Annotated in this window: 59 protein-coding genes (1 of these 59 cut by a window edge); 33 read left to right on the plus strand and 26 right to left on the minus strand. The window is 70.2% G+C overall.

Annotation, left to right across the window (positions count from 1 at the left end):
* From ABZU76_RS21125 to ABZU76_RS21140, 4 genes are all read right to left on the minus strand, one after another.
* Positions 1 to 166: the 5' portion of an IclR family transcriptional regulator gene (locus ABZU76_RS21125; protein WP_354872015.1), read on the minus strand. The gene continues 662 nt to the left of window position 1, outside the view; the window shows 166 of its 828 coding nt (coding positions 1-166); its start codon is at positions 164 to 166; the stop codon falls past the left edge of the window.
* A gap of 111 nt (positions 167 to 277) precedes the next feature.
* Complete coding sequence (locus ABZU76_RS21130) at positions 278 to 1,222, minus strand: LLM class flavin-dependent oxidoreductase (RefSeq protein WP_354872017.1); 945 nt, start codon at positions 1,220 to 1,222, stop codon at positions 278 to 280.
* A 156-nt stretch (positions 1,223 to 1,378) separates the two neighbouring features.
* On the minus strand, positions 1,379 to 1,600 hold the full coding sequence (locus tag ABZU76_RS21135) for a hypothetical protein (protein ID WP_354872019.1): 222 nt from the start codon (positions 1,598 to 1,600) through the stop codon (positions 1,379 to 1,381).
* Between the two features lie 37 nt (positions 1,601 to 1,637).
* Entirely contained in the window at positions 1,638 to 2,357 is a 720-nt protein-coding gene (locus tag ABZU76_RS21140; RefSeq protein WP_354872021.1) for a sigma-70 family RNA polymerase sigma factor, read from the minus strand.
* Between the two features lie 131 nt (positions 2,358 to 2,488).
* Here ABZU76_RS21140 and ABZU76_RS21145 point away from each other — a divergent pair, with 131 nt between their 5' ends.
* The gene (locus ABZU76_RS21145; RefSeq protein WP_354872023.1) at positions 2,489 to 3,184 is read left to right on the plus strand and encodes a TetR/AcrR family transcriptional regulator; all 696 of its coding nucleotides are present in this window, start codon (positions 2,489 to 2,491) and stop codon (positions 3,182 to 3,184) included.
* 158 nt (positions 3,185 to 3,342) lie between these two features.
* On the opposite strand, the gene ABZU76_RS21150 is transcribed toward ABZU76_RS21145, so the two are convergent.
* Complete coding sequence (locus ABZU76_RS21150) at positions 3,343 to 4,716, minus strand: hypothetical protein (protein WP_354872025.1); 1,374 nt, start codon at positions 4,714 to 4,716, stop codon at positions 3,343 to 3,345.
* Positions 4,717 to 5,142: 426 nt separating this feature from the next.
* Positions 5,143 to 5,712, minus strand: coding sequence for a hypothetical protein (locus ABZU76_RS21155; RefSeq protein WP_354872027.1), 570 nt, complete (start codon positions 5,710 to 5,712; stop codon positions 5,143 to 5,145).
* A gap of 75 nt (positions 5,713 to 5,787) precedes the next feature.
* Here ABZU76_RS21155 and ABZU76_RS21160 point away from each other — a divergent pair, with 75 nt between their 5' ends.
* A complete protein-coding gene (locus tag ABZU76_RS21160) occupies positions 5,788 to 6,399 on the plus strand; it encodes a TetR/AcrR family transcriptional regulator (protein WP_354872030.1) in 612 nt (203 codons plus the stop codon).
* Positions 6,400 to 6,444: 45 nt separating this feature from the next.
* Here ABZU76_RS21160 and wrbA read toward each other — a convergent pair whose 3' ends face one another.
* A complete protein-coding gene (wrbA, locus tag ABZU76_RS21165; RefSeq protein ID WP_354872033.1) occupies positions 6,445 to 7,059 on the minus strand; it encodes an NAD(P)H:quinone oxidoreductase in 615 nt (204 codons plus the stop codon).
* Positions 7,060 to 7,168: 109 nt separating this feature from the next.
* A complete protein-coding gene (locus ABZU76_RS21170; protein ID WP_354872036.1) occupies positions 7,169 to 8,092 on the minus strand; it encodes a helix-turn-helix domain-containing protein in 924 nt (307 codons plus the stop codon).
* 155 nt (positions 8,093 to 8,247) lie between these two features.
* Here ABZU76_RS21170 and ABZU76_RS21175 point away from each other — a divergent pair, with 155 nt between their 5' ends.
* The gene (locus tag ABZU76_RS21175; RefSeq protein ID WP_220243407.1) at positions 8,248 to 8,685 is read left to right on the plus strand and encodes a Rid family hydrolase; all 438 of its coding nucleotides are present in this window, start codon (positions 8,248 to 8,250) and stop codon (positions 8,683 to 8,685) included.
* 44 nt (positions 8,686 to 8,729) lie between these two features.
* Here ABZU76_RS21175 and ABZU76_RS21180 read toward each other — a convergent pair whose 3' ends face one another.
* Both ABZU76_RS21180 and ABZU76_RS21185 read right to left on the minus strand, forming a co-directional pair.
* On the minus strand, positions 8,730 to 10,040 hold the full coding sequence (locus ABZU76_RS21180; RefSeq protein ID WP_354872039.1) for an MFS transporter: 1,311 nt from the start codon (positions 10,038 to 10,040) through the stop codon (positions 8,730 to 8,732).
* 237 nt (positions 10,041 to 10,277) lie between these two features.
* Positions 10,278 to 11,075, minus strand: coding sequence for an IclR family transcriptional regulator C-terminal domain-containing protein (locus ABZU76_RS21185; RefSeq protein WP_354872041.1), 798 nt, complete (start codon positions 11,073 to 11,075; stop codon positions 10,278 to 10,280).
* A 193-nt stretch (positions 11,076 to 11,268) separates the two neighbouring features.
* On the opposite strand from ABZU76_RS21185, the gene ABZU76_RS21190 reads away from it, so the two are divergent.
* From ABZU76_RS21190 to ABZU76_RS21205, 4 genes are read left to right on the plus strand one after another with little or no spacing between them, the layout of a single operon-like run.
* The gene (locus ABZU76_RS21190; RefSeq protein WP_354872043.1) at positions 11,269 to 12,690 is read left to right on the plus strand and encodes an aromatic ring-hydroxylating dioxygenase subunit alpha; all 1,422 of its coding nucleotides are present in this window, start codon (positions 11,269 to 11,271) and stop codon (positions 12,688 to 12,690) included.
* Positions 12,691 to 12,698: 8 nt separating this feature from the next.
* A complete protein-coding gene (locus ABZU76_RS21195; RefSeq protein ID WP_354872045.1) occupies positions 12,699 to 14,135 on the plus strand; it encodes a glutamine synthetase family protein in 1,437 nt (478 codons plus the stop codon).
* Positions 14,113 to 15,066: a PDR/VanB family oxidoreductase gene (locus ABZU76_RS21200; protein WP_354872047.1), complete on the plus strand. Its 954-nt coding sequence runs from the start codon at positions 14,113 to 14,115 to the stop codon at positions 15,064 to 15,066. The genes ABZU76_RS21195 and ABZU76_RS21200 overlap by 23 nt, the downstream gene beginning before the upstream one ends.
* Positions 15,067 to 15,090: 24 nt before the next feature.
* Positions 15,091 to 15,636, plus strand: a complete 546-nt coding sequence (locus ABZU76_RS21205) for a cupin domain-containing protein (protein ID WP_354872049.1) — start codon at positions 15,091 to 15,093, stop codon at positions 15,634 to 15,636.
* Positions 15,637 to 15,655: 19 nt separating this feature from the next.
* Here the strand turns inward: ABZU76_RS21205 and ABZU76_RS21210 are convergent, their stop codons facing one another.
* From ABZU76_RS21210 to ABZU76_RS21225, 4 genes are all read right to left on the minus strand, one after another.
* Entirely contained in the window at positions 15,656 to 15,892 is a 237-nt protein-coding gene (locus ABZU76_RS21210) for a DUF2630 family protein (protein WP_354872051.1), read from the minus strand.
* 90 nt (positions 15,893 to 15,982) lie between these two features.
* Complete coding sequence (gene tkt / locus ABZU76_RS21215) at positions 15,983 to 18,052, minus strand: transketolase (protein WP_354872054.1); 2,070 nt, start codon at positions 18,050 to 18,052, stop codon at positions 15,983 to 15,985.
* 171 nt (positions 18,053 to 18,223) lie between these two features.
* Complete coding sequence (locus ABZU76_RS21220) at positions 18,224 to 18,910, minus strand: nitroreductase family protein (protein ID WP_354872057.1); 687 nt, start codon at positions 18,908 to 18,910, stop codon at positions 18,224 to 18,226.
* Between the two features lie 54 nt (positions 18,911 to 18,964).
* Complete coding sequence (locus ABZU76_RS21225; protein WP_354872060.1) at positions 18,965 to 19,642, minus strand: TetR/AcrR family transcriptional regulator; 678 nt, start codon at positions 19,640 to 19,642, stop codon at positions 18,965 to 18,967.
* 159 nt (positions 19,643 to 19,801) lie between these two features.
* Here ABZU76_RS21225 and ABZU76_RS21230 point away from each other — a divergent pair, with 159 nt between their 5' ends.
* From ABZU76_RS21230 to ABZU76_RS21260, 7 genes are all read left to right on the plus strand, one after another.
* Positions 19,802 to 20,311, plus strand: a complete 510-nt coding sequence (locus ABZU76_RS21230; RefSeq protein ID WP_354872063.1) for a DUF4863 family protein — start codon at positions 19,802 to 19,804, stop codon at positions 20,309 to 20,311.
* A 19-nt stretch (positions 20,312 to 20,330) separates the two neighbouring features.
* Positions 20,331 to 21,050 (plus strand): nitroreductase, encoded by a 720-nt coding sequence (locus ABZU76_RS21235; RefSeq protein ID WP_354872066.1) that lies wholly within the window; start codon positions 20,331 to 20,333, stop codon positions 21,048 to 21,050.
* Positions 21,047 to 21,832, plus strand: coding sequence for an alpha/beta hydrolase (locus tag ABZU76_RS21240; RefSeq protein WP_354872068.1), 786 nt, complete (start codon positions 21,047 to 21,049; stop codon positions 21,830 to 21,832). The genes ABZU76_RS21235 and ABZU76_RS21240 overlap by 4 nt, the downstream gene beginning before the upstream one ends.
* Before the next feature lie 108 nt (positions 21,833 to 21,940).
* Positions 21,941 to 22,522, plus strand: coding sequence for a DsbA family protein (locus tag ABZU76_RS21245; protein WP_354872070.1), 582 nt, complete (start codon positions 21,941 to 21,943; stop codon positions 22,520 to 22,522).
* A 121-nt stretch (positions 22,523 to 22,643) separates the two neighbouring features.
* Positions 22,644 to 23,243 (plus strand): hypothetical protein, encoded by a 600-nt coding sequence (locus tag ABZU76_RS21250; RefSeq protein WP_354872073.1) that lies wholly within the window; start codon positions 22,644 to 22,646, stop codon positions 23,241 to 23,243.
* Between the two features lie 23 nt (positions 23,244 to 23,266).
* Positions 23,267 to 24,079: a class I SAM-dependent methyltransferase gene (locus tag ABZU76_RS21255; protein ID WP_354872075.1), complete on the plus strand. Its 813-nt coding sequence runs from the start codon at positions 23,267 to 23,269 to the stop codon at positions 24,077 to 24,079.
* Between the two features lie 338 nt (positions 24,080 to 24,417).
* Positions 24,418 to 25,539 carry an IniB N-terminal domain-containing protein gene (locus tag ABZU76_RS21260; protein WP_354872077.1) on the plus strand — a complete coding sequence of 374 codons (1,122 nt, stop codon included), beginning with the start codon at positions 24,418 to 24,420 and terminating at the stop codon, positions 25,537 to 25,539.
* A gap of 127 nt (positions 25,540 to 25,666) precedes the next feature.
* Here the strand turns inward: ABZU76_RS21260 and ABZU76_RS21265 are convergent, their stop codons facing one another.
* A complete protein-coding gene (locus ABZU76_RS21265; RefSeq protein ID WP_354872079.1) occupies positions 25,667 to 26,272 on the minus strand; it encodes a CGNR zinc finger domain-containing protein in 606 nt (201 codons plus the stop codon).
* 87 nt (positions 26,273 to 26,359) lie between these two features.
* Here ABZU76_RS21265 and ABZU76_RS21270 point away from each other — a divergent pair, with 87 nt between their 5' ends.
* Entirely contained in the window at positions 26,360 to 27,517 is a 1,158-nt protein-coding gene (locus ABZU76_RS21270) for an MFS transporter (protein WP_354872081.1), read from the plus strand.
* A 5-nt stretch (positions 27,518 to 27,522) separates the two neighbouring features.
* Positions 27,523 to 28,128 carry a CGNR zinc finger domain-containing protein gene (locus ABZU76_RS21275; RefSeq protein WP_354872084.1) on the plus strand — a complete coding sequence of 202 codons (606 nt, stop codon included), beginning with the start codon at positions 27,523 to 27,525 and terminating at the stop codon, positions 28,126 to 28,128.
* On the opposite strand, the gene ABZU76_RS21280 is transcribed toward ABZU76_RS21275, so the two are convergent.
* On the minus strand, positions 28,125 to 29,042 hold the full coding sequence (locus ABZU76_RS21280) for a pyridoxamine 5'-phosphate oxidase family protein (protein WP_354872086.1): 918 nt from the start codon (positions 29,040 to 29,042) through the stop codon (positions 28,125 to 28,127). The genes ABZU76_RS21275 and ABZU76_RS21280 overlap by 4 nt on opposite strands.
* A 10-nt stretch (positions 29,043 to 29,052) precedes the next feature.
* Positions 29,053 to 29,655, minus strand: a complete 603-nt coding sequence (locus tag ABZU76_RS21285) for an ABATE domain-containing protein (RefSeq protein ID WP_354872089.1) — start codon at positions 29,653 to 29,655, stop codon at positions 29,053 to 29,055.
* Positions 29,656 to 29,771: 116 nt separating this feature from the next.
* On the opposite strand from ABZU76_RS21285, the gene ABZU76_RS21290 reads away from it, so the two are divergent.
* The 4 genes from ABZU76_RS21290 to ABZU76_RS21305 all read left to right on the plus strand — a co-directional run bounded on the left by ABZU76_RS21290 (position 29,772) and on the right by ABZU76_RS21305 (position 33,863).
* The gene (locus ABZU76_RS21290) at positions 29,772 to 30,638 is read left to right on the plus strand and encodes a DUF427 domain-containing protein (protein WP_354872091.1); all 867 of its coding nucleotides are present in this window, start codon (positions 29,772 to 29,774) and stop codon (positions 30,636 to 30,638) included.
* Positions 30,639 to 30,728: 90 nt separating this feature from the next.
* Positions 30,729 to 32,435, plus strand: a complete 1,707-nt coding sequence (locus ABZU76_RS21295) for an MOSC and FAD-binding oxidoreductase domain-containing protein (protein ID WP_354872094.1) — start codon at positions 30,729 to 30,731, stop codon at positions 32,433 to 32,435.
* Between the two features lie 25 nt (positions 32,436 to 32,460).
* Positions 32,461 to 32,889, plus strand: a complete 429-nt coding sequence (locus ABZU76_RS21300; RefSeq protein WP_354872097.1) for a VOC family protein — start codon at positions 32,461 to 32,463, stop codon at positions 32,887 to 32,889.
* Between the two features lie 212 nt (positions 32,890 to 33,101).
* Entirely contained in the window at positions 33,102 to 33,863 is a 762-nt protein-coding gene (locus tag ABZU76_RS21305; protein ID WP_354872172.1) for a formylglycine-generating enzyme family protein, read from the plus strand.
* A gap of 1 nt (position 33,864) precedes the next feature.
* Here the strand turns inward: ABZU76_RS21305 and ABZU76_RS21310 are convergent, their stop codons facing one another.
* Genes ABZU76_RS21310 through ABZU76_RS21320 form a run of 3 tightly spaced genes read right to left on the minus strand, consistent with a single transcriptional unit; the run spans position 33,865 to position 36,408 of the window.
* Positions 33,865 to 34,389: a TIGR00730 family Rossman fold protein gene (locus ABZU76_RS21310; RefSeq protein WP_354872100.1), complete on the minus strand. Its 525-nt coding sequence runs from the start codon at positions 34,387 to 34,389 to the stop codon at positions 33,865 to 33,867.
* A 16-nt stretch (positions 34,390 to 34,405) separates the two neighbouring features.
* Complete coding sequence (locus ABZU76_RS21315; protein WP_354872103.1) at positions 34,406 to 35,488, minus strand: enolase C-terminal domain-like protein; 1,083 nt, start codon at positions 35,486 to 35,488, stop codon at positions 34,406 to 34,408.
* Positions 35,488 to 36,408, minus strand: a complete 921-nt coding sequence (locus ABZU76_RS21320; protein WP_354872106.1) for a 2-dehydropantoate 2-reductase — start codon at positions 36,406 to 36,408, stop codon at positions 35,488 to 35,490. The genes ABZU76_RS21315 and ABZU76_RS21320 overlap by 1 nt, the downstream gene beginning before the upstream one ends.
* A gap of 104 nt (positions 36,409 to 36,512) precedes the next feature.
* Here ABZU76_RS21320 and ABZU76_RS21325 point away from each other — a divergent pair, with 104 nt between their 5' ends.
* The 4 genes from ABZU76_RS21325 to ABZU76_RS21340 all read left to right on the plus strand — a co-directional run bounded on the left by ABZU76_RS21325 (position 36,513) and on the right by ABZU76_RS21340 (position 41,177).
* On the plus strand, positions 36,513 to 37,112 hold the full coding sequence (locus ABZU76_RS21325) for a TetR/AcrR family transcriptional regulator (RefSeq protein WP_354872109.1): 600 nt from the start codon (positions 36,513 to 36,515) through the stop codon (positions 37,110 to 37,112).
* A 110-nt stretch (positions 37,113 to 37,222) separates the two neighbouring features.
* Entirely contained in the window at positions 37,223 to 38,542 is a 1,320-nt protein-coding gene (locus tag ABZU76_RS21330) for an NAD(P)/FAD-dependent oxidoreductase (protein ID WP_220243380.1), read from the plus strand.
* A gap of 94 nt (positions 38,543 to 38,636) precedes the next feature.
* Positions 38,637 to 39,392 (plus strand): SDR family oxidoreductase, encoded by a 756-nt coding sequence (locus ABZU76_RS21335; RefSeq protein ID WP_354872111.1) that lies wholly within the window; start codon positions 38,637 to 38,639, stop codon positions 39,390 to 39,392.
* 60 nt (positions 39,393 to 39,452) lie between these two features.
* The gene (locus ABZU76_RS21340) at positions 39,453 to 41,177 is read left to right on the plus strand and encodes an FAD-dependent oxidoreductase (protein ID WP_354872114.1); all 1,725 of its coding nucleotides are present in this window, start codon (positions 39,453 to 39,455) and stop codon (positions 41,175 to 41,177) included.
* Positions 41,178 to 41,221: 44 nt separating this feature from the next.
* On the opposite strand, the gene ABZU76_RS21345 is transcribed toward ABZU76_RS21340, so the two are convergent.
* Both ABZU76_RS21345 and ABZU76_RS21350 read right to left on the minus strand, forming a co-directional pair.
* Entirely contained in the window at positions 41,222 to 41,551 is a 330-nt protein-coding gene (locus ABZU76_RS21345) for a LuxR family transcriptional regulator (RefSeq protein ID WP_354872116.1), read from the minus strand.
* A 50-nt stretch (positions 41,552 to 41,601) separates the two neighbouring features.
* Positions 41,602 to 42,036, minus strand: coding sequence for a cupin domain-containing protein (locus ABZU76_RS21350; protein ID WP_354872118.1), 435 nt, complete (start codon positions 42,034 to 42,036; stop codon positions 41,602 to 41,604).
* A gap of 235 nt (positions 42,037 to 42,271) precedes the next feature.
* Between ABZU76_RS21350 and ABZU76_RS21355 the strand changes: the two genes are divergently transcribed.
* The 7 genes from ABZU76_RS21355 to ABZU76_RS21385 all read left to right on the plus strand — a co-directional run bounded on the left by ABZU76_RS21355 (position 42,272) and on the right by ABZU76_RS21385 (position 48,363).
* Positions 42,272 to 43,051, plus strand: coding sequence for an IclR family transcriptional regulator (locus tag ABZU76_RS21355; protein WP_354872121.1), 780 nt, complete (start codon positions 42,272 to 42,274; stop codon positions 43,049 to 43,051).
* A gap of 113 nt (positions 43,052 to 43,164) precedes the next feature.
* On the plus strand, positions 43,165 to 44,190 hold the full coding sequence (locus tag ABZU76_RS21360; protein WP_354872123.1) for a LacI family DNA-binding transcriptional regulator: 1,026 nt from the start codon (positions 43,165 to 43,167) through the stop codon (positions 44,188 to 44,190).
* A 127-nt stretch (positions 44,191 to 44,317) separates the two neighbouring features.
* Complete coding sequence (locus tag ABZU76_RS21365; RefSeq protein WP_354872126.1) at positions 44,318 to 45,091, plus strand: SDR family oxidoreductase; 774 nt, start codon at positions 44,318 to 44,320, stop codon at positions 45,089 to 45,091.
* Positions 45,092 to 45,122: 31 nt separating this feature from the next.
* Entirely contained in the window at positions 45,123 to 45,764 is a 642-nt protein-coding gene (locus ABZU76_RS21370) for a DNA-3-methyladenine glycosylase 2 family protein (RefSeq protein ID WP_354872129.1), read from the plus strand.
* 42 nt (positions 45,765 to 45,806) lie between these two features.
* Positions 45,807 to 46,154, plus strand: coding sequence for a UBP-type zinc finger domain-containing protein (locus ABZU76_RS21375; protein WP_354872132.1), 348 nt, complete (start codon positions 45,807 to 45,809; stop codon positions 46,152 to 46,154).
* A 65-nt stretch (positions 46,155 to 46,219) separates the two neighbouring features.
* Positions 46,220 to 47,863: a RecQ family ATP-dependent DNA helicase gene (locus ABZU76_RS21380; RefSeq protein WP_354872134.1), complete on the plus strand. Its 1,644-nt coding sequence runs from the start codon at positions 46,220 to 46,222 to the stop codon at positions 47,861 to 47,863.
* A gap of 77 nt (positions 47,864 to 47,940) precedes the next feature.
* Positions 47,941 to 48,363: a DUF5709 domain-containing protein gene (locus ABZU76_RS21385; RefSeq protein ID WP_220243369.1), complete on the plus strand. Its 423-nt coding sequence runs from the start codon at positions 47,941 to 47,943 to the stop codon at positions 48,361 to 48,363.
* Between the two features lie 599 nt (positions 48,364 to 48,962).
* On the opposite strand, the gene ABZU76_RS21390 is transcribed toward ABZU76_RS21385, so the two are convergent.
* Positions 48,963 to 49,250 carry a hypothetical protein gene (locus ABZU76_RS21390; RefSeq protein WP_354872136.1) on the minus strand — a complete coding sequence of 96 codons (288 nt, stop codon included), beginning with the start codon at positions 49,248 to 49,250 and terminating at the stop codon, positions 48,963 to 48,965.
* Between the two features lie 114 nt (positions 49,251 to 49,364).
* Positions 49,365 to 50,252: a LysR family transcriptional regulator gene (locus tag ABZU76_RS21395; protein WP_354872137.1), complete on the minus strand. Its 888-nt coding sequence runs from the start codon at positions 50,250 to 50,252 to the stop codon at positions 49,365 to 49,367.
* A 125-nt stretch (positions 50,253 to 50,377) separates the two neighbouring features.
* On the opposite strand from ABZU76_RS21395, the gene ABZU76_RS21400 reads away from it, so the two are divergent.
* Both ABZU76_RS21400 and ABZU76_RS21405 read left to right on the plus strand, forming a co-directional pair.
* Complete coding sequence (locus ABZU76_RS21400; RefSeq protein WP_354872139.1) at positions 50,378 to 51,274, plus strand: SDR family oxidoreductase; 897 nt, start codon at positions 50,378 to 50,380, stop codon at positions 51,272 to 51,274.
* A complete protein-coding gene (locus ABZU76_RS21405) occupies positions 51,274 to 52,128 on the plus strand; it encodes an LLM class flavin-dependent oxidoreductase (RefSeq protein WP_354872142.1) in 855 nt (284 codons plus the stop codon). The genes ABZU76_RS21400 and ABZU76_RS21405 overlap by 1 nt, the downstream gene beginning before the upstream one ends.
* On the opposite strand, the gene ABZU76_RS21410 is transcribed toward ABZU76_RS21405, so the two are convergent.
* Both ABZU76_RS21410 and ABZU76_RS21415 read right to left on the minus strand, forming a co-directional pair.
* A complete protein-coding gene (locus ABZU76_RS21410; protein WP_354872144.1) occupies positions 52,129 to 52,689 on the minus strand; it encodes a hypothetical protein in 561 nt (186 codons plus the stop codon).
* Between the two features lie 369 nt (positions 52,690 to 53,058).
* Complete coding sequence (locus ABZU76_RS21415; protein WP_354872146.1) at positions 53,059 to 54,570, minus strand: trypsin-like serine protease; 1,512 nt, start codon at positions 54,568 to 54,570, stop codon at positions 53,059 to 53,061.
* Positions 54,571 to 54,577 lie beyond the last annotated feature (7 nt).

The following is a 54,577-nucleotide window of genomic DNA, read 5'->3' on the forward strand; positions in this document are numbered from 1 at the left end:
CCACGGCCTTGGCCAGCCCGAGCTCCCGGCTGATCGCGCTCACCCCCAGGTACCGGGGCCCGCCCGTGAAGAGCAGCAGCACGTCGGCGACGCGCGCGGCCGCTTCCGTGCCGGCGTTGTCGGGCGAAGCTGCGGGCTTGCGCCCGGCGGTATTCTGGGTGCTCAAACCGGTGGTCCTCGGAATTCTGGTTGTGTTCCGCTGGTGGAACGTGGGTGAACTGCGCGCTGGCGCCCACTTTACCGTTTCCGGGGCGTTGTCGGGACCACCCTGTTCCGGTCAGCGATACGGCAGCACCCGCGCCAGCGCCTCGACGGCCGTCGTGGGGTCCGGCCCCGCGGGGATGAACACGACGTGGCCCGCGCCGGCGGCCTCGAGTTCGGCCAGCCGGGCCCGGACGTCGGCCGGCGTGCCGACCACCGCCAGTTGGTCCACCCACTCGTCGGGCAGCGCCGCCGCGAACTCCTCCCGCGACCCGGCCGCCTTGCGCAGCGCCGCGAACTCGTCGGCGAACGGCAACGGCGCGAGGTGCGGCGCCCAGTCCGGCTCGCCGATCGCCGAGAGCGCCTGCCGGGCCAGCGCCCGCGCGCGGTCGGGGGAGTCGTCGACAGCAGCGACGTTGTAGGCGATGAGCTCATGCTCCGCCCCGACGATCTCGCGCACGGCCCGCAGGTACTCCGGCGTGACGGGCTCCGCGAGGATCGTCCCGTCCGCCACCTCGGCCGCGAGGGCAAGCGACTTTGGCCCGCGCACCCCGGCGTACAACGGCGGCACGACCTTCGGCGGGCTCTGCAGCCGGACGTCGCGCAGCTGTATTCCGGCGCCGTCGAAGCTGACGCGCTCGCCGTCGAGGATCGCCCGGACGGTGGTGAAATACTCGCGCAGCAGCGTCAACGGACTCCCCGGCCACTCCCCGGCCTGCCGTAGCCACGCCGGCATCCCGTGTCCGATCCCGGCCAGCAGCCGCCCCGGGAACATCCCGGCGAGCGTCGCCAGCTCCATCCCCGCGAACGCGACGTTCCGCGCCGCGGCCGGCAAAACCCCGATGCCGACCCGGATCCGCTCGGTCTTCGCCAGCGCCACCGCCGCCTGCGCGATTCCGCCGCGGAAGAAGCAGTCCTCGACCACCCACAGCTCGTCGAACCCCAGCCGCTCGGCCCGCTGCGCGTACCCGACGAACTGGGTGACGTCGAGATCCGGCGGCGCGATGAGACCGATCTTCACGGCGGGTTCCTCCCCGGTACGTTCTCCTTGCCTGGCAACGAGAACGTACCGCTCGCCGGTTCCCGCGTCAGGAGGGTTCGTCCGCCGGCGCCTCCTCCGGCCAGTCGAGACCGGCTTCCGTGATCAGCGTGTCGAAGATCGGCGTGTCGGGCTGAGTCATGTCGGGGCCACCACGTCGATGATCGCGTCGGCGCGGACCCATTCGTCGGCGTCGTGGGTGCCGTCGGCTTGGACGGGGACCCAGGTGACCTCGGTGTCGGTGTCGAGCACGGGCGGGCCGGTCACGATGCCGCGCCGGCACAGGCGTTGCGGGCCGGACTTGCGCTTGCCCGGCAGGTAGGTGACGCGGTGGCCGCGCACCAGTGGTTCCTCGTCCATGGTTCCCCTCCTCATGATGTTCCCCTGCGTTTCCCTCTCAGGCCGGAAGTTCGTCGTTGACCTCCGCGAGCCCCGCGGTCACGACCCGGCACGGCGCGCAGCTCGCGACGTGCCCGTCGATCACCGTCGAACGCCGCCGCGACAGCCCGCCGCGCACCCATGCGCCCAGGTTGCGGCGCGCCTCCGCGCAATACGGGTCGTCCGCGTGCGGCACCTGGACCTGCAGGTACGCCTGGCGCAGGCCCTCGCGCGCCCGACCGGCGAGCACGGCGGCACCGTTCGGCGAGACGCCCAGCAGCAGCGCGGCCTCCGCGGTCGAGCCCCCCTCCGCGGCGGTGCGCCACAGGACCGTTCGCCACCGGCCCGGCAACGTGCAGTACGCCGACCAGACGAGTTCGACGTCGGACCGTCGCAGCGCTTCTTCCTCGGCCACCGCCCGCGCGCCGGCAGGCTCGGGGACGGTCTCGCACAGGTCGACGCGGTTGTGGTGCCGGCTCCAGCTCGCGGCGAGGTTCCGCATCGTGACGATCAGGTACGGCCGAGCGGCCTCACGCGGTCCGCCGCCCGCACGCACAGTGGTGATCACGCGCATGAACGCCTCGGCGACCAGGTCCTCGCACTCCGCCGGTTGGTGGCACCATCGCGCGGCCGTGCGGCGCATCGGCTCGACGTGGCGGCGGTAGAGCGCCCCGCTCGCGTGGAGGTCACCGGCGCGGACAGCCGCGAGCAGCACCGGGTCCGGCGGCTCGTCGTCCACGCAACTCCCCACGCGGTTCTCCAGATCGTATGGACACTCTCCGTAAGAATACTGACGGTGTTCAATAGGCACCTAAAGTAACAGGTACAGAAGTGTACCCGATATCGCGGGGAGCGCTACACTTCCCGCCGATGACGTCCTCGGGCACCCCCCACAAGGCTGACGGCCGGGCGGCGCGCTGGGCGGGCCAGCGAGAACGCCGCCGTCGTGAGTTCGTCGAGGCCGGGTTGCGCGCCATCGCGCGGCACGGGCCGGACGTGTCCACAGAGCAGATCGCCGAGGAAGCGGGCGTCGCGCGCACGCGGTTGTACAAGCACTTCGCCGACGCCACCGACCTGCAGTGCGCCATCGCCGACCGCGCGGGCGAGCTGATCACCGCCGAGTTCGCGCACCTGTGGGACCCGCCCGGCACCCCCATGCAGATGATCCGCGGCGCGATCGGCGCCCACACGCGCTGGCTCGCCGACCACGCCCACCTCTACCGCTATCTGACGCAGGTGTCGGGCCGCCCCGGCACGCGCGACGTGGTCGCCGACGTGAAAACCGCCATCGCGCGCCAGCTGACCGTGCTGTTCGAGCGCTACCTCGTCGCGTACGCCATGGACACGCGCGTCGCCGACACGATCGCCTTCGCCCTCGTCGGCCTCGTCGAGTCCAGCACCGCGCGCTGGCTGGAAAACCCCCGCGGCCTCGACCAGGCCGACCTGGCCACCCTCCTGGCCCGCTGGACCTGGCACATCCTCGACGACGCCCTCCGCACGGGCGGCATCATGCTCGACCCGGATGTGCCGTTGCCGGAAAGTGTTGCGGCGCCGGAAGGTTCTTGAGTCTCTTGTGGACCGTGGTCAGTCGAGTCGCTGGAGGATCCGGGTGAACCGCATCAGCGTCTCGACCTCGGCGAGGGTGGCGCTCCAGTGAGATTCGTCGGGGCGGTTCTGTCTGCCGGATTCGCCTGCCTCAAGTGAGTTTCGCGTGTTCCGCGTGTTCAGCGGGCGATGAGGGACGCGAAGGCGGCGCGCACGTCGGCGTCCGAAGCGTCGACCGGCATGTCGGACGGCGGGCCCAGGTCGCTGTAGCCGTAGGAGGTGTAGGAGACCGACGGGGGACAGCTCGTGCCGCCGATCTCCACTTTGGTGTCGGCGACGAGCTTGCCGGTGCGGAGTTCGTAGGCCTTGAGGGGGATGGCGATCTTGTGGAACGTCACGTCGTCGGGGAGCTCGGGAAACGTGTGGTTCTCGTACTGGCAGGTGCGGACGGCGGTGCCGTTGGTGTCGTCGCCGGCGCAGACGATCAGCACGGCCTTCGTCGGGTCGGTCACGCGCCAGTCGGCGGGGAGGCGGTTGGTGAAGTCGTCGTTGCCGGAGAAGATCGCGTGGTTCGTGCCCTTGCCGTAGGGCGGGGCGGCGCTGTACGGGGCGGGCTTGGTGCAGTACTCGGGCGCGGTGGTGTTCGACAGGAGGCTGCGGACGTTCGCCAGCTCGCCCGCAACCTTGGCCTTCCGGACGCCGTCGGTGGCCCTCGCGGCGATGGCGCTGCGCGGGTATTGGTCGAGCACCTGCTGGTACCGCGTGCCGGCGCTCTGCCAGTCGCCGGCGGCCAGCCGGGTATCGCCGCACGCGACGAGGGCGCCGGGCCGGATGCGGTTGACGACGACGGCGGCCTCGGGACGGGCCCGGAGCCAGTCGGTGTCCACGGTGAGGTCGCACGGGTTCTGCGCCGGAAGCTTGGCCAGGAACGCGTCGAGCACGGCGTCGGCCATCCGCTCGTGGCCGGGCAGGTCGGTGCGCACCCCGGCCAGAGCGTCGAAGCCCGTCTTCAGCCGGCCAGTGTTGCCGGGCAGTCCGCCGGCGAGAGCCTCGGCCGCGGTGCGGAGCCGGCCGCACGCCTCCGCCGTCGCGTCCCCGGCGGCGGCCAGCGGCGCGTCGGCAAGGCGGTGGCCGAACCACACGCGGTCGAGCGCCTTCTCGGCCTTGGCGCAGTCGCCGCTGTCGCGCGCGTCGGCCACGTCGTGGGCAATCGAGACGGCGTCGAACCTCAGCAGCGCGGCCACCACGAGCACCGGCACCGCGACGGCCGGCGCCACCACCCAGTCCCGCCACCGGCTCCGCGCCGGCGGGCCCGCGAGGAACCACCCGTGCACGATCCCGGCCGCCCACCACACCAGCACCACGATCTCGAACCACACCGTCGGAAACGCCGTCACCAGCAGCACCGCCAGCACGACCGTGCCCACCACGTTCAGGACCGCCAGACCCCGCCGCCCCAGCAGCAGGTACCCGACCCCCAGGAACGACGCGTTCCCGACCGCCACCGCGGCCGGACTGGTCCGCCGCACCGGCACCCACGGCGGCTCGTCCATCGCACCCCTTCCCACACCCCTCGACGACCGCCGCCGATTGTGGCCACGCACCCCGGGAGGGGTCCCGATGTTCCACTCAGGAGTCCGCGGCCGGGCGAGCGTTGTCGGGCGCGATTGTCGGGGCGGGGTGGGCTTGCCGGTCGGGCGTGGGAACTTCCGGCTCGGAGGCGCCGCGCTTGGTCGCCGAGGTCGAGTTGCGACGTAGTCCGCGGCTGGATGCCATAGATCCACCCTCGCGAGAGACAGGCGAGTGGCGCGGCGCGATTTTTTCAGCCGAAGTCGGGCGGCGCGAACCTTCCGTGCTGCCCGGGCGTCACAGGCCCCACCCTCGGATTCGTGCCTTGGGCCAGACCTCGGCCCAAGGCACACCTCGGATCCGTTCGCCGGTAAACCCGCGAGTCCGAAGTGGTCACCAGCCCCTCAACCTCAACCCAGCCGCTTCCTCCACTCCAGATCCACCCGGATCCGCTCCTCCGGCGACGCGTCCCACGTCACCGACAGCTCCTGCGCTCGCAGCGCCGCGGTGACCACCTGCCCCACCTCCGCCGTGTCGGCCGGGGAGTCCGCCAGCCGCCCGTACGACAGCAGAAGTTCGCCGCCCTCGACCGCGCGGGCCGTGTCCTGCTCGTGGAAGAAGACGAACCCCCGGTCGCCCGGGGCGGCTTCCGCGCCGATTTCCGTCAGGCCGCAGTTCTGGCAGCACGCGAAGTCCGCCCGAGCCACCACACCCGAGGACGCCAGAGCCGAGAACGCCGCCAGCACCCGATCCGGGTCGGTCACCGGAGGCCACGTGCGTTGTTCCGCCACCCGCGCCTGCCAGAGCCGGTCGACCACGGCGCGCGCCTGCGGCAGTGACACCGAGGGCTCCAGGTACTCCGTGATCGCGACCGCGACGTCGTCGGGCGTGCTGAAGCCGCCGTGCACCAGCGGCCGCGCGAACTCCACGGCCTCGGCCGCGGTGTCGGCGGGCAGGTCCTTCTGCTTGCGTCCCCACATGCCCGCCATGGTGCCACCCACCCCCGACAGAAACGGCGGTTATCCTGGAACAACCGTGCTGCGAGGAGCGAAACGATGGTTGTGGAGAAGGCGACCCGGACCTACCGGATGAGGCGGCGGGCCGACGCCATGGAGGACACGCGCCGCCGGATCACGGAGGCGATCGTCGAGCTGCACGGGTCGATCGGCCCGGCGCGCACGACCATCGCGGGCATCGCCGAGACCGCCGGCGTGCAGCGCCACACCGTCTACCGCTACTTTCCGACCGAGGAAGACCAGCTCGCCGCGTGCGCCGCGCATTTCTGGGGCTTGCACCCGCGCCCGGATCTCGAAGGCTGGCAGGCGGTCGGCGAGCCGGCCGAGCGCATCACGAACGCGCTGAAGCAGCTCTACGCCTTTTACTCCGAAGTGGAGCCGATGCTCGTCAACTCGCTGCGCGACGCCGTCGAAATGCCCGCCGTCGAGCGCGCGCTCGAGTCGATGGCGGCGTTTCTCGAAGACGCCACGAGCCTGCTCTCCGCGGGCTGGTCGCCGGCCCGCGGGCGCAAGCGGTTCGTGGTCGCGGCGGTGCGCCACGCGCTCGCCTTCGACACCTGGCGCTCACTCGTACGCGAAGCCGGCCTGAGCACCAACGACGCCGCGAAGCTCATGGCCACCATGGTCGCCGCCGCGAAGACCACGCCCTGACAACGGAAAACGGCACGGGGGAGACCCGTGCCGTCGCGGCAGGACTCAAGCAGCCCGGCCGTTCACCAGATCCCGGGTGACGTTCGCGATCCGCGACCCGGCATACCGAGCCGACGCCTTCGTCTCATCGCTGATCGGGATGGTGCCCTGACCGTCGGCGTGCGAAGGCCCGTACGGCGTGCCCGTCGCGAACTGGACGGGGTCCGTGTAGCCCGGCGTCACCAGGATGCCGCCGAAGTGGTGCACGGTGTTGTACAGCGCGAGCAGCGTCGATTCGCGGCCGCCGTGCGCCGTCGCGGTCGAGACGAAGCCGGAGTACACCTTGTCCGCCAGCAGGCCCTGCGCCCACTGCCCGCCCAGCGTGTCGAGGAACTGCTTGAGTTGCGAAGCCACGTTGCCGAACCGCGTCGGCGTGCCGAACACGACCGCGTCGGCCCACAGCACGTCGTCGGCGGTCGCGACGGGCTCGTCGCGCACGGCGTCGGAGTGCGCCTGCCACGCGGGGTTCGCCGCGATCGCTTCGTGCGGCGCGAGCTCGGCCACGCGCCGCACGCGCACCTCGGCACCCGCACCCTCCGCGCCGGCCGCGTACTCCTGCGCCAGCGAGTGGACGCTGCCCGTCGAGCTGTAGTAGATGATGGCGACCTTGGGCGCAGTCACGATCGGCTTCCCTCATTTCAGAGTACAGTCTTGTGCTTTGAAAGTGAGGGTAGGCAGGGCGGCGCGAAGCTGTCAATCATTCGAGTGCACACAGATGGTTGATGAAAAACTAGAGCGCGCTGTGCGTACGCCGGTAGCCGGTCGGCGTCGTGCCCACCTCGCGGCGGAAGATCGTCCGGAAGTTGGCCGCCGTGCCGAAACCGGTGGCCGCCGCGATGCGCTCGACGGGCCAGTCGGAGGTCTCCAGCAGCCGGCGCGCGCTGAGGATGCGGTGGTTTACGACCCAGCGCATCGGCGACATACCCGTCTCGAGTTCGAAGTGCCGGATGAACGTGCGGCGCGGCAGGTTGCTGCGCTCGGCCATGCGCCCGACGGTGATCCGGTCGCCGATGTGCTCCATGACCCAGCTGCGCGTGGCCGAAAGATCCGTGCGCGCGGCGGTGAGCACGTCGACGTACTGCGGCTGCGCGCCGCCGCGAGCGGGAGAGGCCACGACCTCCTTGCCGGCCTCATGGGCGGCCGCCGCGCCGAAGTCGGTGCGGATGAGGTGCAGACACGCGTCGATGCCGGCGCCCGCACCCGCGGACGTGAGGATTTTTCCGTCTTCCACGAACAGCTGGTTCTCCAGCACACGCACCGCCGGGTACTGCTCGCGCAACGCGGCGAGGTAGCGCCAGTGCGTGGTCGCCTCGCGGCCGTCGAGCACGCCGCTCTCCGCGAGCGCGAACGCGCCGGTGCAGATCGCCACCACGCGGGCACCGCGGTCGGCGGCGAGGCGGATCGCGTCGAGGTACTCCTCGGGCAGCGGTACCTCGGGTTCATCGTACCCGGGCACGATCACGATGTCGGCCTCCGGCGCGTCGGCCAGTGAATGCGTCGGCGTGATGCCCAGCGGCGAACCCGTGGTCTCCTTGCCACACACGAGCACGTGGTAACCCTCTTGCCGGCCGAGTATGTGTGCGGGGATGCTGAAGTCGAGCCCCATGACCCGGGGCACGGCCAGCAGCGCCACGACCAGCTGCGTGCGGGGCAACGGATGTCTCCTCGGATCGCACCGGAACCAACGGCCGCCAGGCTACTCGCACTGGCACGATCCTTGCCCATTCTGGCATCGAAACGGCTGGTGAGAGCGGTCCGCCGGCTCGTAGTGTTCTGTCTTGATCACGCGGCAGGAAGGCTGAAAACCCCATGAGCAAGCCGATCGAGAGGACCACCGCGAACTTCGGGGTCCCGTGGGAAGGCATCTACGGCTACGTCCAGGCCGTGAAACACGGCGACACCATCTACGTCTCCGGTCAGCTGTCCCACGACGGCGACCAGCTCGTGGCGCCCGCGCCCGTGGACGAGAACGGCGCCGTCACCGACTTTTCCGCCATGGAAGAGCAGATGCGCCGCTCGTATGTGAACGCCGCCGAGCTGCTGAAGCGCTTCGGCGCGACGCTGGCCGACGTCGTCGAAGAGGTGCTCTACGTCCTCGACATCGACGCGGCCTTCGCCGTGGCGGGTCCCGTGCGCAAGGCGGCCTACGGACGGGAGGACCCGCAGGTCGCCAGCACGCTGGTCGGCACGACGCGGCTCGCCTTCCCCGAGCAGCTCGTGGAGATCAAGCTCATCGCGCGGGTCTGACCCGTCCGCGGAGCGCCCTCGCCGGCCGAGACCGGCGAGGGCGCTCAGGCGTCGTGCGCGGAGTCGCGGCCGGAGTCCACGAAGAACGCCGCGACCACCCCGCCGATCGCGCACAGGATCCCGATCACCACGAACGCGGTGTTGTAGCCGTCGATCTGGTTGCCGGCGCCGTCGATCAGCGCGCCCGTCGCCCATGGCGCGATGATCCCCGACGTGCTCTGCAAAGCGATGAACAGGCTCAGCACACTGGTGCGCTGCGAAGGCGCGGCTGCCGTGCCGATCGCCGCGTAGACGATCGGCTGCGCCACGAGCGTGAGGCAGTAACCGGCGACGAGGATGACGTAGGCGAGGTAGCGCGCGCTTCCCGCCAACGGCAGCACGGCCAGCAGCACCCCGCCGGCGGCGAGCGAGAGCGTCGGCACGAGGCCGTGCGCGATGCGCGCGGACACACCCCGCGCGAGCAGCCGGTCGGTCAGCCAGCCGGAACCGAGCATGAACGCCATGCCGATGATGCTCGGCAGTCCGAAAAGGACACCCGAGGTCAGTGTGGAAAACCCCAGTCCGGCTTCGAGGTAGGACGGGAACCAGCTGAACACCACGGAGATCAGCGCGTACATCGGATACGTGGCCAGCAGGAGCACGATGAACGTGCGGCTCCGCGCCACCTTGAGGAACGTGCGCCGCCGCGCGGCTCGGTCCACTTTGTCCGGTGCCTCCGGCGTGACCGCGAACGGCCCGGTGCGTCCCGCGAACAGCCACACCGCGCACCAGACGAGACCGGCGAGACCCAGCGCGAAGAACGCCGACCGCCACCCGGAGCGCACGATGAGCAGTGTCAGCAACGGTGCCGCGACGATCTTCGCGAGCGACGCGCCGGACGTGAGGATCGCGGTCGGCAGTCCGCGGCGGTGCTTCGGGAACCAGCTGTACGCGGTGGAGTTGGCCACTGCCGTCGCCGGACCTTCGGCGGCACCCAGGCCGATGCGGGTCGCGAGCAGCACGCCGCCGCCCGCGAAGAAGAACACCGGCAGCTGCGTGGCCGCCCACAGCAGCGACATCACGAACAGCAGCCACTTCAACGGCACATGCCGCGTGGCGAGGAACCCGATGCCGACGGCGCTGAGGCTGTAGAGGAAGTAGAACGAGCTGCTGATCAACCCGAACTGCGACGCCGACAGGTGCAGTTCTTTCATGAGCGGCTGGGCGGCGAGCGCGAGCGAGATGCGGTCGGCGAAGTTGAGGACCATGAAGACGGCGAGCAGGAGCAGCACCGTCCACGCCATCGCCGGCCGGTAGCGCGGCTCGGGCCCGGCGACGGTGAGGAGCGGGATCTCCGGGGTTCTCGAGGTGGTCACGGGGTTCCCTTCGCTGGTGCGACGGCGTTGTCGCCCGTCGCGGTGGTGGGATTCTCCGAAGGAAGCGGGGGTGTCCGAAGTGGCCGGTCGAGCGGCGCACACGGCGTCCTGGCGATCGGTGTGAGGGACAGTATGTCGGAGTTGCGTTACAGTCAACACTTGCAACGTAATTGTTCCGCACGTCCGGTACTCGGCTTGCCGGCGCGGAAGTCCCACCGCGCCAACGAAGGCGGGGCTTCAGACGAGCTGCGGCCGCAGCTCTTCCGCGGTTTCCCTCAGCACGGGCAGCACGCGTTCCCGCATGTCCGCCTCGGAGATCCGCTCCACGCTGGTCCCGATGTTCAGCGCGGCGATCGGCGTGCCGTCCCAGCGGCGCAGTGGCACGGCGGCGGAGTGGAACCCGGCCTCGACCTCGTGTGCGACGTAGGCACACCCGGCCTCCGCCACCTCGGTGACCTTCTTCTCCAGCGCGGCGACGCCGGCGTCGTCGAGGCTCGCGAGGCCGACCAGGTGGCGGTGCCGGCGCTCGTCGTCGAGGCCGCTGAGCAGCACGAGACCCAGCGCGGACTGCGCGGCGGGCACCTGGAACCCGATGCCCTCGCCGATCGGCAGGGTGTGGCGCGGCAGCGCTCGCGCGATCATCACGGCCGCCGGTCCGTCGAGGACCGCGGCGGTGCAGGAGGCTTGGAAGAGCTCGGCCAGGCGGTCGCATTGCGGCTGCAGCACCTGGCTCACCGGGTTGGTCGTGAGGTAGGCCGACGCGAGCGTGAGCACCTTGGGGGCCAGGCGGTAGGCCTTGTCGTCGGCGACGACGTAACCCAGGTGCGCCAAGGTGAGCAGGGCGCGGCGCACGGTCGCGCGGGGGAGTTCGAGCTTGCGGGCCAGCTGTGCCTGCGTGAGCCGCTCGGCGGTGTGGTCGAATGCGGTGAGCACGAGCAGGCCGCGTTCGAGGGCTTCGGAGTAGTCCGAGCGGCTGGTGCCGTCCACCTCGCGGGCCGCCCGGCGGGCTTCGTCCCGCGCGTTGAGCTTCGACACTCCACCAGCTCCGTTCGATTAACGCACACCTTGTCGCGAAATGTAGCACGAACGCCGTCGAAGACCTTGCGGTGACCAGTCACGGCTGCCTACAGTGCTCACATCAGAACCAAGTGTTCGTTAATTGAACAAACTTGAACAGACTGCCGGCCCCCACCACGCTGGACGACGAAGTCGCGAGGAGAACGCTGCCATGCGCGCGGACGACAACCGGAAGATCACCGAGACCGGGCCCGGCACTCCGGGCGGCGATTGGATGCGGCTCTACTGGCAGCCCGTGGCGCTGACCGAGGAGCTCGACACCGAACGTCCGGTGGTTCCGGTGCGGGTGCTCGGTGAAGACCTCGTGCTGTTCCGCAACGCCGACGGCTCGCTGGGGCTCATCGACCGCCGCTGCGCCCACCGCGGCGCCGACCTTTCCCTGGGGCGCCTGGAAGACGGCGGCCTGCGCTGCTATTTCCACGGCTGGCTTTTCAACGGCGACGGGTCCTGTATGGACACTCCGGCCGAGCCCGAGGACAGCAAGCTCAAGGCCAAGGTCAAGATCCGCTCGTACCCGGTGCGGGAGTGCAACGGGATCGTGTGGGGCTACCTCGGCGAGGGCGAGCCGCCGAACCTGCCCGCGCTCGACTGCTTCGTGGCGCCGCCGGAGTACACGTTCGCGTTCAAGGGTTACCTCGACTGCAACTGGCTGCAGGCGCTGGAGGTCGGAATCGACCCCGCGCACGCCTCCTACCTGCACCGGTTCGCCGAGGACGAGGACACGAGTGACAGCTACGGCAAGCAGTTCCGCGGCGCGTCGCTCGGCACGAACCTGCCGATGACGAAGATCCTGCGCGAGTACGGCCGGCCCGAGATCCTCAACGCCCGCACCGAATACGGCCAGCGCATCGTCGCCCTGCGCACACTCGACAAGGATGGGCTCGACGGCTCGTCCACCCACGTGCGCATCACGCACCAGGTGTTCCCGCACGGCATCACGATCCCGCTGAGCTCCACCATGGCGATCACGCAGTGGCACGTGCCGATCGACGACGTCTCCTGCTACTGGTACGCGATGTTCACCAGCCTCGACGAGCCCGTGGACTCCGAAACCATGCGGGCGCAACGCCTCGACGGCATCACGCTCCCGGACTACAAGCCGGTGCGCAACCGGGCGAACAACTACCGCTTCGACTTCGAGGAGCAGCGCACGCAGACCTACACCGGGCTGGGGCGCGACATCAACGTCCACGACCAGATGGCGGTCGAGGGCCAGGGCTTCATCTACGACCGCAGCCGCGAGAACCTCAGCCGCTCCGACCGCGCGATCGTGACCTACCGGCGGATGGCGCTGCAGGCCATCGACACCGTCGCCGAGGGCGGCAGTCCCGACCTGCTGCTCAAGGACTCCGCCGACGTCGAGAGCCGCGGCCCCATCCCGCTCGACGGCATCGGCCCCACCGGCGAGTGGGAGGACTACTGGGCGAGCTCGATCTCCGACCTGCGCAAGGCGAGCCCGTGGGCTTCGCACCTGCAGGCGGCGCTCGCGACGGGGCCGGCGGGCGTGCCGGGCTCGGCGGTCGAGCCGGATCGTTCTTCGTCGCCCGACGCCTACGACCGCGCGCGGGACTGAGGTCGGCCATGGGGTTCATCGAGAAGTTCGGGCTGTGGAACGAGGAGCAGCAGGAAGCGGCGAGAGCCGTACTGGCGCGGGTCGGCTCGGAGGGACTGCGGACGGTTCGCGTGTCCTTTGTGGATCAGCACGGGATCCTGCACGGCAAGACGATCCCGGCGAGTGGGCTGGCCGCCGCGTTCCGCAGTGGGCTGAGTTGTGTGTCGACGCTGCTGTCGAAGGACACTTCCGGCACCACGGTGTTCTCGGCCTTCAACGCCGACGGCGGGCTCGGCGTGGCCGAGATGGCCGGTGCGGCCGACGTGGTGATGGTGCCGGATCCCACGACGTTCCACTTGGTGCCGTGGGCCGAGGACACCGCGCGGATCCTGTGCGACTTGCGGTTCCAGAACGGCGAGCAGGTGCCGTTCTGCAGCCGTGGCGTGTTCCGGACGGCGCTGGAGCGCGCGAGCATCGCCGGGTTCACCTACGTGACGGGACTGGAGATCGAGTTCCACCTCTACCGGCGGGCTTCGCACTTCCCCAACGACGACGGGATCGGCCGCTGCACCACGCCGACCCCGGTCGAGCCGATCAACCAGGGCAACCAGCTGCTGAGCGAGAACCTGGGCGACGAGGTCGAGCCGGCCACGCGGCGAATCCGCGAGGTGCTGGAGCGGATGGGGATCGAGCTGCGCAGCATCGAGGTGGAGCTGGGGGCGAACCAGCTGGAGGTCACGCTCGATCCGGCCGCCGGTCTCGCTTCGGCGGACGCGATGGTGCTGTTGCGCAGCACGGTCAAGCAAGTGGCGCGGCGAAACGGTTACCACGCGACGTTCATGTGCCGGCCGCAGATCGCGGAAAGCAAGTCGAGCGGCTGGCACCTGCACCAGAGCCTGGTCTCGCCGGACGGTGGGCGCAACGCCTTCGTCCCGGCCGACGGCGAGGGCGCCATTTCGCTGGTGGGCAAGCAGTTCATCGCCGGTCAGCTGGAGCACGCGAGCGCGGCGTGTGTGTTCGCGAACCCGACGGTGAACGGGTACAAGCGGTTCCAGCCATATTCGATGGCGCCCGACCGGATCGCGTGGGCGCGGGACAACCGGGGCGCGATGATCCGGCTCGTCGGCTCGGCCGAGGACGGCTCGACGCACATCGAGAACCGGGTGGGGGAGTCGGCGGCCAACCCGTATCTGTACATGGCGTCGCAGCTGCATTCGGGTCTGAACGGCGTCGAGGGGTCGTTGTCGTTGCCGCCCTCGGCCGATGATCCGTACACGACCGACGCCGGGCGGCTGCCGGCGAACCTGGCCGCGGCCGTCGACGCGTTGCAGGCCGATGCCGGACTGCGACGGGTGATGGGCGAGCAGTTCGTCTCGTACTACGCCGCGATCAAGCGGGCCGAGGTCGCGCGGTTCGAGCGGACGGTCACCGATTGGGAGCATCGTGAGTACTTCGACCTCTACTGATCTGTCGCTGCGGGTCACGCGCGTGACTTGGGAAGCCATGGGGGTGGTGGGCCTTCGGCTCTCCAGTGGTTCTCCTTTGCCGGCCTGGGCTCCGGGTGCGCATCTCGACCTGAAGCTGCCGTCGGGGTTGGGCCGGCAGTACTCGCTGTGCGGGGACCCGGCCGACCGCCTGCATTACGACATCGCGGTGCGGCTGGAGGGCGCCAGCCGGGGTGGGTCGGCCGAGATCCACGGCACGGCGCTGGTCGGGCGTGAGCTGGTGGTCGAGCGGGTGCGCAACCACTTCCTGTTGGCGGATGCCGAGTCGTACTTGCTGATCGCCGGCGGAATCGGTGTGACGCCGCTGCTGCCGATGGTGCGGGCTCTGGGCGAGCGTGGAGTTGACTATTCGGTGGTCTACTGCGGACACGGTGGCGCCACCATGGCCTTCCGCGCAGAGCTGTCTGCGATCGGTGGTGACCGGGTGTCCTTCGTGGACACTGCGGTCGAGCCACGGCCGGATCTGAAAGAGCTGATCGGCGGGCTGGCCCCGGGCGCGGCTGTGTACTGCTGTGGCCCGGTCGGGTTGCTCGACAGCGTCACCGAAGTCTGTGCGGCCGCCGGAGTGCGGTGCGAGACCGAACATTTCGCCGCGGCCTCGCCTTCTCGTGACGAGACCGCGGACGACGCGGTGGAACTCGAACTCCGCCAGGCCGGCCTGACGGTCGTGGCCGATGCGGACACCACCCTGCTGCAGGCCATCCGCGACGCCGGGGTCGACGTCGAGTCCGACTGCGAAGAGGGCTACTGCGGCACCTGCGAGACCCGCGTGCTGGAGGGAACGCCCGATCACCGCGACGTCGTGCTGTCCAACGCCGAACGCGCGGCCGGGAAGACGTTCTTCCCTTGCGTGAGCCGGGCCTGCGGCGGCAAGCTCGTGCTGGACCTGTAACCGAAATACGAGGAGGGAAACCAGGTGGGCGAGGAAAACCGGACGAAGGTCGCCGTGGTGCAACCGGGGGACGAGTCGGACCAGGTGGCGCTGCCCGGGTTCGGCGCGGTGTTCAAGCTGACGCACGAGAACAACGGTGGCGAGGTCGCGATCCTCGAGCACCCGTTCGCGGTCGGCTCCATCACCGCGCCCCACCGCCACACCCGCGAGGACGAGCACTCCATCGTGCTGGCCGGCCAGATCGGCTTCCGCTCCGACGACGCCGAAGTGGTCCTCGGCCCGGGCGGCTTCATCACCAAGCCCCGCGGCGAGATGCACGCCATGTGGAACGCCGGCACAACCCCGGGCCGCATCGTCGAGGTCATCACCCCCGGCGGCTTCGAAACCTACTTCCGCGAACTGAGCGACCTCCTCCTCGCCCACACCGAGGGCACCCTGGGCGACGCGAAGAACCTCCACGAAACCGACGAGTTCGCCCGCCTGGCCACCAAGTACGGCCTGACCTACGGCACCCCCGACTGGCTGGACGACGTCGTCCGGCGTTACGACCTCGACGCGCCCAGCCACTGAGGCGGTCTGTCCAAACCGGTCATTTCGACGCTTCCGCCGTGTCGTCGCCGTCGTCGAAGACTTCCAGGGCGCGGCGCTGGCGGAGGAGTCGGAAGACCGCGTCCAGTTCGGACTCGAGTTCGGCCAGGCGCGCCTGTTCGCCGGGGGAGAGGCCGCCGCCGTGGTGCATGGCGCGGGTGCGGAGGTCGTGCTCCTCGTCGAGAAGCGTCGCGAGGCGATCGGTGATCGCGTGTGAAGTCGTGCCCACGTCACCCACCCGTTCGAGCCGGTCCCGCGCCGGGTCGGGGTGACCCGGCCGGGATGACGTGAAGTGCGAAACTCTGTCGGTCCCGGCCGGGCGTGGGCATCAGGCCACCTTGGCCAGCGTCGCCCGGGCTGCGGCCACCACGGCCTCGGGTGTGAACCCGAACTCGCGGAACAGCGTCGCGTAGTCGGCCGAAGCGCCATAGTGCTCGATCGAGACGATCTCGCCGGAATCACCCACGAACGGATACCACGGCAACGCGATCCCGGCCTCCACCGCGACCCGCGCCTTCACCGACGGCGGCAGCACCGAATCACGGTAAGCCTGGTCCTGCGAAGCGAACCACTCGAAGCACGGCAGCGAAACCACGCGCGTCGGCACGCCCTCGGCCTCCAGCTGCTCGCGCGCCGAAACGGCGAGCTGCAGCTCGGAGCCGGTCCCGATCAGCACCAACTCAGGCGCACCGTTCGACGCCTCCGCCAGCACGTAGCCACCGCGAGCCACGCCGTCGGCCGAAGTTCCCGGCAGAACCGGCACCGGCTGCCGGGTCAACGCGAGCGCGGTCGGGTGATCGACGTCCTCGATCGCGGCCTGCCACGCCGCAACGGCCTCGTTCGCGTCACCCGGACGAACCACGTTCAGGCCCGGAATCGCCCGCAGCGCCGAGAGGTGCTCGATCGGCTGGTGCGTGGGCCCGTCGCCGCCGACGCCGATGGAGTCGTGCGTCCACACGTACACCACCGGCAGCCGCATCAGTGCCGCCAGCCGCACCGCTGGGCGCATGTAGTCGCTGAACGCGAGGTATGTCGCACCGTACGGCCGGGTGCCGCCGTGCAGCGCGATGCCGTTGAGGATGGCGCCCATCGCGTGCTCGCGGATGCCGAAATGCAGGGTCCGCCCGTACGGTTCGGCCGCCCACATCTTCGTCGCCGCCGCGACCGGGCCGAACGAGTCGGCGCCCGTCATCGTGGAGTTGTTGCTCTCCGCGAGGTCGGCCGAACCGCCCCACAGCTCGGGCAGCACGTCGGCGACCGCGTCGAGGAACGCCCCCGATCCCTTGCGCGTCGCCAGCGAAGCGCCGACCTCGAACGACGGGAGCTCCGAGGCCCAGCCCTCCGGCAGCGCGCGCGTGGCGAGGCGCTGCTGCAGCGCGTGCCGCGAGGGGTTCGCCGCGGCCCACTTGTCGTACTCGCCCTGCCACTCCGCACGCCAGGCCTGACCGCGCGCGACGGCCTCGCGCGTCAGGGCCAGCACGTCGTCCTCGACCACGAAGTGCTGCTCCGGGTCGAAGCCCAGCACGCGCTTTACCGCCGCGACCTCGTCGACGCCGAGCGCGGAGCCGTGGATTTTGCCGGTGTTCATCTTGGTCGGCGCGGGGTAGCCGATCACCGTGCGGAGCCGGATGTACGACGGGCGCGGGTCGGCCTTCGCCGCCGCGATGGCGTGCTGGATCGCGGCGACGTCCTCGCCGTCCTCCACCACCTGCACGTGCCAGCCATACGCGCGGTAGCGCTCGTCCGTGTCCTCGGACAGCGCGATGTCGGTGTGGTCTTCGATGGAGATGTCGTTGTCGTCGTAGAACACGATCAGGTTCGCCAGCTGCTGGCGGCCCGCGATCGACGACGCCTCGGAGGTGATGCCCTCCTGGATGTCGCCGTCGGAGGCGATCACGTACACGAAGTGGTCGAAGAGGCTCTGCCCCGGCGCGGGTTCGGGATCGAACAACCCGCGTTCGCGGCGCGACGCCATGGCCATTCCCACCGCGTTGGCCAGGCCCTGCCCGAGCGGACCGGTCGTGACCTCGACGCCCTGGGTGTGGCGGTACTCCGGGTGCCCCGGGGTGAGTGAACCCCACGTGCGCAGCTGCTGAAGATCCTCCAGTTCGAGGCCGTAACCGGCGAGGAACAGCTGGATGTACAGCGTGAGGCTGGTGTGCCCGGCGGACAGGACGAACCGGTCGCGCGCCGGCCACGACGGGTCGGCCGGGTCGTGGCGCATCTCGCGCTGGAACAGCGTGTACGCCAGCGGTGCGAGGCTCATCGCCGTTCCGGGGTGGCCGCTGCCGGCCTTCTCGACGGCGTCGGCGGCGAGCACGCGGACGGTGTCCACGGCGCGGATGTCGGTGGCCGTCCAGCCTTGCGGGAGGCGACGGGTGGTGACGGTGTCGGGCACTGTGCTCAGACTTCCCCTGCGTAGTCGGGATTTCCGCCCGTGGTGCGCACGCCGAGCCGGCTCCGCGGCACCCGGCGGGCTTCCGGGCGGCGCGGTCGATCACCGAGCTCGACTGTAATCAGCTGACGCGAACCCCGGCAACACACCGTGGGGCCGCTCTCAGCGGAGGACTCAGCTGTGTGACTTTTCGGACCAGAGCGGTTCGGGAACGGACACGCCGAACTCGCTGCCCCACCGGTTGCGGCTGCTCACCTCGTCCACGGGGCGGCGGTTCGCGGCCACGCCCCACTTGCCACGCGGGTAACCCATCGCGAGCATGGCAGTGAGCTCCCAGCCTTCGTCCTCGGGCACGTCGAGCAGCTCCATGACCCGGTCGGACTCCAGGCGCAGCATCGTGGTGAGGATCCCGCCGACCCCTTCCGCACGCGCGGCGAGCAGCGCGCTCCAGATGGCGGGATAGATGTTGGCGCCGCCGTGGTTGTCGATGGAGAAGACGAACAGCATCAACGGGATTTCGGTGAAGTGGTCGGTCAGGAAGTCCCCGGACTTCTTGATCCGCTTCATCGTCTCGCGGTGGTTCTCGGGGTCGTGGATCGGCTGGGCGAACGTGCCGGCCGCGATGTCCGTGTACTCCTTCTCCCGGCAGCGCCGCCAGATCGGGGCGAGTTCGGCCTTGGTGTCCGGATCGTCCACGGCCAGGAAGTGCCAGCGCTGGGTGTTGCCGCCGTTCGGCGCCCGGATCGCGGCGTCGAGGATGCGCGCCTGCACGTCCAGGGGAATCGCGTCCGGATGCATGCGCCGCATCATTCGCGTGGTGTAAAGGGCTTCGTGGACGTCCATCGAGGGCACAGGCGGCATGGAGCCGATTATGCCTCGATTTACGTTACAGTCAATGATCGGAACGGATGCGTGTCACCGTTTGCCCGAAGTGGACGCCCGCCGCCGCGGCGCGGGCTTCTTTTCCAAAGCCGGCCAGAGCACGGCGACGACCGCCTCGGGGATGTCCGTTTTGGCTTCCCCTCGGTAGAACGCCGCGAAGTAGCTGCCGAAGCACATCGTCGCGATGGTGTGCTTGTCGATCTCGTCCCGCACGGCGCCGCGGTCCTGCAGCTGTGTCAGCACACTTTCGACGAGCTCCACGCGGGGCTCGACGGCGTGCTTGCGCAGGATGTCGAGCAGCTCCGGCGTGCGGATCGCCTCGCCCGCGAAGTTGCCCATGAGCACCATGGCGTCCGGGTTGAAGTACGCGGGGTCGAGCCGGCGGACGGCTTCCGTGAGCGCCTCGCGTGGCTCGAGTCCGCTGAGGTCGAACGCGTACATGTCGCGCTGCTTGCGGAAACCGTAGTCGAGCGCATCGACGACGAGCTCGAACTTCGTGGCCCAGCGCCGGTAGAGCGTGGGGCGGCTGACCTTCGCGTCGGTGGCGATGTCGCCGATCGTCATGCGGGAGTAGCCGTCGAGGACGAGCCGCCGGCGCGTGGCGAGGATGATCGCCTCGTCGAGCGCGGCGTCCCGGGGGCGCCCGCCCGGCCGGGGTCCGTCTTCGGTGCCGACCTGCTCGTCCGCCGTCGTATCGCGTGTCCGCGCCATGGCTCCACCTCGCCGAGAAAAACCGATCTGCGAAGCATATCCGATCCGTTACACGACGGTGTTGTTATGCGGCAAGTTTAGTTACAGTACTTGACCGTAACTAAATGTGGACGTACGGTTCAGGAACGCCGAACCACAGCGGACCGAACGGAGTCGACGATGACCACGCCCCAGGAGCTGATCGACCGCAGCATCCCGTTCCTCGACGAGGTGAAGAACCGCACCGCGGGCGGGGAGCTCGAGTCCTGGCTCAACACCCGCTACGGGCCGGACAGCGAGCTCTACCAGGACCTGGCGCGCATGATCACCGAGGGCGTCGAGGCCGGCTGGGCCGCCAACATCGAGGTCGAGGGCAAGAAGTACCGCCGCAGCCGCATCGCCGACCCGCAGGATGTGCTCAACTACTTCAGCATCACGGCCGTGTACATGGACAGCGTCGAGCCGTTCCGCGGCCAGTACCACCAGCACCCGTATGGCGAGCTCAACCTCGTGGTGCCGCTCGACCCCGGCGCGAAGCTGATGGGCCCGAACGGCTGGAGCGGCCCCGGCTGGACCGCGCCCGGCCCCGGCAGCCACCACTACCCGGAGGTCAAGGACGGCGCGCTGATCGCGTTGTTCTACCTGCCCGCCGGCCGGATCTCCTACGACATCCAGCCGCCCGCGGCCTGAACCCGGGGAGCCCAGCGCCATGAATCCGGCGTCCACGATCGAGGAAGCGATGGCGACGCGGCGCAGCTGCCGGGCGTTCCTGCCGACGCCCGTGCCGCGCGCGGAGGTCGAACGGCTGCTCGCGCTGGCGTCGTCCTCGGCCAGCAATTCCAACAGCCAGCCGTGGCAGGTCCACGTGCTCACGGGCGCCGCCAAGCGCGCGTTGACGGCCGACCTGCTGTGCGCCTACGACGCGGGTCGCCGCGCCGTCGGCGAGTTCGCCTACCAGCCGGCGGCGGACTCGTGGCCCGAGCCGTTCCGCTCGCGCCGCCGTCGCTTCGGTGAAGGCCTGTACTCCGAAACGCTCGGCATCGCGGCCGGCGACACCGCCGGCCGCAGCGGCCACCACCGGCGCAACTACGACTTCTTCGGCGCACCGGTGGGGCTGGTGCTCACGGTGAGCCGGGCACCACTGCAGGGTGCGCTGGTGGACGCCGGCCTGTTCCTCCAGGGACTGATGTTGTCCGCGCGCGGAGCCGGGCTGCACACTTGCGCACAGGCTTCGTTCATCGATTACCACCCGGTGTTGCGCCGCCACCTCGTCATTCCGGACGACCACCTAGTGGTGTGCGGAATCGCACTCGGGTATGCCGACGACGACCACCGCCTTGGTGGATATCGCACAACGCGGGAGCCGGTGGAATCCTTCGTCACCTTCTACGAGTCCGCCGCCGTGACCCGCCAGGTGGAACCGGCGTGACGGTCGACCGCGATCTCGTCTACGCGACGGTCGGTGGCACCCGGATGATGGTGGATATCCACCACGCTCCCACCACGGGGGCGCCCGTCGTGCTCTACGTGCACGGCGGCGGGTGGACCCGCGGTGACCGGCGCGGCGAGGCCGCACGCCGGCAGGCACCCTTGGCGGAGCACGGTGTGACCGTGGTGTCCGTCGATTACCACCTGGCACCAGGGGCGGTGTTCCCGCAGCAGGTGCACGACGTCAAGGGCGCCGTGCGCTGGCTGCGGGCGAACGGCGCGCGCCTCGGCCTCGAGACCGGGCGGCTCGGGGTCTGGGGCGCGTCCGCCGGCGCGTATCTGGGTTCGCTGCTGGCGTTGTCGCCGAATGATGCGGAGCTGGAGGGGACGGTCGGCGGCAACGTCGACGAGTCGAGCGCCGTGCAGGCCGTGGTGCACTGGTTCGGACAAGCCGACCTGGCGGCCACGGCGGCGCGCAGTGAGCTGGAGGCGAAGCTGCTGCCGTTCCACTTCGAGGCCGACTTCCTCGGCGGAGCCGACCCGGCGGGGCATTCGCTGCTGACGCGGGTTTCGGCGTCGGCGCCACCGTTCCTGATCGCGCACGGCGACCGCGACCGGATCGTGCCGCCGGGGGAGGGCCGGGCGCTGCACGACGCGCTCGTGCGGGCCGGGGCGAGGAGCAGTTTCGTGCTGCTCGGCGGGGCCGGGCACGAGGATGCCGCGTTCGACGGCCCCGTGAACCTCGCGACCACGGCGGCGTGGCTGCGCGCCGTTCTCGGCTGACAACACACGCGAGTGCCGGCTGCGGCACCCGTGACCACCCGGGACTAAGGAGCCCGGTCGTTTCGTTACAGATCATGAACGTATCGAAACAACGTGAAGGAGTCCGCGATGTCCACGACCCCGACCGTGGAGCACTGGTTCGATTTCCTCTGCCCCTTCTGCTACATCGCCCAGGACCGCAACCGGGTGCTGCGCGAACACGGTGTGGTGGTAAACGAACACCCGCTTCAGATCCACCCCGAGATCGGCCCCGGCGGCAGCCTGGCCGGCCCTCGCGTCGGTCCGACCTACGAGTTCCTCGCCCGCGAAGCCGAAGCCGCGGGCCTGCCCCTCCAGTGGACGGACCGGATCGCCTACTCGCTGCCGGCGCTGGGCGCCTACACCACGCTCGACGATCCCGAAGTCGCCGACCGCTTCGCCACATCCGTGTTCAACGCGTACTTCGGCGAAGGCCAGGACCTCGAATCGCGCGACCTGCTGCTCAAGCTGACCGAGCAAGCCGGCGGCGACCCCGAGAGCGTCCGCGCCGCCTGGGAATCGGGCGAAGCGGACCGGGCCGTCGGCCGCTCGGCGATCCTCGCGTACGAGAACGGCGTCGAGGGCACTCCCGCCTGGGTGGCGGGCGGCCGGAGCTTCAGCGGGTTGCGGCCCCGTGAATGGTTCGTGGCGTGGGCTGGGTCTCTCGGCTGAACCCGGCCGGTGCCACGATCCGTGTCACAGAAGTCTTCGCAGGTCAGTGCGGGTGATACCGTGGCACGGAGATCACCCGCCCGGCCGATCGGTCCAGTCAGAAAGCCGCTCCACGATGGTTATGTTCGGCACGGGTGATTCCTTCGCCTTCGCCTTCGACGAGTCCCGCCGGCTGCGCATCTCGGCGCCGGCCGACCAGCTGCCGTTGGCCGCCTTCCTCTACACCGACGCGCAAGCCGACGCCCACACCGTCGGGCAGCTCGCCGGGCTGCTCCGCCGGGCCCAGCACGAAGCCAAGGCCTGGCTCGGCAACGGCACTTCCGTCGCGTTCACCAGCGACAGCGTGGTGCTCGAAAGCCTCTACGGCACCTGGCCACGCGCCGTCGTGCCGCAGCAGGTGTTCTTCGCCGCACTCGAGTCCCTGCACCGCTTCCTGCTCGCGTCCGGCGTGACCCCGGCCGAAACGGGGATCACTCGCAGGGCCTCCGAGTACCGGAACCTGAAGAACGGCCGCTTCTCCTTCGTCGACCACACCTACTTCCCGCCGGACTGGACGCCTGAGGCCGTGTCCGCGGCCGGCACCGCCGCGTGGTCCTCGCCCGACGTCCTGCGCGACTCCGCCACGGGCGCCTGGTCCGGCACCTTCGCCGACCTGGAGATCGCCGGCTACCACGACCCGGCCACGGGCGAGGTGCTCACGTATTTCCCTGTGCAGCACTGATCCCCGTCTCTAAGCTCACGGCCATGGCGGGCTGGGAGTGGGACGAATCGCTGTACTCGGGCAGCGCGGCTTACTACGCGAGAGGCCGCGTCGCGTATCCGCCGGAGCTCGCCGACGCGCTCGCCAACGCCCTTCGGCTCGACGGTTCCGGCCGCCTCCTCGACGTCGGCTGCGGCCCTGGCTCCTTGACGCTGCTGCTCGCCACTCACTTCGAAGCAGCCGTCGGCCTCGACGCCGATCCCGACATGCTCACCGAAGCCGCCCGGCTGGCCGCCGCGGAAGGAATCACCACCACCCGCTGGGTCCACGAAAGGGCCGAGGACCTGCCGGCCGGGCTCGGCGCGTTCCGGCTCGTCACGTTCGCCCAGTCCTTCCACTGGCTCGACCGCCCCCGCGTCGCCGCGGCGGTACGCGGAATGCTCGAGCCCGGCGGCGCCTGCGTCCACGTGCACGCCACCACCCACCGCGGCACCACGACCGAATCGGCGCCACCCCACGAGCGGATCGCCGAGCTCGTGCGCGAATACCTCGGCGAAACCCGACGTGCGGGCCGCGGCGTCCTCCCCGAAGGCACGGCCGGAGGGGAGACGGCGATCTACTGCGCCGCCGGATTCACCGGCCCCGAGCGGATCGAGGTGCCCGGCCCCGTCGTCGTCCGGGATATCGACGACGTCGTCGCCACGGTGTTCTCGTTGTCGAGTTCCGCACCGCACCTCTTCGGCGGTCGCGTGGGCGCTTTCGAGTCCGAATTGCGGAGCCTTCTCACCGCCGCGAGTCCATCCGGAAAGTTCCGTGAGCAGATGCGCGAGTTCGTCGTCGATGTCTGGCGGCCGTGAAATCGGGCCTGGTTGTCACACCAACGGGTGGTTTCTCCGACGATCACTCCGAGGAGTACCGCGTGTCTCCGAACGAGCGGCCAGGATCCCCGCCCCACAGGCGAAGCGGGCGAAATCGGCCGCACCTCGCTGACCACGGCTAATCGCTGCGCAGTGGCGAATTTCCCTAGTCCCCCTAACGGGGCGGGGCTCGAAATCCCTAACGCCGATGCGCCGAACCCCCGGGGAGGCCCCCGATGGCCGCCGAACGGCCGCGCCCTATCTTCGTCCCGAACCCCTTCGACTTCGCGGCATGCCCACGACGGCCGAATCAATCAGTGCACAGGAGACAACAAACTATGGACGCGGTGCAGAACCTGCACGAATTCGCCATGACCCTGCTGAGCGACCCGCAGGCCGCGGCCGCCTACGCCGCCAACCCGCAGGGCCTGCTTGACACTGCTGGCCTGGCCGACGTTTCGCCGGCCGACGTGCAGGACATCATGCCGCTGCTGGCCGACACGGCCCCGCTGGCCGCCGCCCCCAGCCTGCCGGTCTTCGGCAACGTGCTCTCGCACGCGGCCGGCGAGCGCGCCGACCTGCCGAACGTGACCGGCCTGGCGAGCGGCCTGCCGAACCTGAGCGGCGTGTTCGAGACCGTCAGCGACTTCGCGGACCAGACCGGCCTCAACACCCTCACCCACTCCACCCTCGGCACCGTCTCGAACGTCGTGGACCACGTGGCCGGTGCGGTCAACGGTGTCCCGATCGCCGGCCCGGTCGTGGCCGCCGGTGCGATCGACCTCGAGCACACCGTGGACGCGGTGGGCGAGCACGTCTTCGACGGCAAGCTCGTGGGCTCCGCGGTCGACGCCACCACCAATCACCTGGGCGACGCCCTCATGCCGCAGGCCGCTGTGGCCGCGATCGCGGGTGTCCCGGCGATCGGCGGCCCGGTGTCGGGTCTCGTCGAGGACGTCCGTGTCACCGGCGCCGGCCTGCTCGGCCACGTCAACGAGGCCATCGGGTCCACCCCGGTGGGCGTGGCGCTGAACGGCGGCGACGAGCGTGCCGACTTCGGTGCCGCGGGCGACCTGTCGCACACGCTGGACCACGTCGTCCCGGCCGCGGCCGCCGTCCCGGCGCTGCCGGCCCTCCCGGCGGTTCCGGGTGTTCCGGCCGTCCCGGCGCTGCCGGCCGTCCCGAACGTCACCGGCACCGTCGGCTCCGTGACCCACACCCTGTCGGCCGCCGCGCCGCAGGCCCCGGTCGTGGGCGACACCGTGCACCACGTGCTCGACACCGTCGGCCAGGCCGACACCGCGGGCATCCAGCACACCCCGATCGCCGACGTCGCAGACGCGACCCACACCGGCTCGCCGCTGGGTGGCGTCGAGACCCACGCGCAGGACCTGGCCCACGGCCTCGACCTGCACACCGCGACCGACGCGCTCGGCCACCTGCCGCTGCTCGGTCACTGAGTTCTGCCGCTCCACCTGAAAACAGGCCCGGACCGTTTGGTCCGGGCCTGTTTTTTGTGTCCTGGTAAGACTTTTTGTGTCCGGGGAAGAAACTGTGTCCTGGGAGGACACTGTGCTTACGAAGGGCTCACGAAGGCGAAGGCGCGTGCGTCCGCCGGTAGTGGCGCGCCACCCGCGCCCGGTTGCCGCAGATGTTGCCCGTGCACCACTGCCGCCGCTTGGTCTCCGCGACGAACAGCATCGAGCACGCGGGATTCGCGCAGCGGCGCAGTTTCTCCAGCTGCGCCGGGGAAGACAGGAGTTCGATCGCCTCGGTGGCGATCGCCGCCAGCGCCGCGTTGCCGCCGTGTTCGGTGTGCCAGCGCGTGGCCGCGGTCAGCGCGCCTTCGGCGTCCACGGCCAGCCGCGTGCTTCGCGGCACGGCCGAGGCGAACGCGTTGAGGTCTTCGATCGAAACGGCCTGCGGCGCCCGGGTCTCCAGGTGCGACTCCAGCAGGTCGCGGATCGCCGCGCGCAGCCGTCGCGTCGCCGCCGCGGCGGGGATGCTCGCCTCGGGCAGCCGGGGCAGCTGCAGCCGCCACCAGGTCTCGTAACCGTCCGTCGGTTCGATCAGGTCGACGGCGGGGTCCACCGCCGTCATGAGGGTGTCGGCGAGGTCGAGGGCCACGAGCGGCTCGCCGCCCATGGGGAACCCGGCTGCCTGCACGTCCTCGAGGGTCGGTCCGGCGCTCATGGCTCCACGATATCCGTCACACCGTCGCGGGGTGGCCAGGGAGCTGTTAGTAACTCATACTGAGGTTACTAACGGACTGGAGGAGCCATGAGCCCGTGGGCCAGGGTCGGCGCGGCGGTGCTCGCGGTCGGCTGGGGAGCCAACCAGTTCTCGCCGCTGCTCATCGTCTACCGCGACCAGGAGCACCTCTCGCCGACGATCGTCACGGCGATCTTCGGCGCGTATGTGGTCGGGCTGATTCCGGCACTGCTGCTGGGCGCGCGGTTCTCCGACCGGTTCGGCCGGCGCCGCGTGATGCGCCCGGTGCTGGTGCTTTCGGCGCTGGCTTCGGTGATCCTGCTGTTCGGCGCCGGGTCGACGTGGGTGCTGGCGCTCGGCCGGCTCGTCGCGGGTGTCGCTTCGGGTGCCGCGTTCGGGCCGGGCAGCGCGTGGATCAAGGAGCTGTCCACGGACGCCGGTCCGGGAGCGGGTGCGCGCCGGGCCGCGATTTCGCTGTCGGTCGGGTTCGGGAGCGGGCCGCTGGTCGCCGGGGTCCTCGCGCAGTGGCTGCCGGCGCCGGCCGTGGTGCCGTACCTGGTGCACCTCGCGGTGACGGTGGTGGTCGGCGTGCTGGCGTGGAACGTTCCGGAAACCGTGACGGGCGCGGCTTCTTCCGGAGGACGGCGTCGCGAACTCAAGCACGCACTGACCAGTCCCGAGTTCCTCCGCCGGATCGTGCCGAGCGCGCCGCTGGTGTTCGGCGTGGCGACGACGAGTTTCGCGGTCCTGCCGACGCTGTTGCCCGCGCCGGTCGCACCCGTGGCGAGCAGCGGTGTGATCGCGGGGCTGACGCTGGGCAGCGGGTTGCTCGTCCAGCCGGTGGCCCGCGCGCTGGAACGACGGCGCAGCCCGCTGGTGCTGACCTGCGGCCTCGGCCTGACCGTGGCGGGGTTCCTGCTCGCCGCGCTGTCGACGGAGCTGGGGCGGGCTCTCCTGACGCTCCCCGCCGCCGTGGTCCTGGGCGCGGCTTACGGCATGCTGCTGGTCGGTGGGCTCAGCCGCGTCGAAGCGCTCGCGGAGGCAGCCGATCTCGCCGGCGTGACGGCGGTGTTCTACTGCCTGGCGTACCTCGGTTTCACGGCGCCGTACCTGTTCGCGGCGGTCGACGTCGTCATCCCGGCGCCCGTGGCCTTCGTGGTCGCCGCCGGAGTGAGCGTGGTGCTGGTCGTCGTCACCGCGCCCTTCCCCGCTCGCGTGGCGCGGTGATCGCGGTGACCCAGCCCCGCGTTCGCGTGACCGCCCAGCTCAAGGAACTCCGCTTCGACGCCGGTTCCCGCGCCCTCGACCTCGTCGCCACCCTCGGCCGTCGCCCGACCGCGGCCATCGAGCGCCTCGGGGACACTGCCCGCCTCGGCGCGTGGGCCACCGGCGTCGGCCTGCCGCTGCTCCCGGGCGAGGCGACCGAGGCCGCGCTTTTCGACGCACAACGCTTGCGGGAGGCCGTGTTCCGCGTGGTCACGGACGTCATGGCCGACGCCCCGGTGGACCCCACTGCAGCCGCGACGATCGAGGCCTACGCCGTCCTCGCCACGGAACCGCCGCGTCTGGAGCTGGCCGTCGACGGCCGCCTGGCTTCAGGCCCCCGCCTCCGCACGTCCGCCCAGGCCCTGGCCACCGTGGCCCGTGACGCCATCGACGTCGTCACCGACCCGGCCCGTCGAACCCACCTCCGCGCCTGCGACTCGCCGTTGTGCCGCATGCTTTTTCTCGACACTCCAGGCGGCCGCCCGCGCCGCTGGTGCTCCATGCAGCGCTGTGGCAACAGCAGCAAAGCGGCGGCCTTCCGGGAACGGGCAGTGTCTACTGTGGACTCTTAAGTCGTCACTCGCGGATTGTGCGGCGACGGCACGACGCCCGACGCGTGCAGCGGCACTCCCGTACGCGACACCACCCGCGTCGGGTGGAAGCGGACGCGGCGGCCCGTGGCGTCGTCCTCGCCGGCGGTGCCGGGGGCGACCCATTCGAGCGCGGCGGTGCCGGTCAGCTGGAGCGTGGTGCCGGTGGTGAAGTCGAGGAACAGCAGCGACGCTTCGGGGTCGGTGGTGATGTTGCCGAGGCTGTTGAACAGGTTGTTGCCCGCGTAGTCCGGCCACCACACGTCGTCCCCGTCGAGGCGGACGAAGCCGGGCTCGCCACCCTTGTGGGACGAGTCGGCGCCGCGCGTCGGGTGGATCGTGCCGAGGACGAACGTGTCCGCGCGGCGGATGAGGGCGCGGTGGGCGTCAGTCAGGGCGTCGGATCGTTCGACGGCGGCCGGTGCCGGCTCGGGGTCGATCTCCAGCCGGCGCTGCTGGATGTAGGACGGGCAGTTGCCGTACGCCTGCTCCACGTCGAGGAGGAACCCGCCCTCGGCCGCGGCCACGACGGTGCCGTTCACCCGCAACCGGCGCCGCGTCGCGAACTCGACGGCGATCAGGCCGACCGGCTCGCCCGTGGGCAGCTCGTGCAGCGGATCGCCGGCGCCGGGGCGCGTGTGCACGACCAGTGTCGTGTCGAAACCCTCCAGGAAACCGGCGGGCCCGAGCAGGGGAGACGTCCACAGTGTCCCGTCGGCGTCGCGCGCCGTGACGGCCGCGAACTCGCGCTGCGCGAGGAAACCCTCGGCGCCGCGGCTCAGGTGCGCGGGCGTGAGCATGCCTTCGAGCCGCGCCGCTTCGAACTCGAGCCCGGCCTGCCGTTGCACGCTCAGCTCACCGCTGTGGAACCCGGTGGTGATCGGTTGGGTGGTCATGTGTGCCCTCTCATCCGGCTTGCTGGTCGTGGGTGCGGCGGTAATGGCGGGCGACCCGCACGCGGTTCCCGCAGACGTTGCCCGCGCACCACTGGCGACGCCGGTTCGTGGCGAGGAACAACATCGTGCAGTCGGGGTTCGCGCAGCGGCGCAGCCGGGCGAGGCGCGCGGGGTCGGCGAACAGTTCGATCGTTTCGCGCGCGATGGCCGCCAGTGCGACGTTGCCGCCGTGCTCGCTGTGCCAGCGCGTGTGCGTCTCCCAGGCCTCGTGCGCTTCGAGCCGCGGGCTCGTCGGCACGGCCGCCGCGACCGCGTTGACCTCCTCGAGCGACGCGGGCGCGGGCCCGCGGCCGTCGAGGTGCGCTTCCAGCAGGTCCCGGATCGCGGACCGCAGCCGGCGCGTGGGCACGAGGTCCGGCGCCGCCGACCCCGGCAGCCGCGGCAGCTCCAGCCGCCACCAGGCGGCCGTGCGCTCGGGTGAGGCGAGGAGGTCGCCGTTGCCCGGCTCCGTCTCGGCCGCGAGCGTGTCGGCGAGATCCAGCGCGACCAGCGGCTCGCCGCCCATCGGGAAGCCGGCCCGTTGCAGGTCCTCCAGGCTGACACTACTGCTCATGGCATGAGTGTACGCATTAGTCATGGCCGTCGACAAGCTTTTGAAGAGGTCTTGTGCTCGTCGAGCTAACGGATATACAGTATGAATATCCGTTAGCGAGAAAGAAGGCGAAAGTCATGGGACTGGCATGGCAGCAGGGACCGCTTTCGACCAGGTCGGTCGGCAGGTTCCTCACCCCGGAGCCGTTGCCCGAGCGGCTGCTCTTCGTGGAGCCGCTGCGCAGGCGGATGCGGGTCCGCTTCGGTGGTGAGTGGATCGTCGACAGTGAAGACGTGCTGCTCCTGCACGAACCGGGCCACTACCCGGTGGCGTTCTTCCCGAAGACCGCCGTCGCCGACGGCGTGCTGGAGTCGAGCGGCCGCGTGACGAAGCACCGCGAGCTGGGCGACACCACGTGGTACACGGTTGCCGCCGGCGAAGGCCGCGCCGACCGTGCGGCGTGGGAGTACACCGGGTTGCCGGAGTACGCCGACGTGCTGAAGGACCGCGTCGCCTTCGCGTGGCGCGCCATGGAGGCCTTCTACGAGGAGGACGACCGGATCGTCGGCCACGCCGCGGACCTCTACCACCGCAACGACATCCGCAGCACGTCGCGTCACCTCGTCGTCCGCGACGGTGACCGGGTCATCGCCGACACGCACAACCCGGTGGTGCTGTACGAGTCCGGCTTCGCGCCGCGCTGGTACGTGCCGCGCGAGGACATCGTGGACGGAGCGCTGACCCCGATCGAGGGGCAGACGTTCTGCCCGTACAAGGGACTCGCGAGCTACTACGACATCGGCTCCCACGCCGGCGCTGCCTGGTCGTACGAGCAGGCCTGGACGGAGGTCGAACGCGTCTCCGGCCTGGTGTCCTTCGAACCGGACAAGATCGAGGTCTACCTCGACGGCGCACGGCAGTCGCTGGCGCCCGGCCAGACCGTGATCGCGCACGGTGTCGACCGCGGCCTCGACACCGACGAGATCGAGAAGCGCACCGCTTGACGGGCGAGCATTACCGAATCCGAACGAGCCGGGGAAACCGGTAGGAACCGTGCCACAGTGGTACGTCGTCGCGGCGCAGGAGGTGCTGGCATGACCGCAAAAGTGCTCTCGGTGAACGTGGGCTTGCCGAAAAACGTGTCCTGGCAGGGCAAGACCGTCTACACGGGAGTGTGGAAGCACTCCGTCGACGGTCCGGCCATGGTTCGCCGCCTCAACATCGACGGCGACGGCCAGGGCGACAAGGGCGGTCACGGCGGCGAGCAGCGAGCCGTGTTCGTCTACCAGATCGGCTCGTACCGCCACTGGGAGCAGCACTTCGGCCGCGACGGCCTGGAGTACGGCTCGTTCGGCGAGAACCTCACCGTCGACGGCTTACCCGACGACGAGGTGTGCATCGGCGACCGCTATCGCATCGGCGAGGCCGAGTTCGAGGTCACGCAGCCGCGAGTCACGTGTTACCGCGTCGGCATGCGGCTCGGCGAGCCGGAGCTGCCCGCGCTGCTCGTGGCCCACCACCGGCCGGGGTTCTACTTCCGCGTCATCCGCGAGGGCCACCTCACGGCCGGCGACCCGATCGTGAAGACGCGCACCGGGCCGGGCGCGCTGAGCGTGGCCGATACCGATGCATTGCTGTACCTGCCTGGGAAGGACGGCGAGAAACTGCGCGTCGCCGCGGGGATCCCCGCGCTGAGCCCGGGGTGGCGACAGTCGTTCGAGGAGCTGCTGGGCATCGGGACCGTCGCTCAGGGACCCGCGTGGGACGGCTTCCGCCCGCTGCGCGTCGCGGCGGTGCGGCCCGAGAGCACCTCGGTGACGTCGGTGTATTTCGAAGCCGAGGACGGCAGCGCGCTACCTGCCGCCCGGCCCGGGCAGTACCTGACGCTGCTGGTCCCGGGCGCCGCCACACCGGCCCCGGTGCGCAGCTACTCGATTTCCTCCGCGCCTGGCTCCGACGGCTACCGCATCAGCGTGAAGCGCGAGGGCGTGGCGAGCACGTACCTGACCACGCGGTTGGCGGCAGGCGCGGTGCTGGACGTGGCCGCGCCGCGAGGCGACTTCGTGCTCGGCGACGGTTCTTCGCCGGTGCTGCTCGTGTCCGCCGGGATCGGTGCGACACCGGTGCTGGCGATGCTGCACCAGCTGGCCGGGCAGGGCAGCACCCGTGAGGTGTGGTGGATCCACGGCGCGCGCGGGCCGGCGGAACACCCGCTGGCCGCCGAGGTTCGGGAGTTGGTCGCCGCGTTGCCCGGTGGCCGCGTGGACATCTTCTACAGCGCCGCGACGGCGGAGGAACGGACCGCGGCGGGAGCCCATTCCGGGCGGCTCACCAAGGACGCACTGGTGGAGCTGGGTGTGCCCGCCGACGCGTCGGCGTACCTCTGCGGCCCGGTGGCGTTCATGACGGACATGACCGCCGCCCTCACCTCGGCAGGTTTGGCCGCGTCCCACATCCACAGCGAGCTGTTCGGCGCGCTGGACGCCATCAACCCCGGCCTTGTCGGCCAGACCGCGCGCCCGCCGCACGCGCCGGAGGGACCGCCCGGAACCGGGCCGACCGTCACGTTCGCGCGCAGCGGCATCTCGGCCCCGTTCCCCGGTGGCAGCCTGCTGGAACTCGCCGAGGCGTGTGACGTGCCCGCGCGCTGGAGCTGCCGCAGCGGCGTCTGCCACACGTGCGTGACGCCCGTGCTCTCCGGTTCCGTCGACTACTCGCCTTCGCCGCTGGAGCCGCCGGCTCCGGGGCACGCGCTGGTGTGCTGCTCCACCCCGCACGCCGATCTCGTCCTGGACATGTAACCCCGTGCTCGAAAGGAACACCACGATGAACTGGGCTCTCGAGGTCCTCACCCTGGCCGTCGGCGACGTCGACAAATCGCTGAAGTTCTACACCGACCAGGTCGGGTTCTCCCTCGACGTCGACTACCACCCGCAGGACGGCTACCGCGTCGTCCAGCTCACCCCGCCCGGCTCCGCCTGCTCCGTCCAGCTCGGCACCGGCCTCACCGATGCCGCCCCGGGCTCGGCGCGCACCACCTACCTCGTCGTCACCGACCTCGAAGCCGCCCGCGGCGAGCTCGCCGGCCGCGGCGTCCCCGTCGGCGATTTCCGCCACAAGGCCAACCTTGCCGACTGGCAGGGCGACTGGGCACCCGGCCTCGACGCCGACCGCCGCGACTACGCGAGCGCCTTCGACTTCGCGGACCCGGACGGGAACACGTGGGTGGTGCAGGAGATCGGGTACCGCGCCTGACAGGTCGGCGGATGTGCGGAAACTGCCCTTGGTTGTGTGGAAAGTGTCAGCAGCTGTTCGGGAAGTTACTGTGCGGGTGAGGAGGTTCCCATCCCGTGTCCGAATGTTGTCCGCCTTCGCGCTCTTCGCACCATTCCGTGGCCGCCGAGGTCCCGGCCGGGCTCGCGACCAACGCGGACGGTCTGCTCACCTTGCCCGGCGGCAGCTTCCGAATGGGGACCGACGACGCCGACGGTTTCCCCGACGATCGGGAGGGCCCGGTGCGGGAAGTCACGGTGGCACCGTTCGCCATCGACGCCCACGCGGTGACCAACGCACGCTTCGCCGAGTTCGTCGAGGCCACCGGGCACCGGACGGAGGCCGAGGGCTTCGGCTGGACGTACGTGTTCGCGAAGTTCGTGCCCGGTGCGCTGCGGAAGATCTCGCCGCGGCCGGAGCAGACGCCGTGGTGGTGCGGGGTCGCGGGCGCGTATTGGCGGGCTCCTGAAGGACCGCACAGCAGCGTCGAGGACCGGTGGGACCACCCCGTTGTCCACGTGTCCTGGAACGACGCCCTGGCCTACTGCGCGTGGGCCGGGCGTCGGCTCCCGACCGAGGCCGAGTGGGAGTACGCGGCGCGCGGCGGGCTCGACCAGGCGCGGTTCCCGTGGGGCGACGAACTCACCCCCGGCGGCGCGCACCGGTGCAACATCTGGCAGGGCCGGTTCCCCGTGCACAACACGGAAGAAGACGGCCACGTGGGCACCGCGCCCGTGGATGCGTTCTCGCCCAACGGTTTCGGCCTGTACAACGTGTCCGGCAACGTCTGGGAGTGGTGCGCCGACCGGTTCGGTCCCGAAAACCGGTCGATGCGCGGCGGGTCCTACCTGTGCCAAGAGTCCTACTGCAATCGCTACCGCGTCGCCGCCCGGACGGGCAACACTCCCGATTCTTCCAGCGGCAACACGGGTTTCCGCACCGCCGCCGACGTCTGAGTCAGGACTCGAGGTACGCCAGCACGTCGGCGGGTTCGGCGGCGAAGCGCACGAGGTCGTCGAGCGGCAGTGGCAGGAAGCCGTCGTCTTCCATGCGGCGCAGCTGCAGGATCAGGCCGTCGTAGAAGCCGTCGGTGTTGAGCAGCACGATCGGCTTGTGGTGCAGCCCGTGCTTCTTGAGTTCCAGGACCTCGGTGACCTCGTCGAGGGTGCCGAGGCCGCCGGCCAGCACGACCACGGCTTCGGAACGCGAGAGCAGCAGCGCCTTGCGTTCGGCGAGGTCCGCGGTGATCACCATCTCGTCGGCGTCTTTGCGGGCGGCGGCGCGCAGCAGCTCCACCGAGATCCCGACGAGGCGCCCGCCCGAAGCCTGTACGCCGTCGGCGACGACCTTCATCAGGCCGCGGTCGGACCCGCCCCACACCAGCGTGTGGCCGCCTTTGCCGACGAGGTCGGCGAACTCGCGCGCGGGCTCGGTGTAACGCTCGTCGAGGTCGGCGGCGGAAAGGAAGACGCAGATGTTCATGGCCGGACTATAAAGCTCAGCCCACGCGGTACCGCGCGACCGCTTCGGAGTCCCACTCCAGGCCGTTGCCGGGGCGGTCGGGCGGTGTCGCGTGGCCGTCGGCGATCCGCAGCGGCTCGCGCAGGATCGGGGCGGCCCAGTCGACGTACTCGAGCCAGTGCGCGGTCGGTGTCGCGGCGAGCAGGTGCACGCTGACCTCGGGGAACAGGTGCGACGACAGCGGGATGCCGCGGGTGCCGGCCAGGGCGGCGGCGTCGCGCCAGCCGGAGACGCCGCCGATGCGGTCCAGGTCGGGCATGACCAAGTCGCTCGCGTCGTGCTCCAGCGCGACGGCCATCGCGCGGGGGCCGGCGAAGTTTTCGCCGATCTGCACGGGGGTGCGCAGGGTGGCGGTGAGCTGGGCGTTGGCCGCGTAGTCGTCATGGCGCACGGGTTCTTCGAACCACGACAGGCCTTCTTCGTCGAGCGCGCCGCAGCGGGCGAGGGCGTCGGGCAGGTCGAGGGCCTGGTTGTAGTCGGCCATGACCTCGATGTCCGGGCCGACCGCCGCACGGACGGCGCGCACGGCGGCCAGATCGTCGGCGGCCGGGCGACCGAGCCGCATCTTGACCGCGCGGAAGCCTTCGGCCACGAGTTCCTGGGCTTCGTCGGCCGCGGCCGACGGTTCGATCAGGCCGAGGCCGTTGCTGTTGTACGCGGGGATCGGCTTCAGCGGCGCGCCGAGCAGTCGCGCCAGGGGCAGGCCCGCGGCGATGGCCAGCGCGTCCCAGCAAGCGGTGTCCACGAGCGACAGCACGGTGGCGACGAGCCCTTGCACGCCGAGCAGTTTGAACCTCGCTTCGAGCGTCGACCGCACCGCCGCGGGATCGGCCGCGGTGCCGGCCAACGTGGCGTGCACCTCGCGGACCAGTGCGGCCGCGGCGTGGCCGGCGGCTTCGAGGTAGCAGAACGAATACGCCCGCCCGGTCACGCCTTCCTCGGTGTGCAGGTCGAGCAGCAGCAACGGCGCCGCCGAGACGCGCGCGGCGCTGGTACCGAGCGGCCGGCGCATCGGCACCAGCACGAGCGTGGCTTCGACCGAGCGGACCGTGAGGCTCATCAGCGGTGGCCTTCGCTGTGCACGGCGAGGATGTCGGTGATGGCGCGGTTGCACGGCGTCGGCACGCCCAGCGCCTTGCCGCGCTCGACGACGTCGCCGCTGAGCCACGTGACCTCGAGCCGGTTGCCGCGTTCGAGGTCGTGGTGCATCGAGGAGGTCATGCCTTCGGGCACGCCGTCGGTGAAGGCGAGCCGGTCGTCGGCGTAGTCGGCGGGCAGCGCCACGCCCTGGGCGCGCGCGACCTCGACGACCTCGGCCATCACGTCGTGCAGGAACGCCCGCGAGCGCGGGTTGGCGCGGATGGGGCCGATCGTGGTGCGCGCGGTGCTCGTGGTGCCGGAAAGGCCGACCAGGAACACGAACTTCTCCCAGATCGTCTGTTCGATGCCGGTACTGATCTCCGCGTCGATGTTGCTTTCCGCGCACGCGTCGTGGAATTTCCGAACACGCGCCGAGATGGTGCCGTCGTATTCGCCGAACACCAGCTTCTGCAGCGTGCCCGTGTGCCGGATGACGCCCGGCTCGGCGATCGTCGCGGCGATGTAGCAGACGCCGCCGATCACGTGCTCGGGCCCGAGGACGCGGCGCAGGATGTCGTCCTTGACCACGCCGTTCTGGAACGACACCACGGCCGTCTGCTCGGTGAGCAACGGCTTGATGAGCTCCGCGGACGTCTCGGTGTCCCACAGCTTCACCCCGAACAACACGAGATCGGCGGGGGCGAGCTGTGTCGGGTCGTCGGTCACGTCGATCTTCGGCAGGTGCAGGTCGCCGAAGGCGCTCTCGACCTTCAACCCGTTGGTGCGCAACGCTTCCAGGTGCTTGCCGCGGGCGATGAAGCTCACGTCGTGGCCGCCCTGGGCCAGCCGTGCCCCGAAGTAGCCGCCCACTCCGCCGGTGCCCATCACCACGACCCGCATCTGATCCCCTTAGTTGATCGCTCGTCCAAGTTGCGTGCCCTGGATTTCTACCATGCTGGTTCTGTGGTGTCGATATTCTTGAACGCTTACTCTACTATTACGGCGTGGGACGCACACGCACCTTCGACGTCGACGAAGCCCTCGGCGTCGCCCTGGATATCTTCTGGCAGCGCGGCTACGACGCCACGTCGATCCAGGCGCTGTGCCAGGCCATGGACATCCAGCCCGGCAGCGTCTACGCCGCGTTCGGAAACAAACACGCCCTGTTCGTCGCCGCACTCCGCTCCTACGCGGCAACCGTGTCCGCCGAGGCCGTCGAGCGGCTCAACGTCGCCCCCAGCGGGATGGACGGCCTGCGCGACTACTTCGCCCACCTCGTCGACGCCATGGTCGACGGCCGCCGCCGCTGGGGCTGCCTCGTCACCAACTCGCTCGTCGAACTCACCGACCGTGACCCCGCCCTGGCCGCGATGTTCGAACAACACCTCGCCAACCTCCGCACCAGCTTCGCCGGCGCCCTCACCCGCGCCCGCGCCGCCGGCGAACTCCGTCCGGGTGCGGGCCCTGAATCCGCGCCCCTGCTGGTGGCCGTCGTGCAGGGCATGAACGTGCTCGCCAAGACCAACCCGGGCCGCACCACCCTGCAGTCGATCGCGGACAGCGCACTCGCCGGCCTGGCCGCCGAGGCTCCTGCCTCGGTCTGAGGCCGTTGGGCGCCCACCTCGTGACGGCGCCCACTCGAACGGGGCAAACCTGTCACATCCGGCATCGCTGTCTTGTCTCTCCTGTGCAGGGCAAGAGAGCGAGGAGCGAAATGCGCAGGATCCTGGTGGTCGGCGGCGGGTATGCGGGTTTCTACGCGGCCTGGGGACTCGAGAAGCGGTTGCGGCCTTCGGAGGCGGAGCTCACTGTCGTGGACCCGCGGCCGTACATGACCTACCAGCCGTTCCTGCCCGAGGTCACGGCCGGATCGATCGAGGCGCGCCACGCGGCGGTGTCGCTGCGGCGGCACCTCAAGCGCACGCGGATCGTGGCGGGGGCGGTCACGGAGATCGACCACGCGAACCGCCGCGTGGTAGTGCGGCCGGTCGAGGGGCCGGAGTTCGAGCTGGAGTACGACGAGATCGTGGTGACGGCCGGCGCCGTCACGCGCAAGTTCCCGATCCCCGGCGTCACCGAGGAGGCGATCGGGATGAAGCACGTGGAGGAGGCCGTCGCGATCCGCGACCGGCTGCTGACGTCGTTCGACCGCGCGTCGGCGCTCGAGCCGGGGCCGGCGCGGCGGAAGCTGCTCACGGTGACGTTCGTCGGCGGCGGGTTCTCGGGCGTCGAGGGCTTCGCGGAGCTGCTGTCGCTGGCGACGGCGCTGCTGAAGTCGTACCCGGAGATCGGCCGCGACGAGCTGAGCTTCCACCTCGTGGAGGCGCAAGGCCGGATCCTGCCCGAGGTCACCGACAAGCCGGGGCGGTGGGTGGTCCGCTCGCTCGAACAGCGCGGCGCCCACGTGCACCTCAACACGCAGCTTCGCTCGGCCGTCGACGGGCACGTGGTGCTCTCGACGGGCGAGGAGTTCGATTCCGCACTCATCGTGTGGACGGCGGGCAACGCCGCCAACCCCGTGGTGCACAACCACACCGACCTGCCGATCGACGAGCGCGGCCTGCTGGTCGTGCGCGCCGACCTGCGGGTGGGCACCGAGACGGACCCGGTGCCCGGAGCGTGGGGCGCGGGTGACGACGCCGCCGTGCCGGACCTCGCGTCGCCGGTGGCGGGGGCGCGGACGGTGCCGAACGCACAACACGCGTTGCGCCAGGGCAAGCTGCTTGCTCGAAACCTCACAGCGCATGTTCGCGGGCGCACACCGAAGCCGTACGTGCACCACGGGCTGGGTTCCGTCGCGACGCTCGGCATCGGCAAGGGCATCTTCCAGTACCGCCGGATCGTGATCACGGGCGTGCTGGCGTGGCTCATGCATCGCGGTTACCACGTGCTGGCCGTGCCGAGCTGGGAACGCAAGGTCCGCGTGCTCGCGATCTGGCTCACGGCGGCGTTCTTCGGCCGCGACATCGTGTCGCTCGCCTCGGTCGAGCACCCGCGCGACGCGTTCGTGTCCGGAGGTGACCCGATCAGGTGATCCGTGGCGGCACTGTCACAGATCCGCGGTCCGCCTTGTCGAGGCTGGTGCGAAGTCCCCGGGCCGGCCGGGGACACCCAGCGAAAGGCGCATCATGAGGATTGTCGTCATCGGCGGTACCGGCCTGATCGGCTCGCGGGTCGTGAGCCTGCTGACGGAGCACGGCCACGAGGCGGTGCCGGCGTCGCCCAACTCCGGCGTGAACACGGTGACGGGCGAAGGCGTCAAGGAAGTACTGCAGGGCGCCGACGTGGTGGTGGACGTATCGAACTCGCCGTCGTTCGCCGACGACGACGTGATGGCGTTCTTCCGCGCGGCCACCACGAACCTGACCGAGGCCGCCAAGGGCGCGGGAGTGGGCCACTTCGTCGCGCTGTCGGTGATCGGCAGCGACCGGCTGCCCGAATCCGGCTACCTGCGCGCGAAGGTAGCCCAGGAAGAGCTGATCAAGAACTCCGGCTTGCCCTACTCCATCGTGCGGGCCACGCAGTTCTTCGAGTTCGTCGGCGCGATCGCCGACGGCGGCACCGAGGGCAACGTCGTCAAGCTCCCCGACGCGGGCATCCAGCCGATCGCGGCGTCCGAGGTTTCCGGTGCCGTCGCGAAGGCCGCCGCCGGTTCGCCGCTCAACGGCATGACCGAGATCGGCGGGCCCGAGGTCTTCACCATGGAGAGCTGGGTGCGCGAGGCCCTGACTTTCCGCAACGACCCGCGTGAGGTCACCGTCGACCCCGAGGCCCGGTACTTCGGCGAGAAGCCGGGGCCGAAGGGCCTGCTGCCCGACGAGGGGGCCCAGCTCGGGCAGATCAAGTTCGCGGACTGGCTCCCGGCCAACCCGCCCAGGAAGTGATTCCTCGCGCGGGTGGTCCCGTTCCGGTGCCACCCGCGCATCCCGTTAGGAGGGAACTCGATGACAGAACAGCAGGTCGCGACGTCGGTACTGGTGATCGGCACGGGCGGATCCGGGTTGCGCGCCGCGATCGAGCTGGCCGAGCGGGGCGTCGACGTGCTCGTGGTCGGCAAGCGGTCCAAAGGCGACGCCCACACCACGCTGGCCGCCGGCGGCATCAACGCGGCGCTGGCGACGATGGACCCCGAGGACAGCTGGCAGCAGCACGCCGCCGACACCATCAAGGAGAGCTACCTCCTGGCGCACCCCGACACGGTGCAGGTCGTCACGCAGAACGCCGCGCGCGGCATCGAGGACCTCGAACGCTGGGGCATGCCCTTCGCCCGCGAGGCCGACGGCCGCATCTCCCAGCGGTTCTTCGGCGCGCACACCTACCGGCGCACCGCCTTCGCCGGTGACTACACCGGGCTGGAGATCCAGCGGACGCTCGTGAACCGGGCGGCGCAGCTCGACGTGCGGATGCTCGAAAACGTCTACATCACGCGAATCCTGGTGCAGGACAACGTGGTCTTCGGCGCATACGGCTTCGATCTCGACAACGGCACCCGCTACGTGATCCACGCCGACTCGGTGATCCTGGCCGCCGGCGGGCACACGCGCATCTGGCGCCGCACGTCTTCGCGGCGCGACGAGAACACGGGCGACTCGTTCCGTCTCGCCGTGCTGGCCGGCGGCCGGATCCGCGACCCGGAGCTGGTGCAGTTCCACCCGTCCGGGTTGCTGGAACCGGAAAACGCGGCGGGCACACTCGTGTCGGAAGCCGCTCGCGGCGAGGGCGGACAGCTGCGCAACGCGTTGGGCGAGCGGTTCATGGACCGCTATGACCCGGAGCGGAAGGAACTGTCCACACGCGACCGGGTGGCTTTGGCCGCGTACACCGAGATCAAGGCGGGCCGCGGCACACCGAACGGCGGCGTGTGGCTCGACGTGTCGCACTTGCCGCGCGAGACGATCATGCAGCGGCTGCCGCGGGTGTACCAGACATTGCTGGAACTGCAGATGCTCGACATCACGAAGAGCCCGATCGAGATCGCGCCCACGGCGCACTACTCGATGGGCGGCGTCTGGGTTCGCTCGTCCGACCACGGCACGGGTGTCGAGGGCCTGTACGCGATCGGTGAGGCGGCGAGCGGTCTGCACGGCGCCAACCGGCTCGGCGGCAACTCGCTGATCGAGCTGCTGGTGTACGGCCGGATCGTCGGCGAGGCGGCGGCGGAGTACTCGACTTCGCTGTCTGCGCAACGCCGTTCCGCCGGCGCGCAGGCGGAGGCTCGCGGTGAGGTCGACGAGCTCCTGGCGGCCGACGGTCCGGAAAACGTTCGGGCCCTGCAGCGTTCTTTGCGCAACACGATGACCGAGCACGCGGGTGTCGTACGCGACGAGGAGGGTCTGCTCGCGGGACTGTCCGAACTGGACGCGCTCGAGGATCGGATGAAGAACGTCGGGGTCCACCCGGACCTGGCCGGGTTCCAGGACCTGGCGCACGCGTTCGACCTGAAGTCCTCGGCGCTGGCTTGCCGCGCGACCCTGGAGGCCGCGGTGGAACGGCGCGAGACGCGGGGTTGCCACAACCGCTCGGATTACCCGAAGCTGGACGAGTCGATGCGGGTGAACCTCGTGTGGTCCGGGCCCGGGCGGATCGAGCGGGAAGCGTTGCCGCCGGTGCCTGCGGAGATCGCCGCGTTGATGCGGGAGGTTTCCTCGGAAGGGAAACTGGTCGAGTGACCTGAGGGGGCTCTCCCCGGTCGGGAGAGCCCCCTTTTTTACTTTTACTGGGGTTGCACGACGTTCGTGAACAGGATCGCCGCGTCGGTCTCGGCTTCGATGCGGTGCCGTCCCTCGGGGAGCACGAGGAAGTCGCCGGGTGCCGCGCCTTGGCCTTCGGTACCGGTGACCAGGCGGATGTGCCCGTGCAGGACGAGCACGGTGGTCTCGCCCCCGTGGTGTTCGTGTTCATGCAGGTGTTCGCCTTCGCCCAGCGCCATCACGGTCTGGCGCAGAGCGTGCTCGTGTCCACCGTGGACGGTCACCGCGCTGCGCCCGGAGGACGCCTGCGCCGCGAGCCCGGCGTGGGTCTCGGCGAGGGTGATCAGGTTCATGGTGCTCCTTACCGAGGGGGCCGGCTTTGGCAGCCGGCCCCCGTTCCGGGTCACGGGCGGGGCGCTCGCAGGTGCTTGCGCTGCTCGAGCTCCTCGTCGCTCACCGGGATGAGCATCGGCTGTCCTGGCGCGCAGAACATCGTGACGACGAACTGGGACTCGGCGTCGTCGAGGTTGTTGCCGTCCTGGTAGTGGATCACGTCGAATCCGGGCTCCCAGAACGCTTCCCCGGCCTTGACGACGCGCTGCGGGTCACCTTCGAGCTCGAAGATGATCTCGCCCTTGAGCACGTACCCGAAGGCCGGACCGGAATGCCGGTGCGGCGGCGCCCCGTCACTCCCGGGTGGCAACGTGACCAGGATGGTCATCGGCACGGCCCCCTCGGGTGCCGCCGGCGCCCCCTCCGCGGTCGCCACCAGCTCGATCTTCGGCGGCGGCGCGCTCGACTTGGGGTTCGGCAGGTGGTGCGAATGTTCCACGCTCATGAGCTTCCTTCACGGACCTGGTGTCGGTTGTCCTTCCGAGAGCTGAGACAAGACGTGGCCGCGATCTGTGACAGCGGTGTGTCTTCTTGTGATGTCTCCGCCAAGAATGGTGCGATGGGGGACATCTGGCGTTCGGGAATGAACACCTGGTTGTGATCGGCGAACACTCCGATGCCGTCCGGCAGAGCCGGACACTTTCCGGCCAAAACGCCGGCACTCGACCTATCGTGGGCAGATGGATGAAACGCGTGGTGGCGTGGCGTCGGTGGTGAAGGCCTGCAAGGTGCTGCGCGCCTTCTCGCCCACGGTGGGTGTCCTGTCGGTCCGGCAGGTCTCGGCCCGCGCGGACATCCCGCGCAGCACCGCCCACGAGCTGTGCCGCACCCTCGTCGCCGAGGGAATGCTGGAGGATTCCGGCAACGGTTACCAGCTCGGCCCGCTGCTGCTGGAGCTCGCCGGCCAGATCATCGAACGCACCGGCCTCGTCCGCGCGACCGAGGGCATCCTCGACCGCCTGGTCCGCGCGCCCGAGCAGGAGGCGCACCTGGGCCAGCTCACGCAGGGCTGGGTCGTCTACCTCGATCGCAACGCCAGCACTTGCAAGATCCCGATGCACAACCGCGTCGGCCAGCGCGCCCCCGCGCACCTCACCGGGTGCGGCAAGGCAGCGCTGTCGTGGCTGCCGTTCGACAAGGTCGTGGCACACGTGGAGAAGTGCTGTGCGGAGAGCTCGACCCCGCCGCCCGACCTCGACGAGCTCGAAGCAGAGCTCGTCCGCGCGCGGCAAGACGGGTTCCTGGCGTCGAGGTCGTTCCAGAAGGACCGGATGTCCGTCGCGGCGGCGATTTTCGACGCGTCGGGCCACGCGGTCGGCGGCGTCTCGCTGGCCGGCCCCGCGACGATGTTCACCACGGCCGTCGTGGCGTCGGCCCGCGCGTCGGTGACCAACGCCGCCGGCCTCATCAGCGCACGGCTCATCAACGAGTCGGCGCGCTGGGCGAGCACTCCGCGCTAGCTGCAATCGTTTGCAAGACAATGTGTGGCACTCGCGCCCGTCGTGTCGAGCCCGGCGCGGAAATCGCACCCGAAATAGGCGGGCCGCCCGGCGCCTCTGCGTATACTGCCGTCGTGCGAAGAGCGACCTTGAAGGACGTGGCCGCGCGCGCCGGGGTCCACGTCGCGACCGCGTCGAGGGCCCTCAACGAGACCAGTCGCCACCTGGTGAACAGCGCGACGCTCGACCGTGTGCTCCGCGCCGCCACCGAGCTCGGCTACTCCGGCAACCTCAGCGCCCGCACGCTCCGCACCGCCCGGTCGATGGCGATCGGCCTCCTGCTGCCGGACCTGACCAACCCGATCTTCCCGCCGATCGTGCGCGGCGCCGAGGACATCCTGCGCGAGCGTGGTTACAGCACGTGGATCGCCAACACCGACGACGACGCGAAGATCACGGCCGCGTCGATCGAAGCGTTCCTCTCGCGCGGCGTCGACGGGTTCATCTCAGCCGGGTCGCGCCTCCACGACGACACCGTCGAGCAGATGGCCGGCCAGGGCCACCCGCTCGTGCTGGTCAACCGCACCGTCGACCGCCGCGACATCCCGTCGGTCACGGCCGACGACGACCACGGCGTCCGCCTCGCGCTCAGTCATTTCGTGGAGCTGGGCCACCGCAAGATCGTCCACCTGGCGGGTCCGCAAGATCTCTCGACCGGTGTGCACCGCAAGCGCGCGTTCGTGCAGGGCCTCGCCGATCACGGCCTCGACCGCGAGCCCGAACGCGTGGCGCAATGCGACGCGTGGTCGCAACGCGAGGGTCACCGTGTCCTCAGTGGACTCCTGCGCGACGAGAAGATCGACTTCACCGCGATCGTCGCCGGAAACGACCTGATCGCGCTCGGCTGTTACGACGCGTTGCGTGAACACGGAATGACGTGCCCGCACGACGCGAGCATCATCGGCTTCAACGACACCCCGTTCATGGACCACGTTTCCCCGCCGATGACGACCATCCGCATTCCGCAGTACGACTTGGGTCGCGAAGCCGCGAAACTTCTCGTCGACAACCTGGAAAACCCCGAGCAGGGGCCGCGGTCGATCGTGCTGCCGGTCGAGCTGGTCAACCGGCGTTCCACGGCGCCTTTGCGCACGAACTGACCCGAATTGCCGTTGCCTTTCCCATTGTGAACGATTGCAGCCGGGTATTCAGCAGTAGTGGCTCCCGGCTTGGCACCCCGCCTAGGCTTCTCCCGGGAAGCACGACCGACGCTTGAAGGAGTCTCCGATGGACCTGCTGCTGCGCGGCAAGACGGCGCTCGTCACCGGTGCGAGCCGGGGGATCGGGCTGGCGGTGACGCGGGCGTTGGTCGAGGAGGGCGTTCAGGTCGTCGCGGCGGCGCGCAACGTCGACGGGGACCTCAAGGAACTGCCCGTCGAGACCGTGGCGGTCGACCTCGGCACGCCGGACGGCGCGGCGCGGGTGGTCGAGGAGGCCGTGGCGCGCGTGGGCGGGATCGACATCCTGGTCAACAACGTCGGCGCCGTGCGGCCCCGGCCCGACGGCTTCGCCTCCGTCACGGACGAAGACTGGCTGGCGACGTTGAACCTCGACTTCATGTCGGCCGTGCGCACCACGCGGGCGGCGCTGCCGTCGCTGCTGGAGCGGACCGGTGCGATCGTCACGGTGTGCTCGGTCAACGCGACCTTGCCCGACCCGCTGGTGATCGACTATAGCGCGGCGAAAGCGGCGTGCCTCAGCTTTTTCAAGTCCCTGTCGAAGGAAGTCGGGGCGCGCGGCGTCCGCGTGAACACGGTCAGCCCAGGCCCGGTCGCCACGGACCTGTGGCTGGGCAAGGGCGGCGTCGCCGAGACGGTCGGGGGCGCCGTGGGCGCGGAGCCCGGCAACGTCGCGGCGAAGGCGGCCGCCGACTCCGTGACCGGCCGGTTCACGCGGCCCGAGGAGGTCGCGGACCTGGTGACGTTCCTGGCGAGTGGCCGCGTCGGCAACCTCACGGGCGCCGACATCATCCTCGACGGCGGCATGACGCAGACGATCTAGACCCCGTCTGACCTGGCGTAACATCCCGCTGATGACACCCGAGGAGCACCTGCGCCACGCCGACCCGGTCCTCGGCCGGGTCATGGACGAGATCGTCGGGCCGGCGCCCCAGCTGCCGCCCGACCCGGCGCTGGCCGGCGACCCGGACATCCCGAAGGACAACTACGGCGTGCTCGTGCGCGCGATCGTCAGCCAGAACATCTCGATCCACGCGTCGCGCGCCATCTTCCACAAGCTGAAGGACCGCTTCGGCGGCCGGTTGCCGACGCCGGAGGAGCTGCTGGCCGACGACCCCGAACAGCTGCGCCCGGCCGTCGGGTTGTCGCGCGCGAAAACGGTGTCGCTGCGCTCGCTCGCCGACTGCATCCTGGCGCGCCGCCTCGACCTCGACGCGCTCAACGAGCTGCCCGACGACGAGGTCATCGCGCAGCTCGACGTGGTCAAGGGCATCGGCGTGTGGACCGCGCAGATGTTCCTGATGTTCCACCTGCACCGCCCTGACGTGCTACCGACCGGTGATCTCGAGCTGCGCCGCAGCGTCGAACGGGCCTACGGGCTGTCCGCCCGGCCGACGCCGGCAGAGCTTACGCGGCTGGCCGAGCCGTGGCGGCCGTACCGCACGCTCGCGTGCCTGTACCTCTGGCAACTGGCCGAGCAGGCGCCGCGGTTGTGATTAAGCTGGTGCCACAGGACTTTTCGCGCAAAGGAGAAACACGTGGAGGGTGTCGACCCCGCGGTGGCGCCGAGCGGCAACGGCTGCGCCGACTGTGATGCGGCCAGTCCGCAGGGCTGGTGGTTCCACCTGCGCCGCTGCGCGCAGTGCGGCCACATCGGCTGCTGCGACTCGTCGCCCGGCCAGCACGCCAGTGCGCACGCCGCCTCGTCCGGCCACCGCATCGTCCGCAGCTTCGAGCCCGGCGAGGAGTGGTTCTGGGACTACGTCGAGGAAGTGATGTACGAACGCGGCCCCGAACTGGCCGCCCCGACGCACCACCCGCTCACGCAGGCTGCCCCCGGCCCGGCCGACCGCCTGCCGGCGAACTGGGCCGAGCAGCTTCACTGACCTGGTTCCGGGCTGCCTGGTCGTGGTGACGGCCGGGCAGCCCGGGCCGGCAGTACCTTCGACACATGACCAGCTCACGTCCGAATCCCACCGACGTCGCGGGTGCGTTGTTCGAATTCGCACTTCGGCCCTCACAGGTGCAGGCGGCCGACGCGGTCGTGGCGGGGCAGGACACGTTGGCGGTGCTGCCCACGGGCAGCGGGAAAAGCGCCATCTACCAGGTCGCCGGCCTCGCCCTCGGTGGGTTGACGCTGGTCATCTCTCCACTCATCGCGTTGCAGCGCGACCAGTTGCGGTCCATCGCGGGACGCCCTTACGGCGACCGCACCATCAACGCCGAGCTCCTCAACTCCAGCCAGAAGGTCCACGAGCGCCGCGAGACGCTGGCGCGGCTGGAGAAGGGCGAGCTGGACTTCGTCTTCCTGGGCCCCGAGCAGCTCACCAACGCCGAGACACGTGCGGCGATCACCAATGTCACGTTGTTCGCGGTGGATGAAGCACATCTGGTGAGCGAATGGGGACAGGAGTTCCGCCCCGAGTACCTGCGGCTCACCGACGCCATCGCCGAGTTCGGCCGGCCGCCGATCCTCGCGTTGACGGCCACGGCGTCGCCGCCCGTGCAGGCGGACATCACGCGCCGGCTGGGGATGCGCGATGCGCAGGTGGTGGTCGCGGACTTCGACCGGCCCAACATCTCGCTCTCGATGCGCCCGACGCAGCCCAGCAAACCGGAGGCGCGGGCCGTCGACGACCGGTGCGTCGACGTCCTCATCCAGCACGACACCCCGGCGCTCGTCTACGCCCTCACCCACGCCCGCTGCGAGTCCCTCGCCGACCGCCTGCGCCTCGACGCCTTCCGCTCCGCGCCCTACCACGGCGGCATGACGGCGGCCGCCCGCGCGCAGGTGCAGGACGACTTCTTCGCCGGGAAGCTGGACGTCGTCGTCGCCACGAGCGCGTTCGGGATGGGGATCGACAAGCCCGACATCCGCACGGTCGTGCACGCCGGTGTGCCCGCGAGCATCGACGACTACTACCAGGAGATCGGTCGCGCCGGCCGCGACGGGGAGCCCGCCGTGGCCGTCCTCGTGCACGACCCGCGCACCATCCGTATCCCGCGCCTGCTCGCCGCCCGCACGCACCTGGGTGAGGAGACCGTGCACCTGGTGGTCGACGCGGTCGAGAACTCGCCTCGGCAAGCGACGCTCACCGACCTGACCGCCAGCGCCGGGGTGGCCGCCCACGCCGTCGAGCGGGTGGTCAACGAGCTGGCGGAGCTGGGTTTCGTCGGCGTCACGGGGTCGGGCCACCACCGCGTGGTGGAGTGCGAACAAGAACTCACACCGCCGGCCGAGCTCGCCGACCAGCTCGTCGACCTCGACCGGCGCCGCCAGGCCGTGCTCACCAGCCGGATCGAGGCCGCGCGCGCATACGCCGAAAGCACGCGGTGCCGCCGTGCGGAACTTCTCGCATACTTCGGTGAGAACTACACACCGCCGTGTGAAAACTGCGACAACGACCGTGCGGCTCACACCACCGAACATCAGCGCGCCGACGTCTCCGGCGGTGCCCCCGTGCACCACCGCCTGTGGGGAGACGGACAACTGTTGTCCCAGGACGAACACGAGTTGCTCGTTTACTTCCCCAGCGTGGGCTACAAGCACCTCACCGCGTCGACGATCTCGTCCGGCATCCTCCAGCCGCGCTGAACAAACGTGCGCGGGCTCGCCTGGTAACTTCCCGACTCGGGCGCGAGACTGGGTGCGCCCGGAGAGAGGAGCCGTCCGTGGACGACGACATCGAGGACAACGCCGACACCGGCGTGCTCGACCCTGAAGACACCCTCGAGGACGGCGATCCGTACGACGAGGGCTACTCGCCGCCGGAGAAGCCGTACGAGGTCGACGAGTTCGGCACCACGCCCGAGGAAGAGCGCGAGGGCGAAAGCTGGGAGGGCCGCCTCGCCCGCGAGGTGCCCGACGTGCAGCCCGAGGAAGGCGACGACCTCGGCGACAGCGAGGACACCGACGGCGAACTCATCGACGGCGAACTCGGCGACTTCCGCGCGGGCCGCCTCGTCGCCGCCGACGAGGGCTCCGGCGAAGACTCCGACGACGAGCTGTACGCCTCCGACGTCGGCATCGACGGCGGCGCCGCCTCCGCGGAGGAAGCCGCCGTCCACGTGGTCGACGACCCCGAGGCCTACTGAGAACAGCTGGGAACCACTGAGGTCGGGGTGGTGCGGGGTTTCCCACACCACCCTCCTCGGCTGACGCGGTACGGGCAGTACGCCGGGCCAGGCCTAGGACTGGCCCGGTGCGCAGGGAATCCGGCACAACTGCGTCGCTGAAGTCCCGGCGTTCCCGCCGCCGTTCGGTGGGGTTCCGTGGGCCGGAGCGAACGTGCGCGGGGCGCCGCTGGAGACGGCGCAACTGCCTCGCGGAAGTTCCGACGTTCACCGCGCCGTTTGATCGGATTCCGCTTGCCGCGAGCGAACTGGCCCGGGTCGCGGGGAAGACGGCGCGCCCTCCTCGCCGAGGTTCCGCCGCACACGCCGCCGTGCGGTCGGGTTCGGCCGGCCAGGAGCGAACCTGCGCTGGGCGCCGCTGGACACGGCGCAACTGCCCCCGAAGGTCCGACGTTCACCGCGCTGTTCGGTCGGGTTCCAGGAGCCGCGAGCGAACCTGTGCGGGGCACAGCGAAGAAAGCGCGACTGCCTGGCTGAGGGCCCGCCGGTTACGCCCCCGCCCCGCCCCGACATCCACGAGCCGCATCCGGCGTATAGCGACAGCCGCCGCAACTCCCGAGTCACGCTTTGCGCGCGATGTCCTCCAGCCAGCCGGTCACCGTCGCGCAGATCGCGGCCTCGCCGCCGCGCGTGTGTTCCACCAGTTTGTCCTGCGACCACAGCATGGCCGCGACCACGCCTTGGCGCACGGGCGTCAGGCCGATCTGCCAGGAGCCGTGGCGCCACTCCGCGGTGCTCCACTGGCCGGTCGTGGGGCTGCGCTCGACGGTCCAGGCCGGACCGGCTACCAGTTCTGCCACCGTTTTCGGCGCTCGCCACTGCCGCACGGTGTCGTTCTCGGTGCTCATCGGGGGTCCCTCGGGGTGCGCAGGAACGGGGTCGTGTCGCGAGAGCGGCGGTCCGGCCGCGAGAGCGGGGAGTCAGCGCACGGTGGCAACCCTTTCGTTCAACTCCCGTTCACTTTAGCGGCCCGTGAGGTGTGTTTGCGCGTACTTCCGGAAAGCGGCGACGAGGCGGCTGCGGTCGTCGGCGCGGGTGGCGAGCACGACGTGCGCCGGTTCGACGTCCTCCAGCACCACCGACGTCAGGTCGGGACGCAGGAAGCGCACGTCGTGGCCTGCGGAGATGGCCACGGCCTGGCCGGCCGCGACGAGCTCGAACTTGTCCTCCAGGGCTTCGATCACGGGCCCGTCGGGCGCCGGCCGGCCGTCGGGCCGCGGTTCGACGCGCCAGTAAGCACTCCACGCCGGATCGGAGTCGCGCATGCGGGGCAGGGGTTCGTCGGCGATGTCGTTGATGCTCACCGATTCCTTGCCGGCCAGCCGGTGATCCAGTGGGAGAATAACCACACGCGGCTGGTCGTAAAGCACCGTGACGTGCAGTCCCTCGGTCGCGAACGGCAGCCGGCTCACGACGACGTCGACGCGGTGCTCCAGCAGCGCAGTCGGCACGTCGTCGAACGCGACGTGCAGCGTCTGCACGTCGGCGTCCGGATGCCGGTGGCGCATCTCCCGCACGGCGGGCGTGACGATGAGCCCGCCCGCGTACCCGACGGCCAGCCGGCTGGGCTGCGCGGCGGCCCGCGTGCGCGCGATGGTCTGGGCCGCGGTGCGCAGCAACGCCTTCGCCTGCGGCAGGAACACCTCACCCGCGTCCGTGAGCCGGCTGCCCTGCGGCGTGCGGTCCAGCAGCCGCGCGCCGAGCTGTTGCTCGAGACGGCGGATCTGACGGCTCAGCGAAGGCTGCGTCACGTGCAATGCCTCGGCCGCGCGGCCGAAGTGCTTGTGCTCCGCGACGACCGTGAAGCAGTGCACCAGCCGGAGGTCGAGGTCGACCGGATGTTCGGGCATGTGGTTATTCTACCGGCGGTGATGCACGAAGCGTATTGCGCGATACGAAGGTTTCATTGGCCGATGTGCGGAATCCGACGGCAGGGTGGAAGGACCAGAACATCCCTTGTTTGAGGAGCAACACCATGCGTGTGTTTGTTACCGGAGCGACCGGGTTCATCGGCTCCGCGGTCGTTCGCGAGCTGCTCGACGCCGGCCACCAGGTGCTCGGCCTGGCCCGCTCCGACGCGTCGGCCGCCAAGCTCACCGCGGCCGGCGCCGAGGCCCACCGCGGCAGCCTCGAAGACCTCGACAGCCTGCGCACCGGCGCCGCCGCGGCCGAGGGCGTGGTCCACACCGCGTTCGTCCACGACTTCAGCGACTTCGAGCGCTCCGTCGGCACCGACCGCCTCGCGATCGAGACGATCGGGGAAGCCCTGGCAGGCACCGGCCGCCCGTTCGTGATCAGCTCCGGCACCCCGGCCACCCCCGACGGCGTGGCGACCGAGGACACCATCCCCGAAGTCGACAGCCACGCGGCTGGTCGTTTCGCGTCCGAAGAGATCGTGGTTTCGTTGGCAACGCGGGGAGTCCGCGGCTCCGTCGTTCGGCTGCCGCGGTCGGTCCACAGCGACGAGGACCGCCACGGCTTCGTCCCCCTGCTCATCGAAACCGCTCGCACCCACGGGGTTTCGGCCTACCCCGGCGACGGCGCCAACCGCTGGCCCGCCGTCCACTGCCTCGATGCCGCGCGCCTCTACCGCCTGGCCCTCGAGCACGCCCCGGCGGGCACGCGCCTGCACGCCGTCGGCGACGAGGGCATCCCCGTACGCGAGATCGCCGAGCGCGTCGGCAAGCACCTCGGGCTGCCGGTCGAGTCCGTCCCAGTCGAGCAGGCGGCCGAGCACTTCGGCTGGCTGGGGCCGATCTTCGCCGCGGACATGCCGGCGTCGAGCGCCCGCGCCCAAGACTTGTTCGACTGGCACCCCACTCATTCCGGATTGCTGTCCGATTTGGACGCCGGCCACTACTTCTCCCGCTGATGGCGATGTTCGGAGCCGGCCCAGTCGGCGTGTGCCTGCCGGTCACCTTCACCAGCACCCCTTCGGCCGACGACCAGCGCACCGCCGTGCGCCGCCTGGAACGCGCCGGCTACCACGCGGCGTGGACCAACGAGGTCATCGGCAAAGACGCCCTCGCCCAGCTGGCGGTGCTTCTCGGTGCCACCGAGTCACTGGTGTTCGGCACCTGCGTGGCCAACATCTGGGCCCGGGCGCCCCAGACCGCGCACGCGGCCGCTTCCTTCCTGGCGCAGGCTTTCCCGGGCCGGTTCACGCTCGGCCTCGGCGTCGGCTACCCGCAACAGGCGTCGAGTGTCGACCGTCCGTTCGGGACTCCGCTGGCTACCATGCGGTCCTATGTGGAGGGTATGGCGGCGGAAACCCGGCCACCCGCCCCGGACGCGCCGTACCCGCTCATCCTGGGCGCCAACGGCCCGAAGATGCTCACCCTCGCCGCCGACCTCGCCGACGGCGCGCTCCCCGCCGGCCTGCCGCCGCAGCACACGGCTCTCGCCCGACGGATCCTGGGCCCGGACAAACTCCTCGTCGTCGCGCAATCGATCGCGGACTCGTTCGAGACGGCCCGCCAAACCGTCTCGAACTGGCTCAGCCGCACCGCTTTCCGCACAACACTCGCGGACCTCGGCTACCCGGCCGAGCCCACCGACGACCTGGTGCGGACCCTCGTCGCGTTCGAGGGTCCGGACCACGTCTCCGTCGCCGTCCAAGCCCACCTCGACGCCGGCGCCGACCACGTCACCCTGCTTTCCCCAGCGGGCACGGAATTCGGCCCGGGCATCGACCACCTCGTGTCGCTGGCCCCGGCGCTCCGCTGATCACAACCTCCCGGCGACGGTCTTCGCCAGCTCGGCGTAGGCGTCGAGGAACGCGTCGCTGGGAGCGCGGCGGAATCCCAGCTGGGCGACCCGGATCCGGCCGTGACTCCGTTTGGCGATGGTGATGGTGGTACTGCCCAGGGAGGTGGTGCAGTAGACGGCGTCGTCGGTGAACGGCTTGGGCTCGTCGGCGCAGCCGCGGGCCGAAGCCCGGAAAGCAGCCTCCGGCGAGTCGAAACCCGGCGCATCGCCGACGCCCAGTTCCACCAGGGCGGCATGCGAATCGCGGGCGCGGTGATACGAGCAGGCGTACAGGGTGACACCGCCCTGGGTATCGGGTTCTTCCTCAGTGCTTTCGAAGCTGTTGCCGTCCGCGAGCTCATGCTGGACTTCGCCCGAGTCCAGAAACGGACACGCCGCACTGAGCCGCTCCGGCGACGCCGCTGCCACGAACGTCGTCGTCGTGGGTCCCTCCACCGTGGTCGCCGCGCCGCCAGCGGCACACCCCGCGGCGGCCGCCACCACGAAGGCGACGGCGATGAGTCTTCTGGGCAAATACATGTCCCGAATCCTGCCCGATCTTCGGGGAGATCCCGGTCTCGGAGATCCACTCGTGATCATCCCAATTGTCCCTTTTGGGGAACTGTAGGGTGACCCATGCTCCCGAGGAAGCGCCTCGGCCAGGCAGAAGGCTTCGTTGATGAGGTTTGTTTCGCTGCGTTGGGGCGAACGTCACCGGCCTGTCGTTCTCCATCAGGTCCACCCGGGAGCTCCCCGGTGCGGTCCTCCTCGACGAGATCCTGCCGACCGACACCGGGTGTTCCCAGGAAATCGCGTTGCGGCAGGGTTTCGTGACCGTCGAATGCGGGGATCTCACCGCAAAATGGGGTGACCCCGCGCCCATGAAAGGCCCGGGGCCACCCCGGCAACTCATGCCTTCGGCTTCGTCAACCCACATCCCGCCAACGAAAGATCCACCGTCGACCCAGTCCCGAGGCAAGCCGGAATCCCGGCGGTCTGCTGCCCGTAGGACCGGCCCATGTGGACGGTGATGACGCCGTTTTCGTCGACCTCGCAGGGGTTGTCCACATCGCACACCTTGCCCAAGCTGTTGGACGTGTTGTGGATGCCCACGACCTGACCGGTGTGCGGGTCGAGCACCGGCGAGCCGGAGTCGCCGCTGCCGGGGATGCAGTCTTCGCTGTACTGGATCGCATTGTGCTGCGTGTAGCCGCCCTCGCGGAGTTCCGGGACGATGTTCGCGACCGAACACGCCCAGGTCTTCCGGTGTGTGCCCGAAAGCACGTCGAGCTGGTCGGCTTGCTGGGGTTCGCGCGTGCCGAGCTCGAAGACCTTCGCGCCTGCGGCGGCGAGCTGCGCGTAGGTCTTGTCCACTTGGTACAGGGCGACGTCGGTGCCGGTCATGGTGGCGTACAACAGCTTCGTGGTGCGCAGGGTCGCCTTGATCCCGCCCGACGCGGACAGCACCGCGGCATCGCGGGCCTCCGTGCGCTCCGTCACCGCCGAGCCCACGGCGGGGTGGTCGCCGGTAATGCAGTGGCCGTTGGTCAGCAGCAGGCCGGGGTCGTCCGGACTGGCGCCGGCCTTGCGGACCAGCGACCCCGCGCACGAGCCCAGGTTCACGGCGCCCTCGAGAATCGGGTGGCGTTCCGCGATGGTCTCGCGCACCCAGTCGGCATACGCGGGCACGTTCGTGTAGATCCCCGGCCCGTTGTCGCCGCCGCTGACGACACCGGCCAACGTCCAAGCGCCGCCTTCCTTCACGAGCGCCGGGCCACCGGAGTCCATGTTGGTGGGGCCCACCTTGCCGTCGAGTGCGCCGATGCACAGGTCGCTGAGCGAAACCAGACAGGTTGATGTTGGCTGGACAACAGTGTCGGCCTCGAGCAGGTGGTCGGGGTAGCACTGCGGGGCGGACTGATTGCAGGTCATGCCCCAGCCCATGATGCGCGCGCCCGTGCCCGGCGCCGGGGCCTTCGCGCTGATCTTGATCGGCACTGCCTTCGCGGGGTGCGCCAGCTTCAGCAGCGCGATGTCCTTGCCGAAGATGTGCGGGAGGGTGCCGTTCGAACGTCGCACGAACTTCTCGACCGCGATCACCTCACCGCCAGACGTCGCGCTTACCGAGCCCAGCCGCACCGACCAGTCGTGCGGGTAGCCGACCTGGGTCTCGAGATCGTTGCGCGCGCAGTGCGACGCCGTCACCACCCATTGCGGCGCGACCAGCGTCACCCCGCACACGTGCCCGTCAGGCCGCGATGAGTCGGCCGGTCGGTTCAGCGACCCGGTGAACGGATACGCACGCGGTGATGGGACTCCGCCAACAATCGCTGATGCCGGAGCAACACCCAACGCGGTCACGGACAACGCTGCCGCCACGACGGCCAGCACACTTCGGAGTTTCAACGGGCTCCCTCTCACCTGTGGA

Origin of the sequence: Amycolatopsis sp. NPDC005232 (genome assembly GCF_040607795.1) — a bacterium.
In the GTDB taxonomy this organism is placed as follows: domain Bacteria; phylum Actinomycetota; class Actinomycetes; order Mycobacteriales; family Pseudonocardiaceae; genus Amycolatopsis.

Excerpts from the sequence above, each read along its gene's own strand:
- ABZU76_RS21135 (WP_354872019.1), bottom strand. The coding sequence starts at position 1,600 with ATGGACGAGGAACCACTGGTGCGCGGCCACCGCGTCACCTACCTGCCG.
- ABZU76_RS21145 (WP_354872023.1), top strand. The coding sequence starts at position 2,489 with ATGACGTCCTCGGGCACCCCCCACAAGGCTGACGGCCGGGCGGCGCGC.
- ABZU76_RS21150 (WP_354872025.1), bottom strand. The coding sequence starts at position 4,716 with ATGGACGAGCCGCCGTGGGTGCCGGTGCGGCGGACCAGTCCGGCCGCG.
- ABZU76_RS21155 (WP_354872027.1), bottom strand. The coding sequence starts at position 5,712 with ATGTGGGGACGCAAGCAGAAGGACCTGCCCGCCGACACCGCGGCCGAG.
- ABZU76_RS21160 (WP_354872030.1), top strand. The coding sequence starts at position 5,788 with ATGGTTGTGGAGAAGGCGACCCGGACCTACCGGATGAGGCGGCGGGCC.
- ABZU76_RS21175 (WP_220243407.1), top strand. The coding sequence starts at position 8,248 with ATGAGCAAGCCGATCGAGAGGACCACCGCGAACTTCGGGGTCCCGTGG.
- ABZU76_RS21190 (WP_354872043.1), top strand. The coding sequence starts at position 11,269 with ATGCGCGCGGACGACAACCGGAAGATCACCGAGACCGGGCCCGGCACT.
- ABZU76_RS21195 (WP_354872045.1), top strand. The coding sequence starts at position 12,699 with ATGGGGTTCATCGAGAAGTTCGGGCTGTGGAACGAGGAGCAGCAGGAA.
- ABZU76_RS21220 (WP_354872057.1), bottom strand. The coding sequence starts at position 18,910 with ATGCCGCCTGTGCCCTCGATGGACGTCCACGAAGCCCTTTACACCACG.
- ABZU76_RS21225 (WP_354872060.1), bottom strand. The coding sequence starts at position 19,642 with ATGGCGCGGACACGCGATACGACGGCGGACGAGCAGGTCGGCACCGAA.
- ABZU76_RS21230 (WP_354872063.1), top strand. The coding sequence starts at position 19,802 with ATGACCACGCCCCAGGAGCTGATCGACCGCAGCATCCCGTTCCTCGAC.
- ABZU76_RS21235 (WP_354872066.1), top strand. The coding sequence starts at position 20,331 with ATGAATCCGGCGTCCACGATCGAGGAAGCGATGGCGACGCGGCGCAGC.
- ABZU76_RS21245 (WP_354872070.1), top strand. The coding sequence starts at position 21,941 with ATGTCCACGACCCCGACCGTGGAGCACTGGTTCGATTTCCTCTGCCCC.
- ABZU76_RS21250 (WP_354872073.1), top strand. The coding sequence starts at position 22,644 with ATGTTCGGCACGGGTGATTCCTTCGCCTTCGCCTTCGACGAGTCCCGC.
- ABZU76_RS21255 (WP_354872075.1), top strand. The coding sequence starts at position 23,267 with ATGGCGGGCTGGGAGTGGGACGAATCGCTGTACTCGGGCAGCGCGGCT.
- ABZU76_RS21260 (WP_354872077.1), top strand. The coding sequence starts at position 24,418 with ATGGACGCGGTGCAGAACCTGCACGAATTCGCCATGACCCTGCTGAGC.
- ABZU76_RS21265 (WP_354872079.1), bottom strand. The coding sequence starts at position 26,272 with ATGAGCGCCGGACCGACCCTCGAGGACGTGCAGGCAGCCGGGTTCCCC.
- ABZU76_RS21270 (WP_354872081.1), top strand. The coding sequence starts at position 26,360 with ATGAGCCCGTGGGCCAGGGTCGGCGCGGCGGTGCTCGCGGTCGGCTGG.
- ABZU76_RS21280 (WP_354872086.1), bottom strand. The coding sequence starts at position 29,042 with ATGACCACCCAACCGATCACCACCGGGTTCCACAGCGGTGAGCTGAGC.
- ABZU76_RS21285 (WP_354872089.1), bottom strand. The coding sequence starts at position 29,655 with ATGAGCAGTAGTGTCAGCCTGGAGGACCTGCAACGGGCCGGCTTCCCG.
- ABZU76_RS21290 (WP_354872091.1), top strand. The coding sequence starts at position 29,772 with ATGGGACTGGCATGGCAGCAGGGACCGCTTTCGACCAGGTCGGTCGGC.
- ABZU76_RS21295 (WP_354872094.1), top strand. The coding sequence starts at position 30,729 with ATGACCGCAAAAGTGCTCTCGGTGAACGTGGGCTTGCCGAAAAACGTG.
- ABZU76_RS21300 (WP_354872097.1), top strand. The coding sequence starts at position 32,461 with ATGAACTGGGCTCTCGAGGTCCTCACCCTGGCCGTCGGCGACGTCGAC.
- ABZU76_RS21305 (WP_354872172.1), top strand. The coding sequence starts at position 33,102 with ATGGGGACCGACGACGCCGACGGTTTCCCCGACGATCGGGAGGGCCCG.
- ABZU76_RS21310 (WP_354872100.1), bottom strand. The coding sequence starts at position 34,389 with ATGAACATCTGCGTCTTCCTTTCCGCCGCCGACCTCGACGAGCGTTAC.
- ABZU76_RS21315 (WP_354872103.1), bottom strand. The coding sequence starts at position 35,488 with ATGAGCCTCACGGTCCGCTCGGTCGAAGCCACGCTCGTGCTGGTGCCG.
- ABZU76_RS21320 (WP_354872106.1), bottom strand. The coding sequence starts at position 36,408 with ATGCGGGTCGTGGTGATGGGCACCGGCGGAGTGGGCGGCTACTTCGGG.
- ABZU76_RS21330 (WP_220243380.1), top strand. The coding sequence starts at position 37,223 with ATGCGCAGGATCCTGGTGGTCGGCGGCGGGTATGCGGGTTTCTACGCG.
- ABZU76_RS21335 (WP_354872111.1), top strand. The coding sequence starts at position 38,637 with ATGAGGATTGTCGTCATCGGCGGTACCGGCCTGATCGGCTCGCGGGTC.
- ABZU76_RS21340 (WP_354872114.1), top strand. The coding sequence starts at position 39,453 with ATGACAGAACAGCAGGTCGCGACGTCGGTACTGGTGATCGGCACGGGC.
- ABZU76_RS21345 (WP_354872116.1), bottom strand. The coding sequence starts at position 41,551 with ATGAACCTGATCACCCTCGCCGAGACCCACGCCGGGCTCGCGGCGCAG.
- ABZU76_RS21350 (WP_354872118.1), bottom strand. The coding sequence starts at position 42,036 with ATGAGCGTGGAACATTCGCACCACCTGCCGAACCCCAAGTCGAGCGCG.
- ABZU76_RS21355 (WP_354872121.1), top strand. The coding sequence starts at position 42,272 with ATGGATGAAACGCGTGGTGGCGTGGCGTCGGTGGTGAAGGCCTGCAAG.
- ABZU76_RS21365 (WP_354872126.1), top strand. The coding sequence starts at position 44,318 with ATGGACCTGCTGCTGCGCGGCAAGACGGCGCTCGTCACCGGTGCGAGC.
- ABZU76_RS21370 (WP_354872129.1), top strand. The coding sequence starts at position 45,123 with ATGACACCCGAGGAGCACCTGCGCCACGCCGACCCGGTCCTCGGCCGG.
- ABZU76_RS21380 (WP_354872134.1), top strand. The coding sequence starts at position 46,220 with ATGACCAGCTCACGTCCGAATCCCACCGACGTCGCGGGTGCGTTGTTC.
- ABZU76_RS21390 (WP_354872136.1), bottom strand. The coding sequence starts at position 49,250 with ATGAGCACCGAGAACGACACCGTGCGGCAGTGGCGAGCGCCGAAAACG.
- ABZU76_RS21395 (WP_354872137.1), bottom strand. The coding sequence starts at position 50,252 with ATGCCCGAACATCCGGTCGACCTCGACCTCCGGCTGGTGCACTGCTTC.
- ABZU76_RS21400 (WP_354872139.1), top strand. The coding sequence starts at position 50,378 with ATGCGTGTGTTTGTTACCGGAGCGACCGGGTTCATCGGCTCCGCGGTC.
- ABZU76_RS21405 (WP_354872142.1), top strand. The coding sequence starts at position 51,274 with ATGGCGATGTTCGGAGCCGGCCCAGTCGGCGTGTGCCTGCCGGTCACC.
- ABZU76_RS21410 (WP_354872144.1), bottom strand. The coding sequence starts at position 52,689 with ATGTATTTGCCCAGAAGACTCATCGCCGTCGCCTTCGTGGTGGCGGCC.